A 57,671-nucleotide genomic window follows, 5' to 3' on the forward strand; every position below is an offset into this window, starting at 1 on the left:
AATTTTAAGTAGAATTCAAATGAAAAAACACCACAAAATCTTTTGAAGTGATTTTTGTGGTGTTTTTCTTGGAAGCTGAAACCCTATGTCCCAGCCCCATTCTATTTATAAAGTTTTTATTTACATTTTTATGCATACGCTTAGAAATGTAATAGGGGATGACGCAATGTGTAATCCATTGAATGTGGTTCATACCCAAAAATTTTACCCATGAAAAATGAGTAAAAGGACCACCGCTACAATTTGTGCTACTGTTGTTGTGACAATTCGACGTGTATAGGCATAACTGAAACCTAAAATAAGTTGGCATATGAAGATAAAAAGAACAATCCACCAACGATCAAGGTAAATAAAGAATGAGCTAGATAATATTGCGCTAGTAACAATACCTATCCAAGGTCGTTGTGTTAATAAAGTAAGTTCTTTTTGTAAAATTGTACGTATGTATAATTCATGACATGGCATGACACATAGTAACGTTATCAACATTTGCCATTTGAAATAGACGCCTGTTCGAGACAGTTGCTTAATGAGTGATGTATAGCTGAGATCTGAGGTGATTAAAGCAATAATGACCTGAACAAGTACAAGCAGTACACCGGCTGCTAAACCAATTGCGATTGACGTGAGTAATCGTTTGGAAGCAATATCACGTTGGTAAAAGACGTAGCTAATACCTGCGATAAGCATAATGCCTGTATATAATTGCCAGTAAACATTATATTCTCCCCACATTATGAATAAAATAATGTGAAAACCAATAAAACTTAATATAAACCAAAGTAGCGGTTTGTTTAATTTTTTCATCATAGATTAACCTTCTTGTTCAACAATCTTATATCTTTTATGATTAATGACTGTTTTTTCTGGCAAGTCAAGAGAAGCAAAATTCTCCATTATTGTTAAATCTACTATAACAGAGTTGTCATTGATTTTCTCAACTTTACCTCTAATACCATCGTAAAATTCTACGATGTCTCCAACTTCAGCAATCGTCATGTTTACGCCCCCTTAGAAATTTAACTAGCATATATTGTACTAAAATTTACAATTTAAATAAACAATTTGCGTTAATTTTAATGTTTTTGTCATCTCTAAGTATAAACAGTAGCTTTTGAAGATGTATCGTGCGATATTTAAATTGTTCAACCTTATTTCAAAGGAGAGAGTTTAAATGAAATTCATTAGCAACAATAATATCACGGATCCTACAATGAATTTAGCAATGGAGGAGTACGTTTTAAATACAGTTCCAATGGATAATGAAGATAGTTATTTCTTATTTTATATTAATAGACCTTCTATCATTGTTGGAAAAAATCAAAATACCATTGAAGAAGTCAACCAACCTTATATCGATGCGCATCATATTGATGTTGTACGTCGTATTTCTGGTGGCGGTGCAGTGTATCATGATTTTGGTAATTTAAATTTTAGTTTTATTACGAAAGATGATGGTCAAAGTTTCCATAACTTTAAGAAATTCACGCAACCGATTGTCGATGTTTTAAATCAATTGGGTGTGGATGCGGCGTTAACGGGTCGTAATGACATACAAGTTGGACAAGCCAAAATATCAGGCAATGCGATGGTTAAAGTGAAAGACCGCATGTTTAGTCATGGCACGCTCATGCTTAACAGTGAATTGGATGAAGTACAAAACGCGTTACGTGTTAATCCAGCTAAAATTCAATCTAAAGGTGTGAAATCCGTGCGCAAGCGTGTGGCTAATATTCAAGAGTTTTTGGATCAACCTTTAGATATTGAAGACTTTAAGCAAATTATTTTAAAACAACTTTTTGGTGAAAATGAAGTAGAAGCATATGTATTAACAGATGAAGACTGGGACAATATTGAAAAGTTGAGTCATGAAAAATACCGCACTTGGGAATGGAATTATGGTAAAAACCCTAAATACAATTTTGAAAGAGAACATAAATTTGAAAAAGGTTTTATTCAAATTAAATTGGACGTTAAAAAAGGACGCATTGAACATGCGAAAATATTCGGTGATTTCTTTGGAGAAGGCAACGTAACCGAACTTGAACATGCTTTGGAAGGCGTGTTACATCAAAAAGAATCAATAAAAGAAGCACTCGTTGATTATGACTTTTATTATTACTTCGGTGATATTTCAAAAGAAGAAATTATTGATTTAATGGTATAAAAATAACAGGTCGCTCATTGTATCCATGCAATGTGTCGACCTGTTTTAATGATGATTATGAAATGATTTCAACTTCAAGCTCCTCCAATTTTAAATATTCAGCAGTATACTTGTTGAAGTTAGCTTCGTTTTTATTTTGTAGCGCTTCATCAATTAAATGTTTGAGTTGTTGCTTACGCTGATTTTTTAGCGCGTCTTCAATTACTAATTCTACACCAAGCTGATGAATCATATGCATTGCGTTAGTATTATTATACGTTTTCGTATCAAGTTGATGTTTCATAGCATATCACTCCTTGTATGTTGTTTAAATAGTTATTTATCAGTATAACGAAACATGAATACAAATGCAATGAATATTCTGAATTTTTAAAAGTTTTAAAGGTGGTGTTTTGAGGTGCTTAAAATTAAATTTAATAAAACATCAAATTTAGATTGACATTTAGTTTGGTTTGTATATAATAGGGGGTACATAGAGAAATAAAATAAATCTAAAAAGGGGGAACCGAATGAAAAATTCAGTTAACCAAAACAATTATATTATTATGAAAGGAGACATGTTTTTACGTCCGACAGATGGCCCATATGGCATCAATCAAAGTACGGAAATCCTGAAGTACGATGAACCACCAATCATTGTTCACGAACCATTGATACAAATCATTGAAAACAGTTGTAAATGTTATGGTGAAACGTATCAATCTAGAAAAGCACAAACGCGTCGCATTTCGAACCTCAAAAGTAAACTTCCAATTAATATCACTCCGATATTTCCTTCATTTTATTTTCCATCACATTCCGATCGCGCTACTGAAAACAGCTGGATGAATATGCATTTTGTTGAACGAATTAAAAAATTAAAAGGTGCTAAAGTAAAAATTACTTTTGTAAATGGTCAATCTGTCATTTTAAATGTTTCAGAACACACTATCTCTACGCAGTATCGCAACTGTATTACTTTTTCGTATCTCTTAGACCGTAAAGCGAAAGCACTCACTACGAATCCTGAAAAACCTATCGATTATAATAAAGACAATTTCAATATTTATGAAGCACTTTCAAGATATGCTATTTTAGAAAAACAACGTACTAACTATCAACCTGGCCCTGATGCCTCAAAACCATTTCCAAATCTTCCTGAAGTATAGATCCTTCAAAGTAATATCTTTTTAAATTATCCCAATGTTTATATGATATATCGACTCTTGCACATAACGTGAAATATAAAGGGTATAGTTGAATAACTATTGATTTTAAGGAGGCCCATGATGAGTCGTAACTTTAAAGTTTTCTTTACAACATATTTTCTAATTAATATTTTATTAAAATCCTTAGGTAATTTTTGTAAATGCTCAAATGATAGGATTGAATATGTTGACGCAAATGAAAGTGCGCAATGTAATGGTATTCCGAATGTAATTTAAAATGGATTCATATTTTGATGTATTAACACTTATACTTCTATTAAGTATGCTACTGTAGAAGTATAAGTGTATTTTTATGTTAAAGGGTGTGACCGTCATGTTTGTAGTTATGGATACAATCGAAGAAGCTCCAATGGATTTATTATTACTCGCGGATCCTTCTTATCAGAGAGTAAAGGCGTACTTAAATTCAGGTATATGTGTGGCATACAAAGAAGATGATGGTATTGTAGGAAGTTACATTTTAGTGGCGCTTGATACTGAACGTATCGAATTAGTTAACATTGCTGTTAAAGATTCAAAACAAGGTGTAGGTATTGGGAAAAAGTTACTTAATCATGCAATAGCTTTTGCAACTGAAAACCATTTTAAAGAAATGATTGTCGGTACTGGTAATTCAAGTATCAATCAAATTGCTTTTTATCAAAAAGCAGGTTTTAGATTAGTAGATGTGTTATTTGATTTCTTTAGTCAAGATAATGAAGCACCTATTTATGAAAATGGCATTTGGTGCAGAGATATGTTGCGTTTTAAAAGGCAATTATAGTGTGTTAACTCAAAATAGAAGTGGAATATATTATTATTGTAGTGTAAAATAATATATAACACTATTAAATATTAGTCGTTTGACTAATTATAACAAAGATCGTCTTACTATTATTCTGAATATTGTCTAATCATTTTGAGATAGGTATTTTATAACCTCAATGGTTTGTGTGGTATTCAAAAGTGAGTTAAGGGATGGGGGGAGTGTCTTTTGAATAAAAAATTGAAACAGCAACTGTCATTTCTATTAACAGTAGGTGTTTTCGTGATTGCTGCGCTATTGTTTATTATGACGATTATGGGTATTTAATCCGATATTCAACGGTTTGAGCTCTTTTCTTAAGCCGTTTTTTAATTGGTCAAACGTTGAATCTTTAAAAAATCACTTCACAAACACGAACGTATGTTCTATAATGAGTGCGAGGTGATGAATATGTTGGACCGTACACTTCCCCCTAAGTATCAAACAGAAACGGATTATCGGAAAATACCACGTCAATATTTAAATGCACGCATACCGATGGGACGCGGTATTGTTAAATGGGCGCCTTTTGCGACGCTTCCAGAACAGTTCGAAAGAATTAAACAGTTTGAAGCGAATCAACTCAAAATTGACCGTCCTGACTTGAGTGAAGACCAAATCATCGAAATCAATCATATGTTGCATTTTAAAATTTCTAAAAATGAAAGTGCTAAAATCAGTTATTGGCGTTCGGGCTATATTCATACGATAGAGGGATATATTACTTCAATCAATACATTGAATAATGAACTTACAATTGCTAATAAACGCCAAACAGACCGGTTAACGATAGGTTTAAATGAACTTTATGCATTGGAATAGGGAAATAGTGCGATTACATTGTGCAAAACGTAAAGTTGGCGGAATTTCAGCTCCTATAGTGTAAATATTCCGTTAACTTTTTTAATTTTAGCTCTTGATTTCTTCAACCGAATTGATATAATAGTATCTGTGCTTACAAAAAAATAATATGAATCCACAGTAGCTCAGTGGTAGAGCTATCGGCTGTTAACCGATCGGTCGTAGGTTCGAGTCCTACCTGTGGAGCCATTAGGAAACGTACTCAAGTTGGCTGAAGAGGCGCCCCTGCTAAGGGTGTAGGTCGCGAGAGCGGCGCGAGGGTTCGAATCCCTCCGTTTCCGTTTAAAGAACATTGCAATCGCAATGTTCTTTTTTTATACATTAAACGTCGTTGTATTAGTCTGTTATAAAGGGATTTTAATAAATTTAGATACCTTTCTTATAATTGTTTTTGCAAGCTGAACGTCCCCGAAAACGTGGTGTTACTTCTTTTAATGTTCATGTTTATATTTATTTTACTCTATACCTACAGATGTGCATTTATTCCATAAAATGATATATTCCTCTAAAATAAAGTTAAAAGGGGGAATTGTATGATACGAACAGCTACCATAAATGATGCCACAGCCATTGCAGAACTAACATATATGATTTGGAAAGATATGGAACTTGAAATAGTTGAAAACTATGATAAGTCTGAAGTAATTAAAGTAATCGAAGAAAGTGTCGCTTCTGAATCATATCGAAATAGTTATCATCATATTGATGTTTATGATGTTGAAGGGCAAGTAGCGGGTATGATCGTTACGTATGATGGAGATAAAGAGTTATATTACGAAGAAAGTTGGAGCACGATAAAGCGTGCCAAAAGTCTACCTTTATCGACTAAAACCCCTTTACCTGTTAAAGAGGCTGAAGATACGGATAGATATATTGAATCTATCGCGACATTTCCACAATACAGAGGGCGTGGTATTGCGAAAGCATTGATGATACATGTTTTTGAAAAATATAGAGGTCAAACCTTTAGCTTGAATTGTGATCGTGACAATGTACGTGCGAAAAAATTATATGAAAATATGGGTTTCAAACCACATATTGAAAAAACGTTATATGGCCATGTATATGATTATATGATATATACAGAATAAGGAGGGGTGCTATGCTTGATTTAAATAATGTAAGCTATCATGTAGATGATCAACGCATATTAAATCAAATTAATCTTAACGTTAAACAGGGCGAAGCAATTGCAGTTGTAGGGGCATCAGGCAGTGGGAAAAGTACATTATTACGTGTCATTGCGGATTTAATATCGCCAACAGAAGGAGATATTTTATTTCAAGGGCACTCATACCAGGACTATGAGCCTGAAATATTAAGACAGCGTGTTAGTTATTTACCACAACGATTAGAGCTATTTGGTGAAACGATATATGATAATCTTGCTTTTCCATCATTGGCGCGTCAAGAGACATTTGACAAGGCGCGTGCGAAGGCGTTATTAGAGGCTGTTGGACTTAAAAAGTATAAATTGAATGCGCGAGTACAGCACATGTCAGGTGGGGAACAACAACGTGTGACTATCGCGCGACAATTAATGTATCGACCGGAGTTGTTATTATTAGATGAAGCGACCAGCGCATTAGATGATAAGAACAGTCAATCCATTGAAAAATTAATTTTTGAAATGGTTGAAGCAGGTACAGCAGTGTTATGGATTACTCATAATACGGCGCAAAGTCATCGCCATTTTCAGCGTATTATTACAATACATAACGGTGAACTTGTGAAGGAGGAGGCGATATGACCACAACATCTTTGCTTTTAACTTCACTATTATTGTTGATTCCGATTATTATTTCTTATAAAGAAAAACTACGTATCGCAAAAGATTTAATTATCGCAGCTGTAAGAGCAGTCATTCAATTAGTTTTGATTGGTTATTTGCTTGAATTTGTATTTAAAGTAGAAGATACATGGATTGTACTAGCACTTATTCTTGTGATTATGATTAATGCAGCAGCAAACACTAAAAAGCGTGCATCTACCATTATGCATCATGTCTTTTGGGTTTCATTTGTAGCGATTATGACTGGAGCCGTTTTATCTTTAGGTGGGGTTTTACTGACAGGTGCGATAGATTTTACACCTAACGAAATCATACCTGTCGCAGGGATGGTAGGCAGTAATGGGATGATTGCGATAAATTTAAGTTACCAAAATCTTAACCGTATTTTTACTAAAGAAACGGAATCAATTGAAGCTAAGTTATCATTAGGTGCAGCGCCCTCACTTGCGGCTAAAGAAGCGATACGCGAAAGTATTAAAGTGGCCATTGTGCCAACGATTGACTCGGTAAAAACGTATGGGCTGGTGTCCATACCAGGGATGATGACAGGATTAATTATTGCAGGTGTTCCGCCATTACAAGCGATTAAATTTCAACTTATGGTTGTATTTATTCATACGACGGCAACGATTATTTCAGCACTCGTAGCCACATATTTGAGCTATCGTCAATTTTTCAATTATCGTCATCAACTCATACAAATTAAAAAAGACAAAACAGAACCCACTTAACAGCATAAGCGTTAAGTGGGTTTTCATTTAAATATTGCCTAATAGAGCGCTAATATAAATGCCTAATGCGTAAAGTAAGCCGAAAAATGTGTTGGTTTTTCCAGCTGCAATCATCGCTGGCATCATTGTCTCAGGTGTATCATTCTTTTTAAAACGGCGATACACCTTTATAGGCCATGGGAAACTTAATAAGATAAGTAAAAAGAAAATAGAACCGCCTGGAACGAAAAAGACAGTGTAGATAACCCATACATAGGCAAGTACATACATTGCCGCTAAAACAAGTAATGACAAACGTTTACCAAGAAGAATTGGTAATGTACGACGTCCACTGCGTTTATCTTTAACGCGGTCACGAATATTATTTGCCATATTAATTAAGCCGATGGTAATCACAATCGGAATACTCATCCAAACCACGGTACTATTAACATGTCCTGCCTGAATAAAAAAGGCAATTAAAATGATGAACATTCCCATAAAAACACCAGAAAATACTTCACCAAACGGTGTCCAAGAAATTGGGAACGGGCCGCCTGTGTATAAATAGCCAATGGCCATACACAATAAGCCTATAGGGATGAGCCAAAATGACGTTTGTGCTGCGATAAATAACCCTAAAATCGTAGCAACTACATAAAATGCGATGGCCAAATTGAACACGGATTTAGGTGTCATCCCATGACGTACAATGGCACCACCAATTCCCACTGATTCATGATCATCAAGGCCTTTTTTGTAATCGTAGTACTCGTTAAACATATTCGTCGCTGCTTGAATTAAAAGGCAAGCGAGCAACATTGCGATAAACAACCCCATATTGATATGATCTTCACTACCAAGTTGGAAAATTTTTGCAATCGCTGTACCCACTAAAACTGGTACGATAGCAGCAGTTAACGTGTGAGGTCGCATTAATTGCCAATACTTATGAAAGGTTGAATGTTGCTGAAATTGATTCACCATATAGATCAAAACCTCGATTATTTATATTATTAATACAAAAACAGTATAGAAAAGTTTAGAAATGAAATCAATAACAAACTCTATGATTTAAGCAATGTCTCTCACATTTACTATTAAAAAATGTTAAAATGAATGTTAATGGGATTATGATTATGAGAAAGAAGTGAGAGACAGATGACTGTTGACGTTGGTGAGCAAGAAATCATTGACGCAATATCGAGCACATCTAAAACTTGGATCTCCATAGAGGTGCGTTTACCGCGTACATTGGATCCAGTGACATTATTTAGAAAAACTAATCAAGAAGCGGGTAACCGCTTTTATTTTCGGCTTAATGATAATGAAACAGCTTTTTTTGGATGTCGCATTGCGAAGGAATTTAAAAATAACCATAAAAACAAACGATCTATATTTAAAGATTGGGATCGTTTTAAAGAAGATATTGCACTAATACATCCATCCACGACGAAACATCATTTGCGTATATATGGCGGATTTCAATTTTCTACACAACGTACGAGTGTGGAATGGCGACAATTTGACATGAATCATTTTATTTTACCTGAAATATTAATATCTTATATTGATGGTGACACGTATTTCACATATACAAAACGTAGATCAGATTTTTCATTTGAAGAATTTAAAGCGATTTATACGTGTTTGAGTCAATTTGATTCAACCGCTTACACATCTGATGAAGCGGATTTGTACGTATGTACTCAACGGGATCTGGACATTGATGCGTGGGAACACTTGGTTGATCAAACGATTCAAAACTTAAAGTCTGATGAAAAGGTTGTATTATCGCGACGTCGAGAAATTAAATTTAATACAACCATCGACATTGCTTCTGTATTAGAACGGGCTTTGAAAAATGAAAAGAATAGTTATTTATTTTTAATAGAGTCAGGCGATGATTGTTTTATTTCTCAAACGCCTGAACAACTGTTTAAAGTTCAAGATAATATGCTTTCAACTAAAGCTGTGGCAGGAACAATTAAAAGAACGCAACACGCAGAGCAAGATCAAGCACAAGTTAAAGCTTTCTTACAGGATACTAAAAATTTAGGTGAGCATCATATTGTTGTCGAAAGTATTCTGGAAGATATTAAGCCTTTTGTTGAAGACGTACACTATCATAAGACGCCAAGCATTCTTAAAAATGATCATTTATATCATTTGTACACTGAAATTGGTGGGCATTTGGTGACGCCTAATTATATTGAATTGATTGATGTTATGCATCCAACGCCTGCATTAGGGGGCTATCCAAAAGCGCAAGCGGTGCAATATATTGATACTCATGAATTCAATGCAAGAGGGTTGTATGGGGCACCAGTAGGCATGATAGATATGTATGATGATAGTGAATTTATCGTTGCTATACGCTCAATGTTAATTAATAACGATACGGCACTTCTTTTTGCAGGTGCGGGTATCGTGAAAGATTCAAATGCGAAAGCAGAAGTAGCAGAAACTGCTTTAAAATTCAGTCCTATGATGGACGCTTTAGGAGTGAGCTAAGTTGACGCATGCACAACAACATTTAACTGAACAAGTGTTTCATTTTATATCAGAACTTTACGCCTATGGTGTGAGAGAAGTGGTCATTAGTCCAGGCTCACGTTCTACACCGCTTGCGATTGCTTGTGAATGTCATCCAGAAATTAAAACATGGGTGCATCCAGATGAACGCAGTGCCGCTTTCTTTGCGTTAGGTTTAATTAAAGGAAGCAATCGTCCAGTCGCGATAGTGTGTACATCAGGTACAGCTGCCGCAAACTATGTGCCAGCTGTAGCAGAAAGTCATATTAGTCGATTACCACTTGTCGTATTAACAAGTGATCGCCCACATGAATTGCGAGATGTAGGTGCGCCTCAAGCAATCAATCAAGTGAATATGTTTGAGAATTATGTGCGTTTTCAATTTGATATGCCTCTTGCAGATGGCTCGCAACTAACATTAGAAGCGAACCGTTATCAACTGCAAAAAGCAAGTCAATATTTTGTGGGGCCACATCAAGGACCAGTACATTTTAATTTACCGTTTCGTGAACCGTTAACACCGGATTGGTCGCGAACTGATTTATTAACGGCATATACGTATACATTACCGAAGTATCAAAAAACGATAGACCCTTCACCAATTGCCAATACGCTTAAACAAGTGAAAGGGCTGATTGTAGTAGGGGATATGCAACATCAAGATGTATCACAATTATTAACGTTTGCCACAGAGTATGATTTACCAATATTAGCGGATCCTTTAAATCCGATTCGCCGTACACAGCATCCTAATGTCATTGCAACGTATGATTTATTATTGCGTGCTGGACTCGAAATGGATGCCGATTTCGTCATTAGAGTCGGTAAACCAGTGGTTTCTAAAAAATTAAATCAGTGGCTAAAACAAACGCCTGCAACGCAAATTTTAATTCAAAATAGTAAAGATATAGATGCATTTCCTAAAATGCCTGACTATTTTTACGAAATGTCCGCCAATGATTTCTTTAGATCACTCGACATTTTAGATAGTACATATCGTAAAGTTTGGTTGAGGCATTGGCAAAAAATGGAGTTACAAGCGAGAGAAACCATCACATATCATCAAAAACAAGCGCATGATGAAGCTGGATTTATCTCAAAGTTACTTGATAAATTAGATGCTACAGATCACTTATTTGTAAGTAATAGTATGCCTATTCGAGATATAGACAATTTATATTATGGGCGTGACTTTAGTATTTATGCCAATCGAGGCGCTAATGGTATAGATGGTGTTGTGTCTACCGCGTTAGGTATGGCTGTACACAAGAAGGTAACATTGTTGATTGGCGACATCGCATTTTACCATGATATGAACGGTCTATTGATGTCTAAGTTAAATGATATTCATATGAATATTATTTTAGTGAATAATGATGGTGGTGGTATCTTTTCATATTTACCTCAAAAATCATCTGCAGCACCACATTTTGAACGGTTGTTTGGTACACCGACAGGTCTTGATTTTGAACATGTGGCAAACTTATATCAATTCGGTTATAAACGCTTCACAGATATTCAAACCTTTGACTATGCGCCACTAAATACGATGTCCGCAACGCTTTATGAGATTGTAACGGACCGTGACAGTAATTATGAGGCCCATCAAGCACTTTATGAACAGTTACGTGAGGTCGTCGATGTTACACTATAAAATTCATGATGCAAAGCAACCTTCAGATATCGTGCTCATATTATTACATGGTTTTATCAGTGATAGCAGTACATTTGATCACCATATCAAGCAGCTCTCAGAAACAATGAAAATGGTAACGATTGATTTACCTGGACATGGTCAAGACGATTCGAGCATGGATCAATCTTGGGATTTTGAGTGGATGGGCCATCAACTTCATAACGTTGTACAACGCTTCGCCGATAAACATGTGATATTACATGGGTATTCAATGGGCGCGCGGGTCGCACTTTATTATGCAATTCATCATGAGACGAGGCTTTCTGGATTGATTTTAGAAAGTGGTTCTCCAGGCATTCAAGATGAGGTGATGCGGACAGAACGAATACAAGTCGATCTAGCACGCGCGCGTGTACTTGAACTTGCACCATTAGAAACGTTCGTCAACGACTGGGAACGGTTGCCATTGTTTCAATCACAACGATTTTTATCAGATGTTGAACAACAACGCATAAGGAATATGAGATTACGTCAATCTCCATCTCGATTAGCGAAAGCTTTGCGGGATTATGGCACTGGAGTGATGCCGAATTTATGGAATGATTTAGCAAATCTCCAATTGCCAGTTCAACTCATTGTTGGAGAATGGGATGAAAAATTTGTAGAGATTGCCCATAATATGAAAGACGACCTTCCACATGCCAAACTTGAAGTTGTACCTCAAGTAGGGCATACAGTTCATGTGGAAGATGTTGCAAAATTTGATACAATAACATTAGCTTTTATAAAAGGTTTAATTGAGGAGGCCAACTATGGAAAGACAATGGGAGACACTAAAGGAATATAAAGAAATTAAATATGAATATTTTGAAGGTATCGCTAAAGTGACGATCAATCGTCCAGAGGTTCATAATGCTTTTACTCCAAATACTGTACATGAAATGATAGACGCATTTACACGTGCTCGTGACGATGAACGCGTGGGTGTCATTATCTTAACAGGTGAAGGTGACAAAGCATTTTGTTCTGGCGGCGATCAAAAAGTTCGTGGCCATGGTGGTTATGTAGGTGATGACCAAATTCCACGATTAAACGTACTGGACTTACAACGTTTAATTCGTGTAATTCCAAAACCTGTCATTGCGATGGTTAAAGGATATGCCATCGGTGGTGGAAATGTATTACAAGTTGTATGTGACTTAACTATTGCTGCTGACAACGCTAAGTTTGGTCAAACTGGTCCTAAAGTAGGATCATTTGATGCTGGCTATGGGTCTGGATATTTGGCTCGTATTGTTGGACATAAAAAAGCGCGTGAAATTTGGTATTTATGTCGCCAGTACGATGCGCAACAAGCTTTAGATATGGGTATGGCAAACACAGTTGTACCATTAGATAAAATTGAAGACGAAACAGTACAATGGTGTAAAGAAATTTTACAACATTCACCAACAGCATTACGTTTCTTAAAGGCTGCAATGAACGCGGACACTGACGGATTAGCTGGTTTACAACAATTTGCTGGTGATGCGACATTACTTTACTATACAACGGATGAGGCTAAAGAAGGTCGAGATGCGTTTAAAGAAAAACGTTCACCTGACTTTGATCAATTCCCAAAATTTCCATAAGTTAACGTAATTTGATTGAAAAAATATAATGTAATAATACATGTATTGTAAAACCCTCAAACTCGAATGTGTTTGAGGGTTTTTTGATGTTAATTTTGAGGATAATAGGTTTCTAAGTAGTGTTTCAGACGACGCATACCTTCTTTTAATGCATCCATATGATAGGCGTAAGAAATACGAATGTACCCTTTACCGTAGTCTGTAAAAGAGGATCCGGGCACCATGGCAACGCCTGCTTTTTCCAAAATATCGACACAGAAGTCATAATCGTTATCAGTGAAACGTGTGATTTTTGGGAAAATGTAAAATGCGCCTTGAGGTATGGTTTCTAATTCAAATCCCATATCGTTTAAAGCGCCTATTAAAAAATCACGGCGTTCGATGTAAGCGGCATTCATATGCTGTGGGGCATGTATACCTTCTGTCAGTGCTGCAATTGTTGCTACTTGTGATGGCACATTGGCACAAATACAGTTATACGCATGCATGAATGTTAATTGATTAATAATGTGTGTTGGTCCTGCTAAAAATCCCATACGTATCCCTGTTGCTGCATGTGATTTACTGAGCCCATTTATAAGTAACAATTGATTTTTAATGACATCAAATTGCGCAAATGATGTGTGATGTGTATTGAATGTATTTTCAGCATAAATTTCATCACTAATGACAAAAACATGATGTTTTTTTAGACAATCTGCTAATGCTTTAACTTCATCATAGGTTAATGTCATTCCAGTTGGATTTGAAGGGTAGTTTAATAGTACGACTTTTGTTTGAGGTGTTATATGTGCCTCTATCAATTCGGGTGTGACTTTAAATTGCGTTTTACGTGTATCCATAAACACCGGTTGACCACCTAATGTTTGAATTAGTGGAATGTAACCAGCGTAAACAGGGCCAGGTAAAAGGACTTCATCGCCCGGATTTAAAATGCATCTTAAGCTTGTATCTAATGCTTCAGATGCACCGTTTGTCATTATAATAGATTCAGCATCGTAAGTAACATGAAATTGTTTTTTTAAATAATCTGATACGGCTTGACGTGTTTCAAGTAACCCTTTGTTGTGAGAGTATGTCGTTAAATTATTGGTTATAGCATCTACATAGGCTTTTTTAACTGGAGAGGGCATTTCAAAGTCTGGTTGACCGACTGTTAAATTTATCACATCTTTTAATTGATGTATGCGATTCGAAAATTGTCGAATGCTAGGAGCTTTTAAATATTGAGATTGGTTATTGAGTTCAAGTTTCATAACATCACATCCTAAAAAAAGAGAAGTTACACCAAAGCATACCATACTTTAGGTGACTTCTCTTTAATTCTTTAAGAATAAGGTTTAAATTGTGAAGGTTTTTCCAAATGTACAAACGGATTGGTCCATTTGGCTACAAAATCGGTTGACCATAACCAAACGATAAATAGGGAAAGGGTAAAGTTGTAAATAACTCCGGCTAATGGATGATCAATAAACGGAAATAAATTATGGCCTCGAATAATACCTATAAATAAGCCATGTAATAAATAAACGTACATTGTTCTAGAGCCGATATATGTCCACCTTTGTCGTTTTTCAGGGATTAAGTTTAAGAATGCCAACATGGTAGAGAAAATAATGACATATAATGTAAGGCGTTTAATTGGACTTAATAAGACGTTCCATCCGCTAGTTTTTGTATAAGGTGAACTACCTAGCAACCAAGATGAGTCAATCGGATGAATATAGTAAATGATGAAAAACGTTAAAAGCGTTAAAAAAGATAGCGGCGCCAATTTTTTCCATCGAATCAGTTTACTAAAATGATCTCCAAGAATATAGCCTATATAAAATATAGGGAAAAATACTAAAGTGCGAGACCAACTTAAATAACCGTCTATGTTAGTTGAAAAACCCGCTAATATAGCGATTAAAATAGCAATGGGTAATACATATATCCATTTGTAGTTTCTGACGATAACGATAATGACATTAAAAAAGAATAGCGTTAATAAAAACCATAATGCGAATACAGGGTCAAAAGGATCCAAATCAATGGAACTATTTTTTCCAGAAATAAAATAGTAAATTGAGAAAAAGGCAAAGAAAATAAGGTAAGGACCTAATAATTTTTTACCCACTTTTTCAATATAGCCTGCGCGGCCAACATTTTTTGAAAAATAGCCAGAAATAAATAGGAATGCTGGCATATGAAAACTGTATATCGTTAAATACAATGCATTAATAGCTGAATGTGCATCTGTATAAGGTTGTATTAAATGTCCGAAAACAACCAAAAAAATAAGTAGTGCACGTGCATTATCAAAGAATGCATCACGTTTAATCGCATGTGCCATTGAGTTATACTCCTTTAACAATCGTTAATATAAATGTATTACAATCTTAGGGATGAATGCAATTGAAAGGGAAAGATAACGCTATATTATACCCACTTTATTAATAAGAAAATACAAATATAAATCACTTTTAGTAATCAGATAAAAGTATTTTTAAACTTTAATGCCATTACTATCATTTTAATAGTCTTGATTGAGGTTACTGATGACTTCAGTCACTATTATCAACATTTTGAAATAGGGGCAATATCAGTGCTATTCGAAATCTGTGATAGTAAAGATGACATTCCGTTTAATCTATGAGGAAGGCATTATAAAAAGGGCCAGAACAATATATGTCCTGACCCTTAAGAATTGATAGGCTGTTATTTTTTATAACGGTCTACATCGAAATATTTACCAGCAGCACCAACTGCATCGTAGAATTGTTTCATACGCGCAGCATTATGATGTGCCCAATTAATATCTGTAGCATATTGGTGCGTACCTGGATTTTCAGGATTCCATCTCATGCGGTAAAGCGTATTTTGACCAATACCGATATAACGGTTTTTGATGAAGCTTGCACCGCCGACTATTGCTTTACTTACAGTATTCCAACCGTAAGCTTCCGCAGTTTTAAAGCCACCGCGAATCGCATCTGTATCTACAGCACCGATACCAAACATATTGTAAAACTTACGTGTAGAATTTGTTACTACTTTATTGTTTGCATCAACATAGCCACCGTTAGCAAGGGTAGATGTACCATTACCCGTTTCAAGTAAAGCATGAGAGATGAGGTAAATTTCATTGATGTTATTTGCTTGAGCAGCTTGTTTGAATGCTTGACCTTGTCCAGCTAAGATGCCTTTACCTACTAACAGTTTGTTAAGTTGTGCAGCATCTAAACCTTGGTATTTATCCAATTTAAGGAATTGATATTTTTGAGTTGGGTCTTTTTCAATTGTAGATGGATTCATTGCGTTTGCTACTTCTGCGCGCGTTGCATCCACCCATTGACCAGGCACTCTTTGGATTTGTGGTTTATATGAAAGGTTAGACTGAATATCAACTGCTTGATTAAATGTATATGGTGAATTGATGTAACGTGTTAATTGTGAACGTAAGTCAGCTGATTTGATCCACGCACGTGTACCATCATTAAATTGACCATAATACCAAGTCACACCATTAACGAGTGCTGAACGTTGAACATTGAATAGACTTTCATAATAGCTTGATAAATATCCTTTAGCTTTAGCATCGCCAACATTTGTGAAGTATTGCCCGTTACGATTATATACGACATAGTCGACTGGCTTCGTTAACGTCTTAATTTGTGTTGGCGTAGGTTTTGGTTGTGCAACTGCTTTTGCAGTTAATTCGTTTTTATTGATCCAACCCATTTTTTGATTAATGTTACCAAATAGATACGTGTCTTTACCAACAAGTACAGATTTAGTTGCATTAAATGTACGATTTGTTAATGCTTTAAGTGTATCAATGCGTTGCTTTGCAGTACCCCAAGGCATTGCATATAAACCTGTAGCATTCGTGTTCACAACATATTGACCAGCAGCAGGTACTTCTTTACCTAATTGACGTGACAACACATCTTCTGTTTTGAACCAACCTAACGGTGTATTATTCGCATTTTGTAATAGCACGAAATTTTGATTGTTCGCTGAAGCTGTTTTAGTGATTTTGTATGTGCGATCAGCGTGACTTGAAGCGTCTTTACCAGTTTGGTCATAAATCGTAGCTCTAACACCTGAGTTAGTTGGTTTTAATTGACCAATCTGAGATACAGCTTGTACGATTTGTTGCGTAGCTTTAAATGCTTGTGCACCTGTACCTTTTACAGCGCCAGCCACTTGTACACTTGTACCCCAAGGTACACTATAGAGTGTTGTACCAGCTGGAATTGTAAAGTTTTTACTGATTTTAACAGCAGGTTGACTTGTACGGTAATCGACGTCTGATTGTTTCACCCAACCAATGTTAGTGCCATTATTGTAATCCGAAACAAGGTAGAACTGTTCACCATTTAGTGAAGCTTTTTTAGTTACATTCAATGTTTGGTTTGTTGCGGAAGTTTTCTTACCTGATGCATCATATACTGAAGCATACAGTCCATTATTTTTTGCGTTGATGCGGCCAACACCAGTGTCAGCAGTTACTTTTAATTGATTTGTGTTAGATGGTAACGAAAGTACGCTTTGGTTTACCCAACCCGAAACGTTATTTGCTGTACCATAAATATAAATTGCATTGGCAATTTGTTTTTGTTGTGTAGCTTTAAAGGCTTGCGCGCCTGTACCTTTTACAGCACCAGCCACTTGTGCACTTGTACCCCAAGGCACACTATAGAGTGTTGTACCAGTAGGAATCGTAAAGTTTTTACTGATTTTAACAGCAGGTTGACTTGTACGGTAATCAACGTCCGTTTGCTTCACCCAACCTAAATGAGTACCTGTATTATAGTCAGAAACAAGGTAAAAATTATTACCGTTTAATGAAGCTTTTTTAGTTACATTCAATGTTTGATTTGTTGCGGAAGTTTTCTTTCCAGCATTATCATATACCGTTGTGTATAAACCACTATTAGATGTGTTAATACGGCCGACACCAGTATCATTAGTTACCGATAATGGTGAAGACGGTTTAGTGTCCGGCGTTGACGGAGTAGAAGGTGTAGAACCACCTGGTGTGTATGCTGGAGAAGCTAATCCCATTTTAATCATATATTTTTCATTGATTAAATCATACAACTCATTATATGAATAGCCTCGTGAAGCTAAATAGCCATGTGGGTCTGTATGGTCCGTTCCACCTAAGAATCTTGATACTGCATCATGTGTCCATACAGTTCCTTGACCATCATATTCAGCACTATCTGGACGTAAATTATAATATTGAAGGTTTGTAGCTGCGTAATCAGCAAAGTTATTCATTTGACGCGCAAATTTGTCATATCCATATACGTGAACAAGTTCAATATTGATAAAACGTTCATTCGCATTAGGACCTGCTCCCCAAGAAAGGTAATCAGTAGGTTGTGTTTCAATGATACGTTGATCATTGATGAAACCGTGTACGAAAGCACTTTGGTAGTTACGTTTCATATAACTGATTTCACCCTCAATTGTAGAATTAGGGTTCGCTGTGTCATGTACAACAATACCTTCAGGTTTACCTACACCATTGCGATAGCCATATTTAGGGAAATAACTTGAAAAATCTTCTTCATATTTTGGAACAGTATAATTTTGTTTACGAATATAATCATTTATTTTTGACGCTACTTTAGGTTTATACGCAGCTGCCGCATTAGCACGCAACGCTGTAGTACCCGATGTCGCATTCGAATTTAATGATAATGTCGCTGGACCGCCTTTACCACCAATTCTTGGAGGGGTAGGTCCGTTTGGGTTGGCATTAATATCCGTAGTGTTTGTTTGAACAGAATAAGTTTTTGGTTGTGCTGATAATGATTGTGATGTGTTCGTGTTGTTTTGTGATGATACTTGTGAAGACTGTGTGTGTTGCGTTTGCGCAGATGCTTGTGTAGATTGTGTCGTATTCGTTTGCGCAGTAGATTGTGTTGCAGTTGTGCGATTAGCTTGTGCATAAGCTTCTGGTGAGACTTGCGCCTCGTTGTGTAATTGAATATGACTGTCTGATTTAGGTTGAGCAGTCGATGTTTGAGTTGATGCTTTTGCTGCAGTCGAAGTTACTTGTTTTGATTGCGTTGGAGTAGTTGATGTTGTGCTGTTTGTTGAAACTTTAGTTGGGTCTTGATATGCTTTAGTGCCAGAAACAGTAGTTTGTTGAGACGTTGTAGCAGCTTTGGCTTTTTCAGCTTGTTGTAACGCTTTTTGACTGTCAATAACCTTGTTAGGTGTAGGTTGTGTTGGTTGCGTCGTATTTTCTGCTGCGTCAGCATGATGTGCTGAAATTGCTGTTCCTGCAATCGTCAGTGCAATAATAGAAGGTGTTTTATACCCAATTTTTTTTACCATTTCATTACCCCTTTTTATCTGTAAGATAGTATAAAGTTGATTGATATCATTATATAGTGTCCCAACTCACAAATGGTGTTTTTAATTGTATTGTAATTTAATTTTAATAATCGTTTCACGAGATACATTAGATTCAAACATTTTTATATTTCATTTTTAGCGAATTGTTGATAGAAATATTACAGGATTATTAATTTTTATGATTTAACTTGCTTTTTCATGAAATAATGAGGAATGCCACCATCTAAAAATTGATCGCCATAAGCCGCATACCCTAAAGTCTCATAGAATGGAATGGCGTGTGTTTGCGCCCCTAACTTGAAATGCGTGTAGCCTTGATTTACCGCATGTTTTTCAAGAAATAACATTAGTTGTCTGCCTAATCCCAATCCGCGTGCTTCTTTTAAAACGGCAACCCTTTCTACTTTAACTATTGAATCGACAATGCGATATCTTGCAGTAGCTAGGGCTTTGCCATTGTCATCATATGCAATAAAATGCGTTGCAGTTTGCTCAAATTCATCTATCTCCTCCTCTTTAGGAACGTTCTGCTCATCAACAAACACAGTCATTCGAATTGATAATACATCACGGTACTCCTTATCACTTTCCACTTTTTTTATCAATTAAATCACTCCTATAGTATTTTTCTTTACATTAAAATATTTATACAATGATTTCAATATACTAAAAAAGAGCTTGTAGCATTAAAAGCATACAAACTCTTAGTCATATTGAAACATTATATACACTGGAGTAGCGTAAAATTTGAATTGATAATGCTACATTTTAGTGCATGTCATCATGTTTAAAAATAATGGATTTTATTACATTGATTACTCTGCGTTTTGTCTTACTAAAGCAGTGTATTGCCAAAAAATACGCATTTGAACGAGATTCCAGTTGTTCATTCCCATTGTATATCCTGAAGGCTTGAAAATATTTACATCCGTTACTTCTAAAGCAGCAGCAACCAGATATTGGATAGGAACACTTAAATTTTGCATTTCTGGTGTTAAACCATTTTCATTATACACCCATGAAAATGGAAGTGGTGAATCAAACACATCGATGGCGTCGAAAATTTCAGGTAATGCAACAATATAACAAGCCGCATTAATAACCAGATTCACTTCGCTATCTGAATAATAAACGAGGAGGGCTTCATAATTTTCACGGTGGGCATGGTTTACATAAAAGAGTTCAGAGCGAAAATGCGCCATATCTTTACTATGGATGATTTGTTGCTCCAACATTGTAAACATTCCATTAATTTGATTGATTTTTTCATATGTGTGTCGCGACATGTTGGATACCTCCTTTATTAGTATACGGATTGCGTATTAGGGTCTTGGACATGAGCATTGTCTTGCGTATATGTTTGGTCTTGAACAGGGGCTTGAGCGTCTTGTTGGTTTTGAGCAGGTGGTGTTTCAGAAGATCCAGGATTTTGCGAAACATCACTTTGCTGCGGTGAATTTGACTCCTCTGCATTTTTCTTAGTGTTTGGGTTCAATAAATGATCATCAATGTTAAGAAGGGGTGGGATTTCACCAAAAGCACGTTTCACGCGTTCTATTAGAAACTGTTGATGATCTTTTATAGGTTCTAAACCTAAATCGCTACGTAATCGATTCGCTGTTTTAATTAATGCATCAATATCAGGATTAATATAATAGATACCATTTAAAAGTTCATTTTCACCTTTTAACTGTTCTGTTTTAATTTCAGTATCACTAACAAGATAGTTGGTTGCGAGTGCACGTATTTCATCATACGATAAGTTATGTTGAGAATTGTTTCCTACAATTTTAATGATATCATCTAGTTTATGAAGAGATTGTGTCTCTTGTGCTTTTCGGAATAATATTTTTAAAACTTCCATTTGACGTTGGCCACGTTTTAAATCTGAATCTTGTTTACGTGTTCGCGTCACAGCAAGAACTTCTTCTCCGTTCAAAACTTGTTTCCCTTTTTTTATTTTAATTCGACCTTGATCTGTTCGGTTTGGCTCATTAAGATCATATGGAACATCGTATTCTATGCCGCCGAGTTCGTCGACAGTTTCAGCAAAAGCATCCATATTGATTCGTACATAATAATCGACAGGAATGTTTAATGCTTTTTCAACAGTGTCCATAGATGATTCTGGCCCACCGTAGGCATGTGCATGCGTTATTTTGTCGTAATAGCCTACTTTTGGAATGTAGCTTAAAGTGTCACGAGGAATACTTAACAAACGAATTTGATTTTTATCAGGATTTAATGTTGATAAAATCATTGCATCCGTTCGTGACTGTTCGACACTTTGTCCATTCTCTCTACGTGCATCACTATCATCAATACCTAAAAATAGTATGGATACAGGTTCTTTAGATGGATTGACTTTATGTTGACGCATTACAGATTCTCTTCTATCTTTTTGCGAAAAAGAATCGTCAAAAGCATCTCTTGACGAATTAAATAAAATAAAAGCAAATATTGCAGGAACAATTACGAGTATAAGCACTAGCAAATACAGTACGTATTTGAAAACTTTATTCATTGTAAGTTGCTCCTATAAAAGTGTATTTTATCTCTATGATTCCTTATTGTATAGGAAAATATAACAGTCTTTCAATGATTTTAACACAATTGTGATAAAATAAGCGTTTACATCATTCTATGTTTATGAGTGCGGTACACCTGAACTCAAATCGTATGAGTATCTCGAGTGTGAAATGTAGCATCGCATGTTCCGGGGGTTAAAGTTAATTAAATATAGAGGATTGTTTCACAACACATTTCTCCATCATGTATAATAATGATGTTGTAGTTTATTAAATTATAAATTAAGGATGGTGCACATTTTGAAGGCACAATGGATGTCACGTTTAGAAGAAAGTTTCGTTAAAAGCTTCTATGACCAGCAAAATGAGCAAGAACGTCAAGCCGCATTTGAAGATGCGTTAACTTTTGGTACTGCTGGCATTAGAAGTAAATTTGGGCTAGGGCCAGGTAGATTAAACAAATTTACAGTACGAAAAGTGGCATTAGGTTTAGCGCATTTCCTTCGACGTGATTTAGTAGAACCTTTAGTCGTAATTCATTATGATACACGCTATTTATCGGAAGCTTTTGCTAAAGAAATGGCTAAGGTATTAGCAACAGCGTCGGTATATGTGATTGTGTCAAAAACTTATAAATCAACACCTGAATTATCATTTGCAGTAAGGCATTTAAATGCTGATGCAGGTATTATGATTACTGCAAGCCATAATCCTAGTGATTACAATGGCATTAAAGTGTACGGTCGTGACGGAGGCCAATTATTACCAGAAGCCTCTGAACTATTAAGCGCGTATATTAACGCTATTGACTCACCTTTAAATATTGGTGTTGAATCTTTAGACCTTTTAAAAGAAAAAGGACGCATTCGTGACTTACCTCAATCGGTTACCGAAGACTATATCTCGCATGTAACAAAGCTTTATCAAGGTATTCAAGATCACGGTGCACATGTACTGTTATCAAGTTTACATGGGACGAGTCTACCAATACTTGCACATATATTTAAACGCTTAAGTTTTGAAAATTTTTCAATTGATGAGGCACAATCGATTCCTGACGGCGGTTTTCCTACATGTAAAACTGCCAATCCTGAAGACCCTATAGCGTTTCAACATGCATTAAAATGTGCAGAAAAAGCCAATGCTAAACTGATAGTAGCCACGGATCCTGATGCAGACCGTTTTGGAATGATTGAACGCTATGACGATGGTTCACATTACTTTTTTAATGGCAATGAAATAGGCTTAATGTTAATGAAGTGGCGTGCCCAAGAATTGATGCATAATCATGATCATAAATATGTTGTTAAAACGATTGTCACAGGAGCAACAAGTGAGGCATTGGCACAAAAGCTAGGTTTAGAGTGCATAAATGTCTTAACAGGATTTAAATATATCTCAGACCAACTTCATCAACGTGCTACACACAATCAACAATTGGTGTTAGCCTATGAAGAAAGTCATGGTTATTTAATTCAAGATTTTTCCAGAGATAAAGATGCCATTCAATGCATTCCTTTATTGGTAAAGTATAAACAAGAGTTATATCGTGAAGGTCGAACACTTTATGATGCACTTCAAGAAATTTATAAAGAAGTAGGTCGTTTTGAAGATATGACCCTTTCACCTGTGTATGAAGGAAAAGAAGGTAAAGATAAAATTAGTGCACTGATGACACATTTTAGTAAATATCATGATACGCATTTATGTGGTTTAAAGATAAAGACGATAGAAAATTATCGCACGGCTACAACAACTTATGTTGAAACGGGGCAACAACAAAACATAACTTTGCCTATATCAAATGTGATTCGGTTTACTTTTGATGAAGGGTTTATTGCGCTTCGTCCATCAGGTACTGAACCTAAAATGAAAATCTATTTTTCCCTTAAAGTGGCCAATTTTGATCAAGTCGTTCAAACCTTTAAACAAACGTATTTATAACGCGACGTTTATGGGGAATATAACCCTAGCTATTCAAGCTTCTAACGTTATACAGTATGTCACCTAATGATGTTCACTTATAAGAATGTGACGTCACTGTATAAAGATTTAGAGCAGGAATGTGCTTATAAAAAAACTGTCAACGTAGTTGCGACTATTGTTGACAGTTTTTTATTTATACCAGTATTAGTAAAGTAAAAAAGGGTAGAAGGTGAATAGACAAGTACATCCGTATTTTAATTGCTGTTTGTATTTAATTGAAATAATTACATTTAGAAAGGTTATATTTTAATTATTTATTATTTATTTTGGTGCGCATTTAGGTGTTTAAACGCATAGACAACTTAAAGTGGCGACGATATTTATTAAGAAAGTGTAAAAAATGTTAACTTAAATTTAATTTTAATGTAAGTTAGTGTAAAATTAAGGTAGAATTTAGCTTTAGGATTGAAATCGTGTCGGATTTAATTAAGAATTAATATAGGTTTAATATCTTTTAAGTCTAACGCATAATATTGATTAAACAAGAAGGTGTATGAAATGAAATTAACGACTGTCGGTTTAGGTTATATTGGGTTACCAACATCTATTATGTTCGCAAAACATGGTGTAGATGTTATTGGTGTTGATATTAATGAAAAAGCTGTAAATAGTTTAAATAATGGTCATATTCATATAGAGGAGCCAGGTCTACAAGAAGCTTATGAGGAGGTGTTGGCTACTGGTAAATTTAAAGCCTCACTCACACCTGAAGAAGCAGATGCATTTATCATCGCTGTGCCAACACCAAATAATGATGATGAATACGAATCTTGTGATATTTCCATTGTCATGAGCGCAACAAAAAGTATCGTACCATACCTGAAGAAAGGGAATACAGTCATCGTTGAATCAACAATTGCACCACGCACGATGGATGATTACGTAAAACCATATCTAGAACAACAAGGTTTTACGATCGGGGAAGATTTATATCTCGTGCATTGCCCAGAGCGCGTATTACCAGGGAAAATACTCGAAGAATTAATCAATAACAATCGTATTATCGGTGGTATAACACCTGCATGTATAGAGGCAGGTAAGCGTGTTTATAGTGCGTTTGTAAAAGGTGAAATGATCGAAACAGATGCGCGTACAGCTGAAATGAGTAAGTTAATGGAAAACACATATCGCGATTTAAACATTGCGTTAGCGAATGAGCTTGCTAAAATCAGCAATAATTTAAACATCAATGTGCTTGATGTGATTGAGATGGCGAATAAGCATCCACGTGTCAATATTCATTTACCTGGACCAGGGGTAGGAGGACATTGTTTAGCGGTTGATCCATATTTCATTATTGCTAAAGATCCTGAGCATTCACCATTAATTCAAACAGGTCGTAAAGTGAACCGTTCTATGCCCAATTATGTTGTTGAAAAAACAAAGCACATGCTTGCCCAACTAAACGGTAAAAAGATTGCTGTATTTGGTTTAACGTATAAAGGGGACGTCGATGATATACGTGAATCACCGGCATTCGATATTTATGAAGTTTTACGTCAAGATTCGTCTTTAGAGGTTGTGACATACGATCCACATGTGGCATTAGATTTTGTAGAAAAAGATTTTGAAAAAGCTGTGCAAAATGCTTCATTAGTTCTAGTACTTAGTGATCACTCAGAATTTAAACATTTAACGGATCAAGACTTTTCATCTATGAAGGATAAAGTTATTTTCGATACGAAAAATGTGATGCAACACGACTTCGAATCCGTTCGTTACTACAATTACGGTAACTTATATGAATTTGATCAACAATCATAAGTTTATTTAGATAGTAGGTTATATTGTGAAAGCATTAATCATCATTCTAAGAGAACAAATTGAAAACTGGCAACAAATTTTGCAACTCGCTGTCTATAATATGAAAAGTCAATACTCAAATCATTACTTGGGTGTTTTTTGGAATATTTTACAACCGATGATGCAAGTCGGAGTCTATTATTTGATTTTTGGATTAGGGCTTAGAGGAGGGGGAGATCGCCTAGTTGATGGCGCTCCCTTTATTGTGCATTTAATATCTGGTTTATTTCCGTGGTTATTTATTTCGCAAAGTATTAATTCAGGTGCAAATGCAATTCAATCCAATTTAAGTCTCGTTACAAAGATGAAGTTCCCATCGTCTGTGTTGTTATCTATTTCATTTACCAATACATTATTTAATCTACTTTTTATGACGAGTATTTTATTTGTAGTATCGGTATTACATGGTTATGTGCCATTTTGGAAGTATAGTCTTTTTATTTATTTTATTATTGCGGCATTCCCTGCCATTTTTGGCATTTCACTCTTGATGAGCTCGTTAGTTATAGTGATACGAGATACAAAAAATGTACTTCAAAATGTTTTGAGACTAGGCTTTTTTATGACGCCTATATTTTGGGGGCTTAGTTCAGCTCAGCCTATATTACAAACGATAGCGCGACTCAATCCATTTACGTATTTAGTTGAAATATATAGAAGCGCTTTTGTACATCATAGCCCGATGTTGTATGGGACAGCGGCTGACCATTTTTATTATTGGTCATTCACGTTACTCGTTTTAACTTTAGGTGCATTAGTACACCATCGTTTTAAAGATCGCTTATTAGATTTCCTATAATATGGAAGAAAGGACTCATTATGAAAGGTAAAATTTTATTAATCAGTCAAAATTTTTATCCTGAATTGGGTTCGGCAGCCAATCGTATGAAACAACTATATAAACAATTTGAAAAAGCTGGATATGAACCTTTAATTGTTACGACTGAACCTTCCTATCCCAATCATGCACTATTTGAAGATGATGCCTATTATGATGATTCAGAATTGAATGCATTAGAAGGGTACCGTATTATCAGAATTCGCATGCATTGCCAAAAGCAACATTCTGACTTAGTACATCGTCTATTTTATTATATTGAACTTATGATAAAAGTACGTATGTATATTGGGAAACTTGGTGACTATGCAAATGTATATGTCTCTAGCCCAAATATCTTCTTAGCATGGGCAACACTTTTTTTTAAACGCAATAAAAAGGCAAAATATTTTTTAGAAATACGAGATTTATGGCCGGATAGTTTTTTATGTTTGAAGAAAATAAAAGTTAAATTTCTACTCCCTTTACTAAAATGGTTAGAAAAACAAATGTATCAACAAGCTGATGAAATTGTTGTCAACAATCCGTATTTTCAATCATATATCAATGCAATGTTGAATGAAAATCGAGAAATGGTCTATTTACCGAACGCTGTATCTCAATCAGAATGCTTAAATCCGATTAAGGAAACAATGTTTTCTGTAGTTTATACAGGTAATATCGGCTATGCCCAAAATGTTGACCAATTGATCGACATTGCGCGTGGATTAAATGAAATAGGCATCCATATGACAGCCATTATTTACGGAGTGCAAGCAGATGTATTTAGAGAGGCTGTTAAGCGTGAGCATTTGTCAACAATTCATTTAGTTCCGCCAATGAAAAGAGATGCGTGTTTAAAAGTGATTTCAAAGCATCATGTCTCTCTGTCTATATTAGAGCCGAGTGACGTGTTTATGAATGTGATGCCAGGTAAAATCGTAGATAGCATCTGTTCTGGTACACCAGTGGTAAGTAATGTAGGTGGCTATACAGGCGAACTGATAAATAGTCAACAATTAGGTTTTGCCAAAGCAGGAGCCTCTACTACAGAGATTATTGATTATATCGAGCAAATTAAAATGAATCCAGAGTTATTAGATCACATCATCTCTCAAACTAAAAACTTAAGAGATAAACAGTTCATTTGGGAAAATAACTTTCCTAGACTTACTGGGAAATTAAGAGGTGTTTAAATGGATGTTGAAATTAAAACTTTTTTAGAATCATTGTCTTATACGCACTGCTACGTTCATATCAATACGCCGGTTTTAAATGGATATAGAGATGAAGCATTGGAGGACGAAATTCGATTACATCAGCATCCGACTTATGCCCAAGTATTATATGAACACGATGATACGCTTGCGCTCCATATTCAGGAACAACGTATTTTCGTGCCGAAATCTGCAGTTTCTCTTATGCTATTTGAAGATTATGATTTTAAATTAAGCCAGTTCACGATTATTCAATTTGAAAAGCCTACAGTACGTTTTGATAGCAAAACGAAAGCAACGACACCCATACATATAGATTGTCATTGGAAATACATTGCAAAACATTTATACATAACGCAACAATTACACAACCAACATCAACAACTAGCTGTAAAAAAACTGCTTGGAGATAACATCAAAAAACAAGGTCAAATTGCGCAATTAATTGAAATGAAAGATACAATATTGAATCGTTATTTGAAACTTAGAGAATCTAGGCTCGGACGTATCCAAATTAAACTATGGGAGAGACGTTCATGAACTTAAATACAATTAAAGATATCTTGTTTGGTAAACCTAAACCTTTTCAAATGACGCGTGAAACAATTACTCATGATAACGCAGAATTAAATACTTTAAAACACATTTCAGAAAGCATGAATCAATGTCCAGATAAGGCAATTTATGATATTAATAACGCCTCATTTTTAAACATGTATATTGATTATATTCAAGCTTTTCACCAATACGGTAAAGGTCAACGAGAAGCTTTATTTGAAACACCTCAAGATATGGAATTAGATGCTTATTTATATCAAAAGTTAGATTTAAAAGTAGGTATTATAGCAGACACATTCTTATACGATGCATTAAAAGGGGTGTGTCATCTCACATATTTAAATGATGAATTCATTGATGACGCTTATGATTTAATTATTGTCGCTTCAACTTGGAAAGGCATAGATGGTTATTGGGATGGTGTGACCAATCCCAATAGAGAGAAGTTTGCTGAATTACAAAAAATCATTCATTATTATCAATCTAAAAACATCCCTGTGATCTTTTTCAATAAAGAAGATCCCGTTAATTTTGATGTGTTTTTACCGCATGCACAATTGGCAGATGTCATTGTAACGACTGAAGCAGCGTTAATACCGACATACCAGAAACACGTCAATCATCAACGTGTGTATCATTTGAAATTTCCGATTAACCTACGACAACATAATTCAGTGGGTATTGAATCGTCATTAAACACAAAAGAGGTTGTTTTTGCCGGCTCATGGATTGAAAAGTATACTGAACGCAATCAAGATGCCAGGGTAATTTTTAATGGTATTCTTAAGAGTGCTTATGATTTAACAATTTACGACCGTAACTTATGGTTGAATCAACTTAAATACCAATTCCCGGCAGAATTTATTTCAAATATCGCTGCGCCATTATCACATGATTACACTATGATGATGCATAAAAAACATCCGTTTGCGATTAACCTTAATACGATTAAATATTCAACAACAATGTGTGCCAATCGTATTTTTGAACTACAAGGAATGTCGAATTTTATATTTTCAAATTACAACACATTTATCAATGCAGAGATGCCACAAGTACAAATCATCTTTGATGAAAAAGATGTGGCAGCCACTTTAAATTTAGACACTGCATTATTACAACGCGCTCGTAAAATTGGTGAGCACCAGGTTGTGAAACACTATAATCAATTTGAATGGTTAAAACAAATTGCACAATGGTGTGACCTCACTTGTAAACCGACGCAATGGCCGCAAATATCAGTGATTATAGATGCTGAAGATAAACGTGCACATCAAATGTTTGCACAACAATACTATCCAAATAAAGTGTGTGTTCATGACATAGATGATGTTAAAACGCCATTTTACACATATTTTGAAGGAACACAAGATTATCAACCAGAATATTTAGATAACTTAGTGTTACCTTTAGCATTCACGAATACATCATTTATTACGAAATCATCACAAGGTAATCAATATGTTTCAAAGTATGAGCATAAAGCACATACTTTATTTAAAAGAGATACAGCAATGCATGAAGGCTATGCACAAGATATGACGTTTTTGAACCAAGCGCCAAAATCATTAACGTATTCAGAACCAGTATTGAGTGTCATTGTTCCTATTTATAATAATGGGGCGCATCTTGAACATAAAGCATTAAGATCAATCATCCGTAATCCCCAATTTCATCAATTTGAAGTCATTTTAGTGGATGATGGATCGACAGATCTTTTGACTCGAAATACAATCGCACGTTATGAAAAATGGTATGACAATATTAAAGTAGTCACTCTAGAAGCCGCTTCAGGCAGTGCTTCAACACCAAGGAACATTGGAATGACCCATGCACGTGCGCCATACATGACTTTCCTCGATCCAGATAATGAGTGGGTTGGAGAGGGCATCAACCAACTTTTAGATGCGATTCAAGCAGATGATAATTTGGACGTCGTGGTAGGGAATATGATTAAAGTAGACAATGAGAAAACGCGAGTTCATGCATATTATCAACAATTTGTTAATACGATGCACCAGGATATGACACAGGATACTGTGACATTACTTAAGCAATCTAAACTTAAGACTGCAAGCATTCAAGCGTTAGTGGCACGAACGTCATTTATTCGTCAGCATGGCATTCAAATGGTTGCAGGAGCACTCGGCCAGGATTCATTATTTTTTCTTAATGTGATGCACTTTGCGCGTAAAGTAAAAGTCGTTGATGCAATCATTCATACGTATTACGCAGCAATAGCACAATCTATGACAAATTCAATTTCAGCATCATTTTTTAAGAAGTATTACAAGCTAGAAATAGAAAAAATTAAATTTTTAAAACAGCATGGTTATTTAGAGACGTATATGCAATATCGTTTTAATTTTTATATGAAACATTGGTATATCGCACGTATCAATCGTGCATCTTACGTCGACAAGCCAGTGGTAGTAGCATTTTTAGATATTTATCACTTATATGATTCAATGAAACGACCAGATGATGATGAACTGAAATCAGCAATAAAAAAGTTACAAAGCGAGGTTAAATGATGGGTTATTTATTAGTTACAAATGCGTATCCCAACAAAGATAAAATTTACGCTAATGCTTTTATTCATAGAAGAGTGAAAGGGTATCAACAACATGGTTTAGATATCACTATCGTTGTTTTTACAACTAAGATTAAACGTGATGAATATTATGATGGTGTGAAAATAATGTATATGAATGAAGCACAATTATACAACCACCTATTATATAACCAATATGACAAACTATTATTTCATTTTATTAATTATAAAATGTTTCAAGCGATTGAACGCCTAGAACACAAACCTAAGGTGGCAGTATGGATACATGGTTTTGAGGCAGAAGCTTGGTACACAAGATATTACAATTATTTAGCATCCGCGAAAACGCTAAATGAACAATTAAGAAAAAAAGATGCACATTATCCGTATCAACGTGCATTTTTTGAAAAATTAATGACACGCCAAGATATGAATGTTCAGTTTGTATATGTTTCGAGAGGTTTGAAAGAATATTACGTCGATCCATTTGTAGGCGTTTCACCTCAAACGTACAAAATAATACCAAATATTATTGATAAGCATATGTTTCCGTATAAAGAGAAAAATGAGGATGCGCGTTTTCACATTTTATCGATTCGACCTTATACGGCTAAAAACTATGCTAACGATTTAACGGTGGAAGTTATCTTAAAACTTTCTCAAAAGAAATGGTTTAAAAAACTACAATTCTCACTGTATGGCGATGGACCTTTATTTGATACGTTGACGGCGCCATTGCGGAATTTTAATAATGTGAGTTTAAATAAAATGTTTGTACCGCAACATGAAATTTCAGGCTTGCATGCACATCACGGTATTTACCTTGGTCCGAGCCGACATGATTCACAAGGGGTGTCACTCAATGAAGCAATGAGTTCGGGTTTAGTACCTATTTCAAATGCGATTGGTGGTATACCAGATTTTGTAGAACATGGTGTTTCAGGATTTCTAGCTGAACGCAATAACGTTGACCAAATGGTTGAAGCGATTACTTATTTAGTGGAAAATCCAACACAATTTAAAAAAATGAGTCGCGCTGCTTCTTCTAAGATTCAAGCATTAACTGGCAATGATATTGTCATCCAAAAAGAGTTAGAGGTGATTTTAAATGACTAATGTTGATTATAAAAAAGCATATGAATATTTAGAGAGTCAACTAGAGGACATAATGCTAGAGACGTCTATTTTATTAGACCATAATCCAGCTACTTTAAGAATTGATGAAATCATAGCGGATCAAACTGAAGAAGGAAAGGTTACGATTACCATTTGTAGTTCAGGTGAACAGATGAAATATGCATTATACATTTATAAGAAAGGGCAATCGATTCCCGAAGAAAAATTAATGTATCAAGCGCAAAATGTATTTCAACTGTCATTAGAACCAGGAAAATATAGAATTAAAGCTTTTGTGCAACAAAATAACACACAAAAAGTAGCGGAAACCAAAGAGATAAAAGTCTTTTAAGAGAGGAGGATCGACTTGGTCAATAATGAATTTATCATTTCTAAACATTTATCAAAAGGGGAAAAAGTATTAGATGTGTGGTTTAAAAGTAGTGAAAATGATGTCGAACTATTAAAACGCGTTGTCAATCACATGCCACACTTACAAAAGGTTAACTTTTATTTTGATGAAACCATCAATCATGTACAAATGATGATTTATCAAGAAATTGTAAATCATCTAAAAAGCCATGTAACAGTTAAACTCATTTTTCAATCCCTCCATGTGCAATTTGAACATGTAGAAGCTATCATTGGAAAACTTATAAATGACTATACAATTAATATTTACTATTACAGTAAAGGCGCATTGCATATCGAATTTTTTGGCAATGATATCGTCCCGTTTGACAATAAGCATAATCGCTATTTGTATGAGCAACTTAAATCAGAATTTAGAGAAGCACGTGAGCGTCCAGTGATGAATGATATGCGTTTGAAGCAAGAGTTACTGACAGTTAAAAACGACTATGACGATCTTTATCAAACGTATTTGGCAACACATAAACGTATGCAGTATGCATTTCGTGAATTACATAAATTTAAAAGAAGTGCTTGGAAATACAAGAAAAAGTATTTAGACAATGAAATTTTCATTAATAATATGGAGCGTATTGCGTATTATAAGAAAAAAGTCAATAAACGCAATATATATAAATTAGTCAAATTGATGTTGAAAAGGGTGAGAGTAAGATGAATGTGCAGGAAGAAACATATAGTCCCGAACAATTAGAAGCAATGCAGAAACCTAAACGTAGACAAGCGCATACGTTCATTAATGAAGCATTGAAATCCATCCAATCATTTCAACCACACCATTTTCAAAAAGGTATCAGTTATATATTGTTTTTAGATGAATGCGACATTCAATTTCTACAACCCATAGTGGACCAATTTGAGCAAGTCATTGTCGTTTTTGAAACACAGGATGCGTTGGCTGAGTTTGTACGTTCACCATTAAAAGATGAACAGCATGTGTTTTACTATTTTGATGATAGGGCATTCCAATACTCATTTAAATTTGTGACACAACGTATTAATCAATCGCATTGTTGTTTTTATTTTAAAAACGACGCACGCATTGAAACGCGAATTAAAACGGAACAATTAGCACAATCTGTTGTGTATGGTGCGGGTAGTCAAAAAATATATCCTACCTACATGATAAAAAAATTAAATTTACATTATCGCCTACATCAATATATGCGTCATTATATCGATGAAGTCGTGAATCATACGTATCATGTATCTTATGCGATTAAGGGGCACCATAATGAGGTGCAGAAAGTGCCTAAAATACAATCATCTAACGATGTCATCCAAGCACTTGAAACGATTAAAGCAATATATAATGAAACGATGATGATGCATTCAAATGTGATGCAAAAACCTGAAGCGAATATACTTATAGAAGGTATCCGTCATTATTTAGATCAGCAAGATAAAGTGACACGCGACAAACTCTATGCCTATATCTATCAATCAATGGATCAATTTAATTATCATTTGTTAAATAAAGATAAAGCAGAAACGTTAGTAATTGCCTATTGTTTCCCACCATATATTGATACGAGTGGCAACGTGATGGCAAAGCGTATTCGTGATAAAAACGAAATTGTGGATGTGATATCTAACAATATGGCACGTCTACGTCAAACGGATGAAAAATTAACATCACTCTCGCATCATCTTATTGATCGTCACTACCAATTAGAAGCTAAGCAAGCATTCTCTAGTTGGGAAAGTATTAGCGGATTTGTTGAACAAGGCTTAGAGGTTTTACGACAAAACTCTAAAACATATCAGCATTTATATTCACGTGCAATGTTTCCACAATCGCACTTTTTAGCTTATGAAATCAAACAAAAGTACCCAGATATATTTTGGCGTGCGGAATTTTCAGATCCGCTGCATTCCACAGTGACAAGTGATTTGCGGTTTGCGCCGATTGAGGATACTCAGTATATTGAGACAATTAAATCTCAACTTAAACCAGAACTTAAAGCGTTGGTTGATGATAATGTGTTCAATGTATGTGAACTGTTAGCTTTATCTGATGCAAACGAACTTATCTTTACAAACGAAAATCAATTAGAATATATGATTGCGCGTTTTGACGATACGTTAAAACATTCTATTCGTCAAAGAGCAGTAATTTCACGCCATCCTATCCCTTTAAAATCAGACTATCGTAAAGAAATGACGCATTACACTGTTGATCCAGATGTCATTAATTTAGGCTATTTCGGTAATTTTTATGAAACACGTGGTTTTAACGAAATAGAATTAGTTTGTAAATATTTAGAAGCGAAAGGTGAAACGAATTTCAAAATTCATTGTTTTACAAATGTGAAAGGAAATGTCAAAGCACTGCATCGTAACAGTGATTTCAATGATTATATCGTCTTACATTCTTTAGTCGGTTATTTTGAATTCTTAAACATTACTACACTTTTAGATGGACTATTATTATTTGATGCACATACTAAAGGCATTAAATCTATTAATCCGTACATTCCTTCAAAATTAAGTGACTATAAAGGAAGCGGTAAAGCGATATGGGCATTTACTGAAGAAAAGAGTATTATGGATCAAGATGAAGATATCATACGTACGCATCTGGAAGATTTTGAACATTATATCGATGGGTTTAATCGTATAAAAAACAATGTAGCACGTTTTAACTCGGAAAAATAACATAAACAAGGTGATGACATGACGTACAAAGTTAAAGTAGACCATGTATCGAAAATTTATGATTTGAATAACAATAAATTAAGTAAAATCATTTCACTCTTATCATTTGGATATTTTTATAAGCCGAAGCCTTATTATGCGTTATATGATATTTCTTTTGAAGTTGAAGAAGGGACATCAGTGGGCTTAATAGGTTTGAATGGTTCAGGTAAATCGACACTTTCCAATATCCTTGCTGAAGTGTTAATGCCTTCAAGAGGCTCTGTGGATATTAATGGGAAATCATCACTTATTGCAATATCAGCAGGGTTAAAAAATGATTTTACAGGTGAAGAAAACATTCGATATAAATGTTTAATGCATGGGATGTCATCCAAAGAGATTAATGATGTATTTGATGATATTGTGGCGTTTTCAGAGTTAGATGAGTTTATCTATCAACCTATCAAAAGTTATTCTAGCGGTATGAAAGCACGTTTAGGATTTTCTATTGCGATTCATACCAATCCAGATGTTTTAATTGTCGATGAAGCGTTGTCAGTCGGGGATGAAACATTTGCGAATAAATGTATTTCAAAAATGAAAGATTTACAACAACAAGGTAAAACAATATTTTTTGTCTCACACTCAGCAGCGCAAATTAAAAATATGTGTGATAAAGCCATATGGATACATTATGGTGAAATGATTGAGTATGGTGAAGTCAACCACGTTGTGAATCGTTATAATACATTAATTCGTGGATTTAAAGCACGCGATAAACAAGGTCAATTAGCATATAAAAAGAAAATGCTGCGTTTACAACAACAGCGCAGCGATACCATTGATGAGTCTCAATTAGAAAAAGTACATTGGACTACATTTATTCCTGTTTTTGCGAGTTTAGGTTTATTTATTGCAGGGATATTTTGGCAGATTGTAAGTTAAGCAACCTATAAAATTACGATTGTTTAGAAATGATTAGTAGGTAGGGGATGAATACAGCAATTGTATGTATCATTACTAATGCTGTGCAATGAATGCCTTATCACACGAAAAACTATTGATAGAATTTAAATGATGAGCATGCGTATGAAACATCGAACAGTGATATGTTTCATAATTTATAAGTAATGACAGAATATAAATCGATACATAGGAGGGGTGTATATGAAAAAAGTAGGCATGTTTGTTTGGAACCATTTTACAAATGATGCCCGTGTCAATCGTGAATGTACAACGCTGGCAGAGACGGGATATGATGTGGATTTAATTGCCATCAATGATCCTAAAAATCCAGCCATTCAGGCTTTTGAAAAAATGAATGAGCGGTTTCGTGTCCATCGTGTAAAACGATACCCGGCGTTGCTTCAAGCATATTCTGATTTTGGAAAACCCTTTATACTTGTAGTAGGAGGGATTGCTTCAACCATCGCAATAGGATTATATTTCGTTAATGTTATGGTTTTAACAAGTTATCTGATTATGCTTTTAGCGAGCGCAATTGTAATGAAACAACGTAAAGCGAGAAAAATTTTTATTAATAGTGCCATCATTGCACGCATGATTGTTAAAGGGTACATGACTAAAGCGGATATCTACCATTCGAATGATTTGAACACATTACCGCAAGGCATTATATGTGCAAAATTGCGTTTGAAACCTAAACCACTCGTATATGATAGTCATGAAGTACAATCCGATCGTACTGGGTATGATAAAAGAAAAATTAAAATGATTGAACGTTTTCTTTTACGCTTTGTTGATGAAATGATGGTTGAAAATCATACGCGTGCAAAGCACAATGAAAAGCTTTATGGCTTTTATCCTCAAACACTTTACAATTATTCGGAACTCTATGATATTAATACGCGACCAAAAGTGAATCTACATCAGAAATTAGGGCTTTCAGAAAATGAGAAGATTTTACTTTACCAAGGTGGATTACAACAAGGAAGAGGATTAGAAAAGCTTATTGATGCGATGCCTCTGATTAAAGAAGGGGTACTTGTTTTTATAGGTGCAGGCAAATTAACAGCACAATTAAAAGAACAAGCGAAACAATCATCTGAAAAAGAACGTATTTTCTTTCTTGAAAAAGTACCATTCCAAGAATTACCTAGTATTACGAGAGAAGCGTATTTAGGTTTTCAAGTTTTACAAAATGTGTGTTTTAATCACTATTCAGCGAGCTCAAATAAATTATTTGAATACATGATGGCACATGTGCCTGTAGTAAGTTGTGATTTCCCAGAAATCGCAAAAGTCGTCAATGAACAAGAGGTAGGCATTGCCATAGATGCACACGACCATCACAATATTGCATATGCAGTCAATGAATTGCTTACAAATCAAGCATTATATGAACATGTTAAAGCCAATACGCAAAAAGCTAAAATGATTTATAACTGGCAAAATGAAAAAGGAAAATTGTTAGCACTCTATGAACGTATCGAAATGAAAGCAACATTTTTAGGCAAATTAAAACAACAAATACGTCGAGAAGAAGCAAAATCATAAGATGTAATATAACTTGATGTAGAAAGCGTGTTAAGAAATAGTAAAGCCATCTCAATGTGTAACGAATACAATGAGATGGCTCTTATAATGCGCTTTAAAATAGGGGGAATGGACTTAGCACTCATGATTAAGCATTATCTAATATAACCTATTCCAAAGAAAAGAGGCCTACACCAATGTGTAAGCCTCTTTTTATATGCTTTTATTTTATAAGTGAGAACCGTGTCCACCTTGCATAACCCAGAATGTACCAATAACGATACATAATGTAATGATGATTGCGAAGATAACTTTTGCAAGTTGTACGCGTCCATCTTTACCTTCAGTTAAGTGCATGAACATTAAGAGTTGTAAAAATGCTTGGATAAAAGCAAATCCAAATATGATAGTTACTTTTGCTTCAAAAGACAATGATGTGTAAAGAGTTACGAAAACTGCTAGTAACGTTAGAATGATTGAGGCAATAAAGCCTATTGTATGTTTGACTACTGTACTCATCCGCTAAACACCATCCCTATCATGTATACGGCAGTGAAGATGAAGATCCATACAACATCTAAGAAATGCCAGTATAAACTTACAATGAAAATTTTAGGTGCATTGTATTTATTAAGTCCGCGCATTGCAACTTGAATTAATAAACAGATTATCCAGAAGATACCTAGTGTAACGTGAGCACCGTGTGTTCCTAATAGTAAGAAGAAACTAGACCAATATGATCCTGCTTGCGGTACTGCACCTTCATGTGCGTAGTGCGCGAATTCAAAAATCTCAAATCCAACGAATCCTACACCAAGAAGTACTGTAATCGCCATCCAGACCATAAATAATGTTTTCTTTTCTTTACGCATGTAGTAAATTGCAATCCCACATGTATAAGAACTTGCTAAAAGCAAGAATGTCATAATTAAAACAAGCGGTAACTCGAATAAATCTGTAGTCATCATGCCACCGTATCCGCCACCATGTTGTAGCGTTAACAGTGTTGCGAAAAGTGTACCAAAAAGGGCAAATTCAGCTGTAAGGAAGATCCAGAAACCGAGTTTATTTAATTCACCTTCATGCGTACGTGCATCAATAGTATCAACCTTATGACTCATGATTCATAGCCTCCCTTTCTTTTTGGCGTGCTCTTCTTAAGCGCGCTTCGTTTTCTGCAACTTCACTTGCAGGGATGTAATAACCATGATCTTGTTGGAAACTTCTCCAAATCATTAAACCAAAAATACCTAATAAACTTAAGATAGCAGGTAAGATTGTTTCGAATACTAAGAAGAATCCACCGATAAAGAATAGGATACCCATCCAGAAACCAATATGCGTGTTATTTGGCATATGAATATCTTTGTAATCGTGATCATCTAAATAATGACGACCTTGTGCTTTCATCTCAACGAATGAATCTAAGTCATCCCAATGAGGTGTTTTCGCAAAGTTGTAATGTGGTGGGATTGCAGAAGCTGTAGACCATTCAAGTCCACGACCTAAGCCGCCCCAGTTGTCGCCAGTAGCTTCACGTGGTGCTTTTAAGTGACTGTATACGATGTTACCAACAAAAATCAAGAATGCGATAGACATCATTGCTGCACCAATTGAAGAAATAACGTTAAGTAAGAACCAACCATCTTCTGGTAAATATTTGTATAAACGACGTGGCATACCATCTAAACCTAAAACGAATTGAGGTAAGAATGTCACGTTGAAACCAATCATAAAGATCCAGAAGAACCATTTGTTTGGTTTCTCGAATAATTTGTATCCCATTGCTTTTGGATACCAGAAAATCATAGCTGCAAAACATGCAAATACAACACCAGCAACAATTGTATAGTGGAAGTGTGCCACTAAGAAGTATGTGTTGTGATATTGGAAGTCAGCAGATGCCATTGCAAGCATAACACCTGTAACCCCACCAATTGTAAAGTTAGGAATAAATGCTAATGAGAATAGCATTGGTGATTCAAATGTAATACGACCTTGGTAAAGTGTAAATAACCAGTTGAAGATTTTTACACCTGTAGGTACAGCAATCAACATTGTAGTGATTGAGAAGAATGAGTTCACTAATGCACCATTACCCATTGTGTAGAAATGGTGAACCCAAACGATGAAACTCAAAAATGCGATACCAGCTGTTGCCCACACCATACTTTGGTGACCGAACAAACGTTTACGCGCAAACGTTGGAATGATTTCAGAGTAGATACCAAATGCTGGCAATACTAAGATGTATACCTCAGGGTGCCCCCATACCCAGAAGAAGTTCGCCCAAAGCATTGGCATACCGCCGCCTGCAACGGTAAAGAATGAAAAGTCAAAGACTCTGTCTACAGTCATTAATGCAAGTGCTACTGTTAATACAGGGAATGCTAAGATGATGATTAACATTGTGATGAATGTTGTAACAACAAACATTGGCATTTGCATGAACGTCATACTTGGCGTTTTAAGTTTAATGATTGTAACAAAGAAGTTAATACCCGTTGCTAAAGTACCAATACCAGAGATTTGGATAGCAATTAAATAGTAGTTAACCCCAGGTCCAGGACTGAATTCACCAGCAAGTGGTGCATAGTTAGTCCAACCTGCAGCAGGTGAACCACCGATAATAAATGAAATGTTGAATAGTAGCATACCGGCAACGAACAACCAGAAACTAATGTTGTTAAGAAGTGGGAATGCAACGTCACGCGCACCTATTTGTAATGGAATGATAATGTTCATTAAACCAATTACAAGTGGCATCGCCATGAAGATAATCATGATAACACCGTGCGTTGTGAAGATTTCATTATAGTGATTTGATTCTAAGAATGGATTGTTCGGTACTGTTAATTGAATACGTAAAAGGATAGCATCTATACCACCACGTACAAACATTAAAACAGCACAAATCAAGTACATTAAACCAATTTTCTTGTGGTCGACTGACATGAACCATTCCTTGTATAAGTATCCCCAAAGCTTAAAGTATGTTAGGGCAGCGATGACACCAATTACTAAGAATGGTGCACCAATTTGAGCCATTGTGATCATCCAGTTCCCATTTACGATAAGCTCATGCCATGGAAAGTCCATCATTAATGTCCACCTCCACTTTTATCGTTTGATTCTGTTTTAGCACCTTTATGCATAGATTCCATTTCATCCATGTTGTGCTTTTCTTTTTTAATGAACTCATTATCGTATGGATCGCTATTACCTAAAATAACAGCTTTCATACCATGACGTTCATAGTTTGGATTTGAGATTTGTGGTTTACGTGCTGGCTTATTAGGTTCGCTTAGAACGCCTTCTTTATCATCATAGAAGTTTGGATCTTTAGGTGTGTAGTTAAAACGTTTGTAAGCATAAAAAATGTATTCAGGATCAGCTGCAGGATCCACGAATGCCATATGCGTTCCACTAAATGTTAATTCTTTGTTTGGTGTGATAGGTAGAAGTTGTTTATCAAAAGTATCTTGATCGATTTCTTTTTTAGATTTAGCTTCTTTTACCCATTTGTCATAATCGCTTTGACTAACTGCACGAACATTAAATGTGTGGCGAGAGAAGCCTTCACCATTAAAGTTCGAGTTACGGCCACGGTAAGTACCTTCTTCATTAGCTTGGTACGTCCATTGCATTGTCATACCAGTCATGGCATATTTTTGGCCCCCAAGTTGAGGTACCCAGAAACTTGTCATAGTATCCATAGCTTGAAGCTTGAATGTGACAGGACGGTTAGTTGGAATTGTAATGTGGTTAACCGTTTCAATTTTTTCTTCTGGATATGCGAAGAACCATTTGTAACCACCACTCACTGCATAAATGACCATTGGTTCATCTTTAGCTTTTGGTGGTTCTTCATATTCATAAAGTGACTTAACTGTTGGAATCATTAATGCAATTAAGATAACTACAGGAATGATAAACCAAATAGACTCAAGTAACACACTATGATGTACCTTGCCAGATTCACTCGTTTTGTTGTAACGATATTTAAATGTGAAAATAGCAAATAAAATAAGTACGACAGCAACAATGGCAACCATAAAGATAATTGAATAGATGATTAAAAATCTTTGGTCACTCGCCATTGGCCCTTTTGCGTTTAAAACTTCTACATCAGAACAGCCCGTAAGCAAAATCAGTGTTCCGAATGCAAGAAGCAAAGACTTTAATTTTGACACTTTTTTGACCTCCTAATACTACAATTGTAGGGCTTACATTAATTTTAAAATAATATGTGATATTTACAAGAGCCTTTTTAGAAATTTGTCTAAATTAATTTGTTGGAGGCCTTGCGACTCTAACACTGACAAGGGTTAGCGCCTTTATGAAAATAATGTGTACATTTTGTGAAATGTGTTATCTTTATAGGAATTCGCTTAAAAACCTACTATAATAGGCTTTTTTTAACGTTTTGAAATTATATTTTCATATTAAAGAAGGGGAAATTGAATGTTGATTGTAGGGAAAATACCGATTTATTTTTAGGAGTGTAAACGCGTACAATAAGAGGTAGATAAGGGCAAATGCTTCTCAATAGGAATGAGGGGTGTAGAAACATTACCCGAAATCGTATCAATATGAAAGAAGCGATGTTATGGATGAAATTATATTTGCATAACATCGCACAAACAAACTTTCATGAAAAAAATACGATTTAATCAGCAGCTGGTGCATCAATAACTTCTATGACACGGTGTGTTGTTTCGATTGCACCATCAGAATCTGCAACTTTATATTCTAATTGATATGTACCTGCTTTTGATGTATCAATATGACCGTTTACTTTAATTTGATCAGTGAGGTCGCCATCCTCGGCGTCATAAGCTTTAACACCTTCGAGGGGATTGTAGTGTGTACCAAGCGTGATTTTAGTATTTGACGTTCCTTTAATAGAAGGAACATGGTTTGTAGTCGCTTCAGCATTAAGATTAGGTGTAACGAGTGTAGCTGATACGCCTAACGCAGATAATGAATGTAGTAATTTTTGGTTCATTGGCTATAGCCTCCATAAGATTCAATACACGTTCATTATACCTGTTTCTTGAAGCCTAAAACATCAAACTTTAGAACTAAAATTTTTAAAATAATGTAAATGTCATAGATACGTCACTTAATGCGTGCTTATGCTACATATGAATAGGGAATATAATGTAAGTGGCGGTATCTTTATGAGTGAAATTTTTTTACAGGAGTGGTTGTAATGTTAACACAAGAAGAAAAAGGTATTATTTTAGAAACTGTACCTGTTTTACAAGAAAAAGGTACAGAAATTACATCAAAGTTTTATGGCAGAATGTTCAATCAACACCCTGAGTTGCGAAATATGTTCAACCAAACGAACCAAAAGAAAGGGTTTCAGTCTACAGCATTAGCGCAATCTGTTTTAGCTGCAGCAGTCAATATTGAAGATTTAACACCTATTTTACCTATTGTAAAAGAGATTGCGTATAAGCACTGTGCGTTAGATGTACGTCCAGAACATTATCCAATTGTAGGTGAAAATTTACTTGCAGCGATTCAAGAAGTAACAGGATTAGATGCAGATCACCCTATTATACAAACATGGGGGAAAGCATACGGTGATATTGCAGATGCATTTATTTCGGTTGAAAAAGATATTTATGCACATATGGCTTGGGAAGGTTTCAAACCTTTTAAAATTGAAAAGATTGAACAAATTACACATAATATTAAAGCATTTACAGTTGTTTCTGATGAAATAGATTTAAGTCAATTTATTCCTGGCCAATACATTACGGTCGATGTAGAAAGTGAAAAGCTTCCTTACCGTGCAAAACGTCATTACTCAATTATTGATGGCAATAAAAACTTCTTAACATTCGGTGTGCGTCGTGAAGTTGGAGATGGCCATGAAGGTGAAGTGTCAACTGTGCTCCATGATGAGTTTAATGAAGGTGATGACATTAACTTATCTGCGCCAGTAGGTGGCTTCCAATTACACAATACAGACAAACCACAATTATTCTTAGGTAGTGGCGTAGGGGTTACACCTCTAGTTTCTATGTATCGTCAAGCGGTTCAACAAGCACCTAAAGCACAATTCATTAACGTTGCAGCTTCTGAAGCGGATGTTGCATTTAAGGATGAGATTGATAACATTACAGCTCAAGGTACTGATGCTCACGTGCATAATCATTTACGTGATCAAGAAGGCTACTTACAAGCTGAAGAATTAAAGCAATATTTAACTGATGATACACAAGTGTACATTTGTGGTGGTACACCATTCTTGCAATCAATGATTAAAGAACTTAAAACGTTAAACTTCAACGAAGATAACATTTACTTTGAAACATTCGTTCCTCGATTAAGTGTAAATGTATAACAGATAAGATTAATTGAGAACCTAACCTAATTATGAACCTATTAAAAGGCCTTCAACATGCAATATGCATAAGTTGAAGGCCTTTATTTATGAGAGGTTGTCCCTAATCATTATTTATGTTAGTTATTCGTAAATACGTTTACTTATAAGTGATTATTCTAAACCGCGACGCATTTTTTCAGCGATTAAGGTATTGTTGAGTACCATTGTAATCGTCATTGGACCAACACCACCAGGTACAGGTGTGATGGCACCAGCAACTTCTGATACTTCGTCGTATTCAACGTCACCTTTTAATTTGCCATTTTCATCAGGTGTGTTACCAACGTCGATTACGACAGCACCTTCTTTAACGTCTTCTTTTTTCACCATTCCAGGGCGTCCTACAGCGCTGACAATTACATCTGCATTTTTTAAATGTTCATGTATATTTTGGCTACGAGAATGAAGAATTGTCACTGTAGCATTTTGTTGAATTAATAATTTAGATACAGGTTGACCTACGATGTGACTACGTCCAATCACAACTGCATTTTTGCCTTCTAAATCAATATCAGCATGTTTTAATAATTCCATCACACCAAGTGGTGTACAAGGAATCAATTTTGCCTCGTCTAAGTATAAACGACCAATATTGATTGGGTGGAAACCGTCAACATCTTTATCAGGGTCAATCGCATCCAATACCTTTTGTTCATCTACTTGTTTAGGAAGGGGAACTTGCACTAAAATACCACTTACTGTGTCATCATTGTTTAAACGGTCAAGTTCTTTTAAAACGTCAGCTTCAGAAGTAGCTTCATCAAGATGAATCACTTCGGAAATCATGCCGATTTTCTCAGCAGCTTTCTTTTTTGAACGTACATAACTTTGACTCGCTCCATCATTACCAACGAGAATCACTGACAACTTTGGTGTGTACCCTTTTTGTTTTAAAACTTCAACCTCATCTTGCAAACCTTGGCGGTAGTCCTTTGCGATTTGCTTACCATCTAAAATTTTTGCACTCATAATTCTAAATCCTCCCTTTGAATAGTTCGAACTTTTTACGTACATTCATTGATTTCATTAAGTTTTAACGGTTAAAAACCGAAATATTTAACGAAAATATGTAATAAAGTTCGATTTTTGCATTGAAAAAAGCATGTCACATTGTTATGCTATACCTGTAATATACAACTAATTGGTTTGGTATTTCAAATGATTGAAAGGGTGTTCATAGTGAAAATTGCGGTCATAATGGGAAGTTCATCAGACTGGCAAATTATGAAAGAAGCATGTGACATGCTGGAATATTTTAATATTCCGTACGATAAGAAAGTTGTTTCTGCACATCGTACGCCACACATGATGGTGGACTTTGCAACACATGCGTATGAAAACGGATATCGTGCGATTATTGCAGGAGCTGGAGGGGCGGCGCATTTACCAGGTATGGTTGCATCTATGACTACATTACCGGTCATCGGTGTACCGATTGAATCTAAAAGTTTGAAGGGTCTGGATTCATTATTATCTATCGTTCAAATGCCCGGAGGTATTCCAGTTGCTACCACTGCAATTGGTAAAGCAGGTGCTAAAAATGCAGGCATACTTGCTGCGCGTATATTAGGAACAACAGATGAATCGATTCAACGTCAACTTTGCGCCTACGAACAATCACTCGTTGAAAAAGTGGAGGATATGCAAAATGACTTACAATAAACTCAAATTTGGAGCAACGATAGGCATTATTGGTGGAGGACAACTTGGAAAAATGATGGCACAATCTGCGCAAAAGATGGGCTATCGCGTTATTGTTCTGGATCCTGACAATGCATGCCCAACTAAGCACGTTGCACATCAATTTATTCATGCTGCATATGATGACGAAGCTGCATTAAACGAATTAGGTGAACAATCAGATGTAATCACGTACGAGTTTGAGAATATTAATGCTGAACAACTAAAAAAGTTAACGACACGTTTTAATGTTCCTCAAGGATATGAAGCAATTCAATTATTGCAAGATCGTCTTATTGAAAAACAATCTATCTCTAAAGCCGGGGCACATGTTGTACCGTTTTTACAAATTACTTCTGAAGATGATTTAAAAGAGGCTGGTCAACGACTCGGTTATCCATTCATCGTGAAAACACGCTTTGGTGGTTATGACGGTAAGGGTCAAGTATTAGTAAATTCTGATGTAGCCTTTGACGAAGCCAAAACATTAATTGCACAACAAGAATGTGTCGCTGAACAATATTTAAATTTAAAAAGGGAAGTCTCATTAACTGTTACAAGAGGAGTAGATGGTAGTGTCGTATTCTTCCCACTTCAAGAAAACGAACATCGCAATCAAATTTTGTTTAAAACCATCGTACCTGCGAGAGATGACCATGAAGTATTCGCACGTGAAGAAGTCAAAAAGATTATGAAGGCTATCCATTTTGTAGGTACGTTCACCGTAGAATTTTTTGTGGATGATAATCATCAACTATTTGTGAATGAAATAGCACCTAGACCACATAACTCAGGCCACTATTCTATTGAAGCGTGTGACTATTCACAATTTGATACGCATATTATGGCTGTAACGGGTCAAACGCTTCCAGAAAATATTGAACTCTTAAAACCTGCAGTGATGATGAATTTACTAGGCAAAGATTTAGATTTACTCGAAGATGAATTTAACTTACATCCAGAATGGCACGTGCATATTTATGGTAAAACGTCACGAAAACCTTTAAGAAAAATGGGCCATTTAACTCAATTAACAGAGCAAATTGAAGCTACTGAACAAAATCTTGTCGCATATTTTGAAGGGAGAAAATCATGAAACACGCATTATTATATGAAGGCAAAGCCAAACGTGTATATGAAACGGACGAACCACATGTATTACGTATCGAATATAAAGATGAAGTAACAGCTGGAAATGGTGCAAAGAAAGATGAAATGTCTGGTAAAGGTCGTTTAAATAACCGCATTACAGCAGCTATTTTTGAATATATCGCACAGCATGGTGTGAAAAGTCATTTCATTCGTCGCATCTCAGAAACAGAGCAGCTTGTACAAGCTGTTGACATCGTACCTTTAGAAGTTGTTGTAAGAAACATTGCGGCGGGATCTATTACGAAACGTTTAGGTTTTGAAAATGGTCATCGTTTTGATGCGCCGTTAGTTGAATTCTTTTATAAAAAAGATGAATTGAACGATCCATTAATTACAGAGGATCATATTCAACTCCTGCATATTGCCAATGAAGAAGAAATACAAAGTTTAAAAGCACAAGCATTGCAAGTTAACCAAGCATTAATTCAACTTATGGATGAGCTTCAATTGGATTTAGTAGATTTTAAAATCGAATTTGGTAAAGATCGAGAAGGTCACTTACTCTTAGCAGATGAAATTTCACCAGACACATGTCGTATTTGGGATAAAGTGACAGGTGAGAACTTTGATAAGGATGTTTATCGCAACGACACTGGCTCATTGATTGAAACGTATGAATCATTTTTAAATAAACTGGAGGCACTTTAATCATGAAAAATATTGAATTACACATTACGTTACAACCGCAAGTTTTAGATACGCAAGGTCAAGCATTGACACGTGCGGTACACGACTTAGGCTACAAGCAAGTCAATGATATTCGTGTTGGTAAAGTACTGTATTTAACGGTTGATGAAGCGACTGACGAAGCCATTCATAATGTGGTCACTACATTAAGCGAAAAATTATTCGCTAATACAGTAATTGAAGAGTATAACTATACGATTTTAGGTGAAGCTTCAGAAAAGGAGAATGACTAATGAAATTTGCGGTACTTAAATTTCCAGGTTCTAACTGTGACCGCGATATGTTTAATGCAGCGATTAAATCTGGTGTAGAGGCTGAGTATGTAGACTATCGCGAAACATCTTTAGCTGGATTTGACGGGGTGCTCATTCCAGGAGGGTTCTCATTTGGAGATTATTTACGTTCAGGTGCTGTAGCAAGTGTGGCACCTATTATAAATGAAGTGAAACGTTTAGCGGATGAAGGCAAACCTGTACTCGGTGTTTGTAACGGATTCCAAATTTTAACTGAAATTGGCTTACTTCCAGGTGCTTTACTACATAATGATAGCCATTTATTTGTAAGTCGTAATGAACGTTTAATGATTACAAATGCAGCAACACCATTTACACATTTATATGAAGAAGGAGAGGAAGTAGTTTATCCAGTCGCTCACGGTGAAGGTCATTACTATTGTACTGAAGCTATGTATCACGATTTGGTTCAGAATAATCAAATTATTTTGAAGTATACTGATAATCCTAATGGTTCATATGAAGATATTGCAGGCATCGTATCTAAGGAAGGCAATGTGTGTGGAATGATGCCACATCCTGAACGAGCATTGGAAAAAATACTCGGTACGGATAGTGGCGTGAAATTATTTGAATCAATGGTGAAAAGTTGGAGGGAACAACATGCCTAAATTTTTAGAACCTACTGCAGAAGAGGTTAAAGTTGAGAAGTTATATCAAGATATGGGATTAAGCGATGCAGAATATGAGAAAGTTCAACGTATTTTAGGTCGTGATCCTAACTTTACAGAAATAGGCATTTTTTCGGTAATGTGGAGTGAACATTGCTCATATAAGCATTCTAAACCATTCTTAAAACAATTTCCGACAACAGGCGAACACGTGTTAATGGGACCTGGTGAAGGTGCTGGTGTTGTGGATATCGGTGATCAACAAGCTGTCGTTTTTAAAGTGGAATCACATAACCATCCGTCAGCGATTGAACCATACCAAGGTGCTGCGACAGGTGTTGGAGGTATCATTCGTGACATCGTTTCAATAGGTGCGCGTCCAATTAATCTTCTTAATAGTTTACGTTTTGGTGAACTTAGTGAGAAAACAAATCGTCGTTTATGTCGTGGTGTCGTTGCAGGTATTGGTGGTTATGGGAACTGTATCGGTATCCCAACGACAGCTGGTGAAATTGAATTTGATGAACGTTACGACGGTAATCCACTTGTCAATGCAATGTGCGTAGGTGTAATTGATCATGACATGATTCAAAAAGGGACTGCCAAAGGGGAAGGCAACTCCGTTATTTACGTAGGGCTTAAAACAGGTCGTGATGGTATTCATGGAGCGACGTTTGCATCGGAAGAATTGACAGAAGAAAGCGAAAGTAAACGTCCATCTGTTCAAATTGGTGACCCATTCGTTGGTAAGAAATTAATGGAAGCAACATTAGAAGCAATCCAATATAAGGAACTTGTAGGCATCCAAGATATGGGAGCAGCAGGTTTAACATCATCATCTTCTGAAATGGCTGCAAAAGGTGGAAGCGGTATTCATTTAGAACTTGAGAAAGTGCCAGTTCGTGAACATGGTATTTCTCCTTATGAAATGATGCTTTCAGAAACACAAGAGCGTATGTTACTTGTAGTAGAAAAAGGAACAGAACAAAAATTCTTAGATTTATTCGATTACTATGAACTAGACAGCGCGGTTATCGGTAAAGTGACAAATACAAATCGTTTCGTCCTCACTTATGAAGGTGAAGTTTATGCAGATATTCCTGTTGAACCATTAGCAGACGAAGCGCCAGTTTACATTTTAGAGGGAGAAAAACCTGAATACACGCCAGAAACACGTGACTATGCAAACATTGATGCAGACGATGTGTTCACAAAATTATTAACACATCCAACCATCGCGTCTAAACAATACTTGTATTCGCAATATGATCAACAAGTGGGTGCAAATACAATCGTAAAACCAGGTTTACAAGCATCTGTTGTACGTGTTGAAGGGACGAATAAAGCAGTAGCCTCTACTATCGATGGTGAAGCACGCTATGTTTTTAATGATCCATATGAAGGTGGCAAAATGGTGGTTGCTGAGGCATATCGTAATCTTATTGCTGTGGGTGCTAAACCTTTAGCGATGACTGATTGCCTAAATTATGGTTCACCTGAGAAAAAAGAAATTTATCAGCAATTAATTGATTCTACACGCGGAATGGCAGAAGCATGTGATGTATTACAAACACCAGTGGTTTCAGGGAACGTTTCATTATATAACGAAACCCGTACGTCTTCCATTTTCCCAACGCCAGTAGTTGGTATGGTGGGATTAATTGAGGATATTGATTATTTGAATAATTTCCAGCCAGAAGCAGGCGATACGTTGTATTTAGTAGGGGATACGAAGGCGCATTTTGGTGGTAGCCAAATTGAAAAACTATTATATCAACGCGTGAATCATGAATCAGAACATGTGGATTTAACAGAAGAAGCAGCACGTGGTGAAGCCATTCGTGAAGCCGTTCGAAGTGGTCAATTGTCACACGTTCAAACAGTAGGTAAAGGTGGCGTATTAATTACGCTAGCTCGAATGAGTGCATATTTTGATTTAGGAATTGATGCTGTATTACCGTTTTCACGAGAACTGTTCTTTAGTGAAACACCAGGTCGCTATATTGTAAGTGTAAAAGCAGGACAAGAATTTAATATGAAAGATGCAATCAAAATTGGTACATTTACGGATCAAGATGCATTTAAAGTTCAAGGTTCTGATACAACTATTGAACGTCGAACATCTGAAATTAAGCGTGAATGGGAAGGAGCAATTGAGGCATGTATGACATCCGCGGATTAAATGAAGAATGCGGTATTTTCGGAATATGGAATCATCCTCATGCAGCACACTTAACTTACCTTGCACTACACAGTTTACAACATCGCGGTCAAGAAGGTGCTGGAATTGTATGTTCTAATGGTGAACAACTCTTTGGTGCAAGAGGAATGGGATTATTAACTGAAGCGATTTCGGATGCACAATTAAAATCTCTTGAAGGCTATAAACACGCGATTGGACACGTACGTTATGCGACGACTGGTGCTAGCGAAGTGTCTAATGTGCAACCGTTTTTATTTAAACATTCCAAAGGTGATCTAGGATTAGCCCATAACGGGAACCTTACGAATGCACTTCAATTACGAAGAGCGATTGAATCTACAGGCGGTATTTTTCAAACGACAAGTGATTCAGAAGTGCTGGCACATCTTTTGATTAAGGGGACTTCAAAATCAATTAAAACAAATCAAAAATCAGCACTAAACCAAATGAAAGGGGCTTTCAGTTGTGTCATTTTAAATGAACAACAATTGACCGCAACACGAGATCACCGTGGCGTGCGCCCATTAATGCTAGGTAAAGTTGATGGTGCGTATTGTGTTGCGAGCGAAACATGCGCATTTACGGCGATTGGTGCGGAATATATACGTGATATTGAGCCAGGGGAACTGATTACTTTTTCAAATGAAGATGATATTGACTACGATCATTACACGTCTGATATCGATCATCGCATGTGTTCAATGGAATATGTTTACTTCGCACGTCCAGATTCAGAATTTCGTAAGCACTCTATCTATCAAGTGAGAAAAGCTTTAGGTAGACAATTAGCGAACGAAATGGATGTTGAAGCAGATATCGTAATTGGCGTTCCTGATTCATCGTTACAAGCAGCTAAAGGCTTTTCGGAAGCTTCTGGTGTGCCAAACGAACAAGGATTACTTAAAAATCGTTATATCGGACGCACATTTATAACACCTGATCAAGCAGTACGCGAACGTCAAGTTCGAATGAAACATGCGCCAATTCGTGATGTCATTGAAGGTAAACGTGTCGTGGTGATTGATGATTCTATTGTCCGTGGCACGACAAGCAAACATATTGTAAAGACGTTAAAATCCGCTGGAGCAAAAGAGGTGCATATGGGCATTTCATCTCCACCTCTTAAAAATCCATGTTATTACGGTATTGATGTATCAACACATGCTGAATTAATGGCGGCGCAATATGATCTTGATGAAATTAGAGACATGATTGGTGCAGACTCACTGACGTATTTATCTGTAGAGGGTATGCATGATGTCTTTAAACAATATGGTTCTAAAGGCGAATGTAATGCATGCTTTACTGGAGCATATCCAATTGAAATTGTAGATCATGAATTACCGGTAGCAAAAGAATTAAAGCGTAGAGGAGTGTAAAGTCATGGCTGAATCATATAAGCAAGCTGGTGTAGATATTGAAGCGGGATATCAAGCGGTAAAACGCATGTCACGCCATGTTGAACGTACTATGCGTAAAGAGGTACTAGGCGGTCTAGGTGGTTTTGGTGCGACATTTGACTTGTCACAACTGAATATGAAAGCGCCTGTATTAGTCTCTGGAACGGATGGTGTGGGTACGAAATTAAAATTAGCAATTGATTACGATCGACATGACACGATAGGTATAGATGCCGTAGCGATGTGTGCGAATGATATTTTGACAACTGGAGCAGAACCACTTTACTTTTTAGATTACATTGCAACAAATAAAGTGATTCCAGAGGTTATTGAACACATTGTTAAAGGAATTAGTGATGGCTGTGAGGAAACAGGTATGGCCCTTATAGGTGGCGAAACTGCAGAAATGGGTGACATGTATCATGAAGGGGAATACGATGTTGCTGGTTTTGCAGTTGGTGCTGTTGAAAAAGAAGACTATATTGATGGCAGTCAGGTCGCTAAAGGTGACATCATTATAGGTTTGGCCTCACATGGTATCCATTCAAATGGATACAGCTTAGTGCGTAAATTGGTTGCAGAATCAGGTGTCAATGTTCATGATACGTTTTCAAATGAATCCTCATACTTAGACGTTTTGTTAAAACCAACAGCTTTATATGTACGTCCAGTATTAGCTGTAAAAAAAGAAGTGAAAATTAAAGCGATGACACATATTACAGGTGGAGGTTTCTTTGAGAATATTCCACGTGCTTTACCTGAGGGGAAAACAGCGGTCATTGATACAACATCATTCCCGACGCCACGTATTTTCGATTGGTTACAACAACAAGGACAAATTGAAACTGCAGAAATGTATAACATTTTCAACATGGGAATTGGGTATACGATGGTGGTATCAGCTGAAGATGAGCAACGCGTCCATGAATTATTAAAACAAGAAAACTGTGAAGCCTATACGATTGGTTATATAGATGAAACATCTGAACCGATTCGTTTGTCGGGGGTGTAAAAATGGTTAAAATAGCCATTTTCGCGTCAGGATCAGGTACCAATTTTGATAATATTATGCAGCATATTGAGAGAGGGAAACTTGAAAATATCGAGATGACTGGTTTATATACGGATCAACCAGGCGCACCTTGTGTTTCACTTGCCCAAAAGTATCATGTCAATATTTATGCATATGATCCGAAGCAGTTTTCTTCAAAACAGCACTTCGAAGAAACATTATGTGACTCACTTCAAAAAGACGGTGTTGAATGGATTGTGTTAGCAGGCTATATGCGATTAATAGGGGAAACACTGCTCCATGCTTATGAAGGACGGATTTTAAACATACATCCGTCACTTCTTCCTAAATATAAAGGCAAGCATGCGGTAGAACAGGCGTTAAACAACAGGGAAACAACAACAGGAACAACGGTACATTATGTAGATGCTGGCATGGACACTGGGGAAGTCATTGCGCAGCGAGAATGTCCAATATATCCTGATGATGCAGTGACAGATCTTGAGCAACGCATTAAAGCATTGGAATATGAATTGTATCCTGAAGTCATTCAAAAGATTATTCGATAAGGAGATTTCTAAATGAAAAAAGCGATTTTAAGTGTGTCAGATAAAACAGGAATAGAAGATTTTGCTAAAGGACTTGTTGATCAAGGCTTTGCATTATTTTCAACAGGTGGAACATTACGCGCTATTGAATCTGCAGGCATACCTGTTGCTTCCGTTTCAGATTTAACGCATTTTGATGAAATAATGGATGGACGTGTGAAAACATTACACCCTGCTGTTCACGGCGGGATTTTAGCTGATCGTGACAAACAAGAACATTTAGAGCAATTAAAAGCACAAGATATCGACCTTATTGACATGGTTGTCGTCAATTTATATCCTTTCCAAAAGACAGTGGAAAATCCAGATGTATCAGAAGCAGATGCCATTGAAAACATTGATATTGGCGGGCCAACGATGCTCCGTGCAGCGGCAAAAAACTTTAAGCACGTGACAACAGTGGTGCATAGTGAAGATTACGATGAAGTGTTACAGCGTTTAAAATCGAATACTTTAGATGAAGCATTTCGTAAATCATTAATGTTAAAAGTATATCAACATACTGCAGAATATGACCAAGCCATTGTTAATCACTTTAGTCAGAATAAAGAAGCATTACGTTACGGTGAAAACCCACAACAAAACGCATATTTTGTACGTACCTCTGAAGCATCTAATACTTTAGCAGGTGCTGTGCAACATCATGGCAAACCTCTAAGTTACAACAACATTAAAGATGCAGATGCGGCGTTAACACTTGTAAAACGATTTGACGAGCCAGCAGCTGTTGCGGTGAAACATATGAATCCATGTGGAGTAGGGCTTGGTGCAACAATCGAAAAAGCTTTCGAACATGCATTTCAAGCAGATTCGACATCTATTTTCGGGGGTATCGTTGCACTTAATAGAACAGTAACTAAAGCATTGGCTCAACAATTACATGAGATTTTCTTAGAAGTAATCATTGCGCCATCATACGATGAAGAAGCACTAGAGATCTTGTCTCAAAAGAAAAATATTCGTTTACTTCAAATTGATATGGCGCCTATCTTTGGTGAACAAGAGTTTGTTTCTGTATCTGGTGGTTATTTAGTCCAAGATAAAGATGATGTACAAACGGCGCGCAAAGAGATGAAAGTTGTTACGGATGTACAACCTACAGAAGCACAATGGGACGCATTGTTGCTAGGATGGGAAGTGGCAAAAGCGGTTAAAAGTAACGCGATTGTCCTTGCGAATGACCATCAAACTGTAGGTGTGGGTGCGGGTCAGATGAACCGCGTCGGTGCAGCAGACATTGCCATTCGTCAAGCCATTGAAATGAATGACCAAGTTGCTTTAGCTTCAGATGGCTTTTTCCCAATGGACGATACAGTCGAACTTGCCGCCAAAGCAGGCATCAAAGCAATTATTCAACCTGGTGGCTCCATCAAAGATCAAGATTCTATAGATATGGCAAACCGTTATGGCATCACTATGGTGACAACAGGTGTACGTCATTTTAAACATTAATGGAGGAACTAAAAATGAAAATACTCGTTATTGGTAGTGGCGGTCGTGAACATGCGCTTGTGCATAAATTAAATCAATCGAAACTTGTTACACATATTGATGTCATTCCGGGTAATGATGCGATGACTTCTATAGCAAACATTCATTCAGAAATTGCTGAAACAAACCATGATGCCATTCTTGATTTTGCTAAGAATCATGCGATTGAGTGGGTGATTATTGGTCCTGAGCAACCTCTTACAGATGGGTTAGCAGATTTATTAATTGAGGCAGGCATCTCAGTGTTTGGGCCAAATCAAGCAGCAGCCCAAATAGAAGGATCTAAAACGTTTGCCAAAAATTTAATGAAAAAATACGATATTCCAACGGCAGACTATCGTGAAATTAATGACAAAAATGAAGCGTTAAACTATGTTGATACGTGCGCATTACCTGTGGTATTAAAAAAGGATGGTTTAGCAGCGGGGAAAGGCGTTATCATTGCACATACACGTGAAGAGGCCGTCGATGCCGTGCATACGTTATATCCAAATGACAATGATAAAGTGGTATTTGAAGCCTTTTTGGAAGGCGAAGAATTTTCAGTCATGACATTTGTGAATGGGGACTATGCTGTTCCATTTGAAACGATTGCACAAGACCATAAGCGTGCTTATGATGGTGATCAAGGACCTAACACAGGTGGTATGGGTGCGTATTGTCCCGTTCCGCATATTAGTGATGACGTTTTACGTCAAACGAATGATCGTATTGCTCAACCCATTGCTAAAGCGTTAAAAGCAGAAGGTTACCATTATTTTGGTATTCTATATATTGGTGCTATTTTAACGAAAGAAGGACCTAAAGTGATAGAGTTCAATGCACGTTTTGGTGACCCTGAGGCACAAGTGTTATTAACGCGTCTTGAAAGTGATTTGATGGCACATATTTTAGAGTTAAAAGACAAAAAGCCTATTTCACAAAAATGGAAGTCTGAATCGGTTGTGGGTGTGATGTTAGCATCTAAAGGCTATCCTGCTTCTTATGAAAAAGGTCATCACGTGACTGGTTTTGAAGAAGATTTAGAGCATTATTTTGTAAGTGGGTTGAAAAAGGATGAGGCACAAAATTTTGTGACAAGTGGCGGGCGTGTCATTCTTGCTTTAGGTGAAGGTGATACGATCCAAAAAGCCCAAGAATTAGCATATCAACGTGTTTCTAAAATTGAAAACGACGCATTATTTTATCGTAAAGATATTGCCAATAAAGCATTAAAATAAGACTTATTTGTTGCATCATTTGTCACCACATAATTGGAAGTATAAGTTATACCATTTAGCGATATATATCATGAGAGCCCTTCAAACACAATAAGTGTGAGAAGGGCTCTTTAAACGGGTTATTTCCTTTGCAGATGGAAAGGTAGGAAAGGAAATGGTGTGCCTTTTCACATCATCGAGATCGTGAAAACGCAAAGCACCTATCGTACATCCGTAATGCCAGTAATCGGTATATAATGACTCAACATTAAAGCACAGAGTACGATACCAATGATAGAAACGATAAGTAATATATCGCGGTAACTAAAAGGCGCATCATAATAATACGTTCGCGGTCCATCTTTGAATCCTTTCATTTCCATTGCGACAGAAAGACGATGCGCTTTACGCATGTTCTGACTTAATAAAGGTATTAAAATATGATAAAACCGTTTTGTACCACGATAATGAGATTTTTGAATCATTTGATAACGCATTTTAAGGGCATGTCTCAATTGGATAAAAGATTCCATAATTAACGGTAACATCCGAAAAGCAGCCATAAATGCATATGCGATTTTAGGTTTGACGCGTAGATGTTGCATAAAGCTATAAAAAATCATAATAACTTGCGACGTAAACGCGATAGCTAAACCAAAAAAGCTAATGACCAACGTTCTTAGAGATAAGTGCAACCCACGAACGAGACTTTCTTCCGTAATGCGAATAAATCCAATTTTGAAGAGCTCATGATGTCCATTACCGTAAAAAATCATAAAAAGTGATGAACTGATGGCAAACAATGTACTCAGTGTGATGAAAATAAATAAAACTCGGAATTTAGCACCACTGAGTATCAAAGTCAAAAGAAACATGAGTGAGACAAGGTATAGCATCGTATCAAAATTATGTACGAAAATCACAAATACGAATAATGCGATACCTAGAAACAACTTCGTTATTATATTGACTTTATCCATAAATGTTCGATATGACTTCCAAGATTCAATCATGTTGTCACCTTACTTTCAAACATTTTTCCATTTTCTATGATGTAATGATGTGTGGGATAACGTTGAATGATTTCTGGATCGTGCGTATTCA

General features: G+C 36.0%; 53 protein-coding genes and 2 tRNA genes (1 of these 55 running past the window's edge). 37 read left to right on the forward strand and 18 right to left on the reverse strand.

Annotated elements, in window-relative coordinates; all coding sequences use genetic code 11:
- Nucleotides 1-204: 204 nt before the first annotated feature.
- Entirely contained in the window at nucleotides 205-807 is a 603-nt protein-coding gene (locus tag CD172_RS03185) for a CPBP family glutamic-type intramembrane protease (RefSeq protein ID WP_103345496.1), read from the reverse strand.
- Between the two features lie 6 nt (nucleotides 808-813).
- Nucleotides 814-999, reverse strand: a complete 186-nt coding sequence (locus CD172_RS03190; RefSeq protein WP_037565940.1) for a YkvS family protein — start codon at nucleotides 997-999, stop codon at nucleotides 814-816.
- Nucleotides 1,000-1,174: 175 nt separating this feature from the next.
- Here CD172_RS03190 and CD172_RS03195 point away from each other — a divergent pair, with 175 nt between their 5' ends.
- On the forward strand, nucleotides 1,175-2,167 hold the full coding sequence (locus tag CD172_RS03195) for a lipoate--protein ligase (protein ID WP_103345469.1): 993 nt from the start codon (nucleotides 1,175-1,177) through the stop codon (nucleotides 2,165-2,167).
- A gap of 55 nt (nucleotides 2,168-2,222) precedes the next feature.
- Here CD172_RS03195 and CD172_RS03200 read toward each other — a convergent pair whose 3' ends face one another.
- Nucleotides 2,223-2,450: an IDEAL domain-containing protein gene (locus tag CD172_RS03200; RefSeq protein ID WP_037565942.1), complete on the reverse strand. Its 228-nt coding sequence runs from the start codon at nucleotides 2,448-2,450 to the stop codon at nucleotides 2,223-2,225.
- Nucleotides 2,451-2,676: 226 nt separating this feature from the next.
- Between CD172_RS03200 and CD172_RS03205 the strand changes: the two genes are divergently transcribed.
- From CD172_RS03205 to CD172_RS03240, 8 genes are all read left to right on the forward strand, one after another.
- Complete coding sequence (locus CD172_RS03205; protein WP_060550703.1) at nucleotides 2,677-3,315, forward strand: competence protein ComK; 639 nt, start codon at nucleotides 2,677-2,679, stop codon at nucleotides 3,313-3,315.
- 373 nt (nucleotides 3,316-3,688) lie between these two features.
- Nucleotides 3,689-4,138, forward strand: a complete 450-nt coding sequence (locus CD172_RS03210) for a GNAT family N-acetyltransferase (protein WP_060552462.1) — start codon at nucleotides 3,689-3,691, stop codon at nucleotides 4,136-4,138.
- A 432-nt stretch (nucleotides 4,139-4,570) separates the two neighbouring features.
- Nucleotides 4,571-4,981, forward strand: coding sequence for a YolD-like family protein (locus CD172_RS03215; RefSeq protein ID WP_103345470.1), 411 nt, complete (start codon nucleotides 4,571-4,573; stop codon nucleotides 4,979-4,981).
- Nucleotides 4,982-5,134: 153 nt separating this feature from the next.
- Nucleotides 5,135-5,209 (forward strand) — tRNA-Asn (locus tag CD172_RS03220).
- A 3-nt stretch (nucleotides 5,210-5,212) separates the two neighbouring features.
- Nucleotides 5,213-5,301, forward strand: a tRNA-Ser gene (locus tag CD172_RS03225).
- Nucleotides 5,302-5,553: 252 nt separating this feature from the next.
- Nucleotides 5,554-6,111 (forward strand): GNAT family N-acetyltransferase, encoded by a 558-nt coding sequence (locus CD172_RS03230; RefSeq protein WP_060550763.1) that lies wholly within the window; start codon nucleotides 5,554-5,556, stop codon nucleotides 6,109-6,111.
- 11 nt (nucleotides 6,112-6,122) lie between these two features.
- Complete coding sequence (locus CD172_RS03235) at nucleotides 6,123-6,770, forward strand: ABC transporter ATP-binding protein (protein ID WP_037565949.1); 648 nt, start codon at nucleotides 6,123-6,125, stop codon at nucleotides 6,768-6,770.
- Nucleotides 6,767-7,543, forward strand: a complete 777-nt coding sequence (locus CD172_RS03240; protein ID WP_060550764.1) for an ABC transporter permease — start codon at nucleotides 6,767-6,769, stop codon at nucleotides 7,541-7,543. Before CD172_RS03235 ends, CD172_RS03240 begins: the two co-directional genes overlap by 4 nt.
- A gap of 27 nt (nucleotides 7,544-7,570) precedes the next feature.
- Here CD172_RS03240 and CD172_RS03245 read toward each other — a convergent pair whose 3' ends face one another.
- Nucleotides 7,571-8,509 (reverse strand): 1,4-dihydroxy-2-naphthoate polyprenyltransferase, encoded by a 939-nt coding sequence (locus CD172_RS03245; RefSeq protein WP_060550765.1) that lies wholly within the window; start codon nucleotides 8,507-8,509, stop codon nucleotides 7,571-7,573.
- Between the two features lie 174 nt (nucleotides 8,510-8,683).
- Here CD172_RS03245 and CD172_RS03250 point away from each other — a divergent pair, with 174 nt between their 5' ends.
- The 4 genes from CD172_RS03250 to menB are packed head-to-tail and all read left to right on the forward strand — an operon-like array spanning nucleotide 8,684 to nucleotide 13,324.
- Nucleotides 8,684-10,036 carry an isochorismate synthase gene (locus tag CD172_RS03250; RefSeq protein WP_103345471.1) on the forward strand — a complete coding sequence of 451 codons (1,353 nt, stop codon included), beginning with the start codon at nucleotides 8,684-8,686 and terminating at the stop codon, nucleotides 10,034-10,036.
- A gap of 1 nt (nucleotide 10,037) precedes the next feature.
- Nucleotides 10,038-11,711: a 2-succinyl-5-enolpyruvyl-6-hydroxy-3-cyclohexene-1-carboxylic-acid synthase gene (gene menD, locus CD172_RS03255; RefSeq protein WP_103345472.1), complete on the forward strand. Its 1,674-nt coding sequence runs from the start codon at nucleotides 10,038-10,040 to the stop codon at nucleotides 11,709-11,711.
- Nucleotides 11,698-12,540 (forward strand): 2-succinyl-6-hydroxy-2,4-cyclohexadiene-1-carboxylate synthase, encoded by an 843-nt coding sequence (menH, locus tag CD172_RS03260; protein ID WP_060550768.1) that lies wholly within the window; start codon nucleotides 11,698-11,700, stop codon nucleotides 12,538-12,540. The genes menD and menH overlap by 14 nt, the downstream gene beginning before the upstream one ends.
- Entirely contained in the window at nucleotides 12,506-13,324 is an 819-nt protein-coding gene (gene menB, locus CD172_RS03265) for a 1,4-dihydroxy-2-naphthoyl-CoA synthase (RefSeq protein WP_037565961.1), read from the forward strand. Before menH ends, menB begins: the two co-directional genes overlap by 35 nt.
- Nucleotides 13,325-13,413: 89 nt before the next feature.
- Here the strand turns inward: menB and CD172_RS03270 are convergent, their stop codons facing one another.
- The 6 genes from CD172_RS03270 to CD172_RS03295 form a co-directional block, all read right to left on the reverse strand.
- Complete coding sequence (locus CD172_RS03270) at nucleotides 13,414-14,580, reverse strand: aminotransferase class I/II-fold pyridoxal phosphate-dependent enzyme (protein WP_103345473.1); 1,167 nt, start codon at nucleotides 14,578-14,580, stop codon at nucleotides 13,414-13,416.
- Nucleotides 14,581-14,651: 71 nt separating this feature from the next.
- Nucleotides 14,652-15,659: an acyltransferase family protein gene (locus CD172_RS03275; protein WP_103345474.1), complete on the reverse strand. Its 1,008-nt coding sequence runs from the start codon at nucleotides 15,657-15,659 to the stop codon at nucleotides 14,652-14,654.
- Between the two features lie 365 nt (nucleotides 15,660-16,024).
- Nucleotides 16,025-19,663 carry an N-acetylmuramoyl-L-alanine amidase gene (locus CD172_RS03280; RefSeq protein ID WP_103345475.1) on the reverse strand — a complete coding sequence of 1,213 codons (3,639 nt, stop codon included), beginning with the start codon at nucleotides 19,661-19,663 and terminating at the stop codon, nucleotides 16,025-16,027.
- Between the two features lie 197 nt (nucleotides 19,664-19,860).
- Entirely contained in the window at nucleotides 19,861-20,289 is a 429-nt protein-coding gene (locus CD172_RS03285) for a GNAT family N-acetyltransferase (protein ID WP_103345476.1), read from the reverse strand.
- Between the two features lie 210 nt (nucleotides 20,290-20,499).
- A complete protein-coding gene (locus tag CD172_RS03290; protein ID WP_103345477.1) occupies nucleotides 20,500-20,970 on the reverse strand; it encodes a DUF2538 family protein in 471 nt (156 codons plus the stop codon).
- A 17-nt stretch (nucleotides 20,971-20,987) separates the two neighbouring features.
- Nucleotides 20,988-22,208 carry an LCP family protein gene (locus CD172_RS03295; protein ID WP_103345478.1) on the reverse strand — a complete coding sequence of 407 codons (1,221 nt, stop codon included), beginning with the start codon at nucleotides 22,206-22,208 and terminating at the stop codon, nucleotides 20,988-20,990.
- Nucleotides 22,209-22,512: 304 nt separating this feature from the next.
- Here CD172_RS03295 and CD172_RS03300 point away from each other — a divergent pair, with 304 nt between their 5' ends.
- The 12 genes from CD172_RS03300 to CD172_RS03355 all read left to right on the forward strand — a co-directional run bounded on the left by CD172_RS03300 (nucleotide 22,513) and on the right by CD172_RS03355 (nucleotide 37,849).
- Nucleotides 22,513-24,156 carry a phospho-sugar mutase gene (locus tag CD172_RS03300; protein ID WP_103345479.1) on the forward strand — a complete coding sequence of 548 codons (1,644 nt, stop codon included), beginning with the start codon at nucleotides 22,513-22,515 and terminating at the stop codon, nucleotides 24,154-24,156.
- 540 nt (nucleotides 24,157-24,696) lie between these two features.
- Nucleotides 24,697-25,962, forward strand: coding sequence for a nucleotide sugar dehydrogenase (locus tag CD172_RS03305; RefSeq protein WP_103345480.1), 1,266 nt, complete (start codon nucleotides 24,697-24,699; stop codon nucleotides 25,960-25,962).
- 25 nt (nucleotides 25,963-25,987) lie between these two features.
- The gene (locus tag CD172_RS03310) at nucleotides 25,988-26,800 is read left to right on the forward strand and encodes an ABC transporter permease (protein ID WP_103345481.1); all 813 of its coding nucleotides are present in this window, start codon (nucleotides 25,988-25,990) and stop codon (nucleotides 26,798-26,800) included.
- Nucleotides 26,801-26,820: 20 nt separating this feature from the next.
- On the forward strand, nucleotides 26,821-28,014 hold the full coding sequence (locus CD172_RS03315) for a glycosyltransferase family 4 protein (RefSeq protein ID WP_103345482.1): 1,194 nt from the start codon (nucleotides 26,821-26,823) through the stop codon (nucleotides 28,012-28,014).
- The gene (locus tag CD172_RS03320; protein ID WP_103345483.1) at nucleotides 28,015-28,575 is read left to right on the forward strand and encodes a hypothetical protein; all 561 of its coding nucleotides are present in this window, start codon (nucleotides 28,015-28,017) and stop codon (nucleotides 28,573-28,575) included.
- A complete protein-coding gene (locus tag CD172_RS03325; RefSeq protein ID WP_103345484.1) occupies nucleotides 28,572-31,127 on the forward strand; it encodes a glycosyltransferase family 2 protein in 2,556 nt (851 codons plus the stop codon). Before CD172_RS03320 ends, CD172_RS03325 begins: the two co-directional genes overlap by 4 nt.
- Nucleotides 31,127-32,263 carry a glycosyltransferase family 4 protein gene (locus CD172_RS03330; RefSeq protein ID WP_060550779.1) on the forward strand — a complete coding sequence of 379 codons (1,137 nt, stop codon included), beginning with the start codon at nucleotides 31,127-31,129 and terminating at the stop codon, nucleotides 32,261-32,263. Before CD172_RS03325 ends, CD172_RS03330 begins: the two co-directional genes overlap by 1 nt.
- On the forward strand, nucleotides 32,256-32,615 hold the full coding sequence (locus tag CD172_RS03335) for a hypothetical protein (protein ID WP_103345485.1): 360 nt from the start codon (nucleotides 32,256-32,258) through the stop codon (nucleotides 32,613-32,615). Before CD172_RS03330 ends, CD172_RS03335 begins: the two co-directional genes overlap by 8 nt.
- A 15-nt stretch (nucleotides 32,616-32,630) precedes the next feature.
- On the forward strand, nucleotides 32,631-33,350 hold the full coding sequence (locus tag CD172_RS03340) for a hypothetical protein (RefSeq protein ID WP_037565984.1): 720 nt from the start codon (nucleotides 32,631-32,633) through the stop codon (nucleotides 33,348-33,350).
- Nucleotides 33,347-35,350, forward strand: coding sequence for a hypothetical protein (locus CD172_RS03345; RefSeq protein WP_103345486.1), 2,004 nt, complete (start codon nucleotides 33,347-33,349; stop codon nucleotides 35,348-35,350). The genes CD172_RS03340 and CD172_RS03345 overlap by 4 nt, the downstream gene beginning before the upstream one ends.
- Nucleotides 35,351-35,368: 18 nt before the next feature.
- Complete coding sequence (locus CD172_RS03350; protein WP_037565987.1) at nucleotides 35,369-36,277, forward strand: ABC transporter ATP-binding protein; 909 nt, start codon at nucleotides 35,369-35,371, stop codon at nucleotides 36,275-36,277.
- A 222-nt stretch (nucleotides 36,278-36,499) separates the two neighbouring features.
- Nucleotides 36,500-37,849: a glycosyltransferase gene (locus tag CD172_RS03355; RefSeq protein WP_103345487.1), complete on the forward strand. Its 1,350-nt coding sequence runs from the start codon at nucleotides 36,500-36,502 to the stop codon at nucleotides 37,847-37,849.
- Between the two features lie 207 nt (nucleotides 37,850-38,056).
- On the opposite strand, the gene qoxD is transcribed toward CD172_RS03355, so the two are convergent.
- The 5 genes from qoxD to CD172_RS03380 all read right to left on the reverse strand — a co-directional run bounded on the left by qoxD (nucleotide 38,057) and on the right by CD172_RS03380 (nucleotide 42,836).
- Nucleotides 38,057-38,347, reverse strand: a complete 291-nt coding sequence (gene qoxD, locus CD172_RS03360) for a cytochrome aa3 quinol oxidase subunit IV (protein WP_037565991.1) — start codon at nucleotides 38,345-38,347, stop codon at nucleotides 38,057-38,059.
- Nucleotides 38,344-38,949 (reverse strand): cytochrome aa3 quinol oxidase subunit III, encoded by a 606-nt coding sequence (qoxC, locus tag CD172_RS03365; RefSeq protein ID WP_060550783.1) that lies wholly within the window; start codon nucleotides 38,947-38,949, stop codon nucleotides 38,344-38,346. Before qoxC ends, qoxD begins: the two co-directional genes overlap by 4 nt.
- Nucleotides 38,939-40,927 (reverse strand): cytochrome aa3 quinol oxidase subunit I, encoded by a 1,989-nt coding sequence (qoxB, locus tag CD172_RS03370; protein WP_060552465.1) that lies wholly within the window; start codon nucleotides 40,925-40,927, stop codon nucleotides 38,939-38,941. The genes qoxC and qoxB overlap by 11 nt, the downstream gene beginning before the upstream one ends.
- Before the next feature lie 2 nt (nucleotides 40,928-40,929).
- Complete coding sequence (gene qoxA / locus CD172_RS03375; RefSeq protein ID WP_037565993.1) at nucleotides 40,930-42,021, reverse strand: cytochrome aa3 quinol oxidase subunit II; 1,092 nt, start codon at nucleotides 42,019-42,021, stop codon at nucleotides 40,930-40,932.
- 476 nt (nucleotides 42,022-42,497) lie between these two features.
- Nucleotides 42,498-42,836 carry an immunoglobulin-like domain-containing protein gene (locus CD172_RS03380; protein ID WP_037565995.1) on the reverse strand — a complete coding sequence of 113 codons (339 nt, stop codon included), beginning with the start codon at nucleotides 42,834-42,836 and terminating at the stop codon, nucleotides 42,498-42,500.
- Between the two features lie 207 nt (nucleotides 42,837-43,043).
- On the opposite strand from CD172_RS03380, the gene CD172_RS03385 reads away from it, so the two are divergent.
- Nucleotides 43,044-44,189 (forward strand): globin domain-containing protein, encoded by a 1,146-nt coding sequence (locus CD172_RS03385; RefSeq protein ID WP_060550785.1) that lies wholly within the window; start codon nucleotides 43,044-43,046, stop codon nucleotides 44,187-44,189.
- A gap of 153 nt (nucleotides 44,190-44,342) precedes the next feature.
- Here CD172_RS03385 and folD read toward each other — a convergent pair whose 3' ends face one another.
- Nucleotides 44,343-45,200 carry a bifunctional methylenetetrahydrofolate dehydrogenase/methenyltetrahydrofolate cyclohydrolase FolD gene (gene folD, locus CD172_RS03390; protein WP_037565998.1) on the reverse strand — a complete coding sequence of 286 codons (858 nt, stop codon included), beginning with the start codon at nucleotides 45,198-45,200 and terminating at the stop codon, nucleotides 44,343-44,345.
- Between the two features lie 210 nt (nucleotides 45,201-45,410).
- On the opposite strand from folD, the gene purE reads away from it, so the two are divergent.
- From purE to purD, 11 genes are read left to right on the forward strand one after another with little or no spacing between them, the layout of a single operon-like run.
- A complete protein-coding gene (gene purE, locus CD172_RS03395; RefSeq protein WP_037565999.1) occupies nucleotides 45,411-45,893 on the forward strand; it encodes a 5-(carboxyamino)imidazole ribonucleotide mutase in 483 nt (160 codons plus the stop codon).
- Nucleotides 45,880-47,007, forward strand: coding sequence for a 5-(carboxyamino)imidazole ribonucleotide synthase (gene purK, locus CD172_RS03400; protein ID WP_103345488.1), 1,128 nt, complete (start codon nucleotides 45,880-45,882; stop codon nucleotides 47,005-47,007). Before purE ends, purK begins: the two co-directional genes overlap by 14 nt.
- Nucleotides 47,004-47,711, forward strand: a complete 708-nt coding sequence (gene purC / locus CD172_RS03405; RefSeq protein WP_085622582.1) for a phosphoribosylaminoimidazolesuccinocarboxamide synthase — start codon at nucleotides 47,004-47,006, stop codon at nucleotides 47,709-47,711. The genes purK and purC overlap by 4 nt, the downstream gene beginning before the upstream one ends.
- 2 nt (nucleotides 47,712-47,713) lie before the next feature.
- Nucleotides 47,714-47,983, forward strand: coding sequence for a phosphoribosylformylglycinamidine synthase subunit PurS (purS, locus tag CD172_RS03410; protein WP_037566003.1), 270 nt, complete (start codon nucleotides 47,714-47,716; stop codon nucleotides 47,981-47,983).
- Nucleotides 47,983-48,654 carry a phosphoribosylformylglycinamidine synthase subunit PurQ gene (gene purQ / locus CD172_RS03415; RefSeq protein WP_039646367.1) on the forward strand — a complete coding sequence of 224 codons (672 nt, stop codon included), beginning with the start codon at nucleotides 47,983-47,985 and terminating at the stop codon, nucleotides 48,652-48,654. Before purS ends, purQ begins: the two co-directional genes overlap by 1 nt.
- On the forward strand, nucleotides 48,647-50,836 hold the full coding sequence (gene purL, locus CD172_RS03420; protein ID WP_103345489.1) for a phosphoribosylformylglycinamidine synthase subunit PurL: 2,190 nt from the start codon (nucleotides 48,647-48,649) through the stop codon (nucleotides 50,834-50,836). The genes purQ and purL overlap by 8 nt, the downstream gene beginning before the upstream one ends.
- Nucleotides 50,815-52,236 carry an amidophosphoribosyltransferase gene (gene purF, locus CD172_RS03425; RefSeq protein WP_037566258.1) on the forward strand — a complete coding sequence of 474 codons (1,422 nt, stop codon included), beginning with the start codon at nucleotides 50,815-50,817 and terminating at the stop codon, nucleotides 52,234-52,236. The genes purL and purF overlap by 22 nt, the downstream gene beginning before the upstream one ends.
- 4 nt (nucleotides 52,237-52,240) lie before the next feature.
- Nucleotides 52,241-53,269, forward strand: a complete 1,029-nt coding sequence (gene purM / locus CD172_RS03430; protein WP_103345490.1) for a phosphoribosylformylglycinamidine cyclo-ligase — start codon at nucleotides 52,241-52,243, stop codon at nucleotides 53,267-53,269.
- A gap of 2 nt (nucleotides 53,270-53,271) precedes the next feature.
- Nucleotides 53,272-53,838 carry a phosphoribosylglycinamide formyltransferase gene (gene purN / locus CD172_RS03435; protein WP_103345491.1) on the forward strand — a complete coding sequence of 189 codons (567 nt, stop codon included), beginning with the start codon at nucleotides 53,272-53,274 and terminating at the stop codon, nucleotides 53,836-53,838.
- A gap of 12 nt (nucleotides 53,839-53,850) precedes the next feature.
- Nucleotides 53,851-55,329, forward strand: a complete 1,479-nt coding sequence (gene purH / locus CD172_RS03440; protein WP_103345492.1) for a bifunctional phosphoribosylaminoimidazolecarboxamide formyltransferase/IMP cyclohydrolase — start codon at nucleotides 53,851-53,853, stop codon at nucleotides 55,327-55,329.
- A 14-nt stretch (nucleotides 55,330-55,343) separates the two neighbouring features.
- Nucleotides 55,344-56,588: a phosphoribosylamine--glycine ligase gene (gene purD, locus CD172_RS03445; protein ID WP_060550793.1), complete on the forward strand. Its 1,245-nt coding sequence runs from the start codon at nucleotides 55,344-55,346 to the stop codon at nucleotides 56,586-56,588.
- Nucleotides 56,589-56,788: 200 nt separating this feature from the next.
- Here the strand turns inward: purD and CD172_RS03450 are convergent, their stop codons facing one another.
- Together CD172_RS03450 and CD172_RS03455 are read right to left on the reverse strand one after the other, a co-directional pair.
- The gene (locus CD172_RS03450; RefSeq protein ID WP_103345493.1) at nucleotides 56,789-57,580 is read right to left on the reverse strand and encodes an energy-coupling factor transporter transmembrane component T family protein; all 792 of its coding nucleotides are present in this window, start codon (nucleotides 57,578-57,580) and stop codon (nucleotides 56,789-56,791) included.
- A protein-coding gene (locus CD172_RS03455) for an ABC transporter ATP-binding protein (RefSeq protein ID WP_103345494.1) crosses the window boundary here: on the reverse strand, nucleotides 57,577-57,671 show its 3' portion. It continues 1,300 nt past the right edge of the window; the window shows 95 of its 1,395 coding nt (coding positions 1,301-1,395); its start codon lies off the right edge, out of view; the stop codon is at nucleotides 57,577-57,579. The genes CD172_RS03450 and CD172_RS03455 overlap by 4 nt, the downstream gene beginning before the upstream one ends.

This window comes from Staphylococcus agnetis (genome assembly GCF_002901865.1).
Taxonomy (GTDB): Bacteria; Bacillota; Bacilli; order Staphylococcales; family Staphylococcaceae; genus Staphylococcus; species Staphylococcus agnetis.

Excerpts from the sequence above, each read along its gene's own strand:
- CD172_RS03335 (WP_103345485.1), top strand. The coding sequence starts at position 32,256 with ATGACTAATGTTGATTATAAAAAAGCATATGAATATTTAGAGAGTCAA.
- CD172_RS03205 (WP_060550703.1), top strand. The coding sequence starts at position 2,677 with ATGAAAAATTCAGTTAACCAAAACAATTATATTATTATGAAAGGAGAC.
- CD172_RS03355 (WP_103345487.1), top strand. The coding sequence starts at position 36,500 with ATGAAAAAAGTAGGCATGTTTGTTTGGAACCATTTTACAAATGATGCC.
- qoxD (WP_037565991.1), bottom strand. The coding sequence starts at position 38,347 with ATGAGTACAGTAGTCAAACATACAATAGGCTTTATTGCCTCAATCATT.
- CD172_RS03270 (WP_103345473.1), bottom strand. The coding sequence starts at position 14,580 with ATGAAACTTGAACTCAATAACCAATCTCAATATTTAAAAGCTCCTAGC.
- CD172_RS03385 (WP_060550785.1), top strand. The coding sequence starts at position 43,044 with ATGTTAACACAAGAAGAAAAAGGTATTATTTTAGAAACTGTACCTGTT.
- CD172_RS03380 (WP_037565995.1), bottom strand. The coding sequence starts at position 42,836 with ATGAACCAAAAATTACTACATTCATTATCTGCGTTAGGCGTATCAGCT.
- menH (WP_060550768.1), top strand. The coding sequence starts at position 11,698 with ATGTTACACTATAAAATTCATGATGCAAAGCAACCTTCAGATATCGTG.
- CD172_RS03215 (WP_103345470.1), top strand. The coding sequence starts at position 4,571 with ATGTTGGACCGTACACTTCCCCCTAAGTATCAAACAGAAACGGATTAT.
- CD172_RS03350 (WP_037565987.1), top strand. The coding sequence starts at position 35,369 with ATGACGTACAAAGTTAAAGTAGACCATGTATCGAAAATTTATGATTTG.
- CD172_RS03345 (WP_103345486.1), top strand. The coding sequence starts at position 33,347 with ATGAATGTGCAGGAAGAAACATATAGTCCCGAACAATTAGAAGCAATG.
- qoxB (WP_060552465.1), bottom strand. The coding sequence starts at position 40,927 with ATGGACTTTCCATGGCATGAGCTTATCGTAAATGGGAACTGGATGATC.
- CD172_RS03305 (WP_103345480.1), top strand. The coding sequence starts at position 24,697 with ATGAAATTAACGACTGTCGGTTTAGGTTATATTGGGTTACCAACATCT.
- CD172_RS03250 (WP_103345471.1), top strand. The coding sequence starts at position 8,684 with ATGACTGTTGACGTTGGTGAGCAAGAAATCATTGACGCAATATCGAGC.
- folD (WP_037565998.1), bottom strand. The coding sequence starts at position 45,200 with ATGAGTGCAAAAATTTTAGATGGTAAGCAAATCGCAAAGGACTACCGC.
- CD172_RS03230 (WP_060550763.1), top strand. The coding sequence starts at position 5,554 with ATGATACGAACAGCTACCATAAATGATGCCACAGCCATTGCAGAACTA.
- CD172_RS03185 (WP_103345496.1), bottom strand. The coding sequence starts at position 807 with ATGAAAAAATTAAACAAACCGCTACTTTGGTTTATATTAAGTTTTATT.
- purC (WP_085622582.1), top strand. The coding sequence starts at position 47,004 with ATGAAACACGCATTATTATATGAAGGCAAAGCCAAACGTGTATATGAA.
- purH (WP_103345492.1), top strand. The coding sequence starts at position 53,851 with ATGAAAAAAGCGATTTTAAGTGTGTCAGATAAAACAGGAATAGAAGAT.
- CD172_RS03315 (WP_103345482.1), top strand. The coding sequence starts at position 26,821 with ATGAAAGGTAAAATTTTATTAATCAGTCAAAATTTTTATCCTGAATTG.
- CD172_RS03245 (WP_060550765.1), bottom strand. The coding sequence starts at position 8,509 with ATGGTGAATCAATTTCAGCAACATTCAACCTTTCATAAGTATTGGCAA.
- CD172_RS03240 (WP_060550764.1), top strand. The coding sequence starts at position 6,767 with ATGACCACAACATCTTTGCTTTTAACTTCACTATTATTGTTGATTCCG.
- CD172_RS03235 (WP_037565949.1), top strand. The coding sequence starts at position 6,123 with ATGCTTGATTTAAATAATGTAAGCTATCATGTAGATGATCAACGCATA.
- CD172_RS03325 (WP_103345484.1), top strand. The coding sequence starts at position 28,572 with ATGAACTTAAATACAATTAAAGATATCTTGTTTGGTAAACCTAAACCT.
- CD172_RS03195 (WP_103345469.1), top strand. The coding sequence starts at position 1,175 with ATGAAATTCATTAGCAACAATAATATCACGGATCCTACAATGAATTTA.
- CD172_RS03450 (WP_103345493.1), bottom strand. The coding sequence starts at position 57,580 with ATGATTGAATCTTGGAAGTCATATCGAACATTTATGGATAAAGTCAAT.
- purQ (WP_039646367.1), top strand. The coding sequence starts at position 47,983 with ATGAAATTTGCGGTACTTAAATTTCCAGGTTCTAACTGTGACCGCGAT.
- purS (WP_037566003.1), top strand. The coding sequence starts at position 47,714 with ATGAAAAATATTGAATTACACATTACGTTACAACCGCAAGTTTTAGAT.
- purK (WP_103345488.1), top strand. The coding sequence starts at position 45,880 with ATGACTTACAATAAACTCAAATTTGGAGCAACGATAGGCATTATTGGT.
- CD172_RS03290 (WP_103345477.1), bottom strand. The coding sequence starts at position 20,970 with ATGTCGCGACACACATATGAAAAAATCAATCAAATTAATGGAATGTTT.
- purN (WP_103345491.1), top strand. The coding sequence starts at position 53,272 with ATGGTTAAAATAGCCATTTTCGCGTCAGGATCAGGTACCAATTTTGAT.
- CD172_RS03280 (WP_103345475.1), bottom strand. The coding sequence starts at position 19,663 with ATGGTAAAAAAAATTGGGTATAAAACACCTTCTATTATTGCACTGACG.
- purM (WP_103345490.1), top strand. The coding sequence starts at position 52,241 with ATGGCTGAATCATATAAGCAAGCTGGTGTAGATATTGAAGCGGGATAT.
- qoxC (WP_060550783.1), bottom strand. The coding sequence starts at position 38,949 with ATGAGTCATAAGGTTGATACTATTGATGCACGTACGCATGAAGGTGAA.
- CD172_RS03275 (WP_103345474.1), bottom strand. The coding sequence starts at position 15,659 with ATGGCACATGCGATTAAACGTGATGCATTCTTTGATAATGCACGTGCA.
- CD172_RS03295 (WP_103345478.1), bottom strand. The coding sequence starts at position 22,208 with ATGAATAAAGTTTTCAAATACGTACTGTATTTGCTAGTGCTTATACTC.
- CD172_RS03330 (WP_060550779.1), top strand. The coding sequence starts at position 31,127 with ATGGGTTATTTATTAGTTACAAATGCGTATCCCAACAAAGATAAAATT.
- purF (WP_037566258.1), top strand. The coding sequence starts at position 50,815 with ATGTATGACATCCGCGGATTAAATGAAGAATGCGGTATTTTCGGAATA.
- CD172_RS03190 (WP_037565940.1), bottom strand. The coding sequence starts at position 999 with ATGACGATTGCTGAAGTTGGAGACATCGTAGAATTTTACGATGGTATT.
- CD172_RS03320 (WP_103345483.1), top strand. The coding sequence starts at position 28,015 with ATGGATGTTGAAATTAAAACTTTTTTAGAATCATTGTCTTATACGCAC.
- menB (WP_037565961.1), top strand. The coding sequence starts at position 12,506 with ATGGAAAGACAATGGGAGACACTAAAGGAATATAAAGAAATTAAATAT.
- purL (WP_103345489.1), top strand. The coding sequence starts at position 48,647 with ATGCCTAAATTTTTAGAACCTACTGCAGAAGAGGTTAAAGTTGAGAAG.
- CD172_RS03200 (WP_037565942.1), bottom strand. The coding sequence starts at position 2,450 with ATGAAACATCAACTTGATACGAAAACGTATAATAATACTAACGCAATG.
- CD172_RS03210 (WP_060552462.1), top strand. The coding sequence starts at position 3,689 with ATGTTTGTAGTTATGGATACAATCGAAGAAGCTCCAATGGATTTATTA.
- purD (WP_060550793.1), top strand. The coding sequence starts at position 55,344 with ATGAAAATACTCGTTATTGGTAGTGGCGGTCGTGAACATGCGCTTGTG.